Source organism: Parashewanella sp. 2304DJ23-3, from assembly GCF_056591695.1.
Genome location: NZ_JBWQOH010000006.1, coordinates 57,672 through 115,342, shown reverse-complemented (window position 1 = coordinate 115,342; position 57,671 = coordinate 57,672). Strand labels below are relative to the sequence as shown.

Annotated in this window: 50 protein-coding genes (2 of these 50 cut by a window edge); 32 read left to right on the top strand and 18 right to left on the bottom strand. The window is 38.7% G+C overall.

What is annotated here, in order from left to right; translation table 11 throughout:
- Both AC1EU2_RS12785 and AC1EU2_RS12780 read right to left on the bottom strand, forming a co-directional pair.
- A protein-coding gene (locus AC1EU2_RS12785; protein WP_480298667.1) for a class I SAM-dependent methyltransferase crosses the window boundary here: on the bottom strand, positions 1-841 show its 5' portion. 11 nt of this gene lie to the left of the window's left edge; only the first 841 of its 852 coding nucleotides appear in the window; the start codon lies at positions 839-841; its stop codon lies off the left edge, out of view.
- Between the two features lie 100 nt (positions 842-941).
- Positions 942-1,760: a class I SAM-dependent methyltransferase gene (locus AC1EU2_RS12780; protein WP_480298666.1), complete on the bottom strand. Its 819-nt coding sequence runs from the start codon at positions 1,758-1,760 to the stop codon at positions 942-944.
- A gap of 154 nt (positions 1,761-1,914) precedes the next feature.
- Between AC1EU2_RS12780 and AC1EU2_RS12775 the strand changes: the two genes are divergently transcribed.
- Positions 1,915-2,592 (top strand): hypothetical protein, encoded by a 678-nt coding sequence (locus tag AC1EU2_RS12775; protein WP_480298665.1) that lies wholly within the window; start codon positions 1,915-1,917, stop codon positions 2,590-2,592.
- A 352-nt stretch (positions 2,593-2,944) separates the two neighbouring features.
- Here the strand turns inward: AC1EU2_RS12775 and AC1EU2_RS12770 are convergent, their stop codons facing one another.
- Genes AC1EU2_RS12770 through AC1EU2_RS12755 form a run of 4 tightly spaced genes read right to left on the bottom strand, consistent with a single transcriptional unit; the run spans position 2,945 to position 7,675 of the window.
- Positions 2,945-3,145: a YgaP family membrane protein gene (locus AC1EU2_RS12770; protein ID WP_480298664.1), complete on the bottom strand. Its 201-nt coding sequence runs from the start codon at positions 3,143-3,145 to the stop codon at positions 2,945-2,947.
- Positions 3,146-3,157: 12 nt separating this feature from the next.
- On the bottom strand, positions 3,158-4,462 hold the full coding sequence (locus tag AC1EU2_RS12765) for a hypothetical protein (protein ID WP_480298663.1): 1,305 nt from the start codon (positions 4,460-4,462) through the stop codon (positions 3,158-3,160).
- A 7-nt stretch (positions 4,463-4,469) separates the two neighbouring features.
- Positions 4,470-5,264, bottom strand: coding sequence for an outer membrane lipoprotein-sorting protein (locus AC1EU2_RS12760; protein ID WP_480298662.1), 795 nt, complete (start codon positions 5,262-5,264; stop codon positions 4,470-4,472).
- Positions 5,261-7,675, bottom strand: a complete 2,415-nt coding sequence (locus tag AC1EU2_RS12755; RefSeq protein WP_480298661.1) for an efflux RND transporter permease subunit — start codon at positions 7,673-7,675, stop codon at positions 5,261-5,263. Before AC1EU2_RS12755 ends, AC1EU2_RS12760 begins: the two co-directional genes overlap by 4 nt.
- Positions 7,676-7,925: 250 nt before the next feature.
- Here AC1EU2_RS12755 and AC1EU2_RS12750 point away from each other — a divergent pair, with 250 nt between their 5' ends.
- The 6 genes from AC1EU2_RS12750 to AC1EU2_RS12725 all read left to right on the top strand — a co-directional run bounded on the left by AC1EU2_RS12750 (position 7,926) and on the right by AC1EU2_RS12725 (position 15,582).
- Positions 7,926-8,228 carry an ArsR/SmtB family transcription factor gene (locus tag AC1EU2_RS12750; protein WP_480298749.1) on the top strand — a complete coding sequence of 101 codons (303 nt, stop codon included), beginning with the start codon at positions 7,926-7,928 and terminating at the stop codon, positions 8,226-8,228.
- Between the two features lie 54 nt (positions 8,229-8,282).
- Positions 8,283-10,217: a DNA topoisomerase III gene (locus AC1EU2_RS12745; protein WP_480298660.1), complete on the top strand. Its 1,935-nt coding sequence runs from the start codon at positions 8,283-8,285 to the stop codon at positions 10,215-10,217.
- A gap of 169 nt (positions 10,218-10,386) precedes the next feature.
- Positions 10,387-11,043: a cupredoxin domain-containing protein gene (locus tag AC1EU2_RS12740; RefSeq protein WP_480298659.1), complete on the top strand. Its 657-nt coding sequence runs from the start codon at positions 10,387-10,389 to the stop codon at positions 11,041-11,043.
- Positions 11,043-13,388, top strand: coding sequence for a bifunctional diguanylate cyclase/phosphodiesterase (locus AC1EU2_RS12735; RefSeq protein ID WP_480298658.1), 2,346 nt, complete (start codon positions 11,043-11,045; stop codon positions 13,386-13,388). The genes AC1EU2_RS12740 and AC1EU2_RS12735 overlap by 1 nt, the downstream gene beginning before the upstream one ends.
- 47 nt (positions 13,389-13,435) lie before the next feature.
- Positions 13,436-14,662 carry a hypothetical protein gene (locus AC1EU2_RS12730; RefSeq protein ID WP_480298657.1) on the top strand — a complete coding sequence of 409 codons (1,227 nt, stop codon included), beginning with the start codon at positions 13,436-13,438 and terminating at the stop codon, positions 14,660-14,662.
- Between the two features lie 440 nt (positions 14,663-15,102).
- Positions 15,103-15,582: a hypothetical protein gene (locus tag AC1EU2_RS12725; protein ID WP_480298656.1), complete on the top strand. Its 480-nt coding sequence runs from the start codon at positions 15,103-15,105 to the stop codon at positions 15,580-15,582.
- Positions 15,583-15,640: 58 nt separating this feature from the next.
- Here the strand turns inward: AC1EU2_RS12725 and xthA are convergent, their stop codons facing one another.
- The 3 genes from xthA to AC1EU2_RS12710 are packed head-to-tail and all read right to left on the bottom strand — an operon-like array spanning position 15,641 to position 17,318.
- Entirely contained in the window at positions 15,641-16,447 is an 807-nt protein-coding gene (gene xthA, locus AC1EU2_RS12720; RefSeq protein WP_480298655.1) for an exodeoxyribonuclease III, read from the bottom strand.
- The gene (locus AC1EU2_RS12715; RefSeq protein ID WP_480298654.1) at positions 16,447-16,746 is read right to left on the bottom strand and encodes a YciI family protein; all 300 of its coding nucleotides are present in this window, start codon (positions 16,744-16,746) and stop codon (positions 16,447-16,449) included. Before AC1EU2_RS12715 ends, xthA begins: the two co-directional genes overlap by 1 nt.
- Before the next feature lie 32 nt (positions 16,747-16,778).
- Positions 16,779-17,318, bottom strand: coding sequence for a septation protein A (locus tag AC1EU2_RS12710; RefSeq protein WP_480298748.1), 540 nt, complete (start codon positions 17,316-17,318; stop codon positions 16,779-16,781).
- A gap of 120 nt (positions 17,319-17,438) precedes the next feature.
- Here AC1EU2_RS12710 and truC point away from each other — a divergent pair, with 120 nt between their 5' ends.
- From truC to AC1EU2_RS12695, 3 genes are all read left to right on the top strand, one after another.
- Positions 17,439-18,239, top strand: coding sequence for a tRNA pseudouridine(65) synthase TruC (gene truC / locus AC1EU2_RS12705; protein WP_480298653.1), 801 nt, complete (start codon positions 17,439-17,441; stop codon positions 18,237-18,239).
- A 66-nt stretch (positions 18,240-18,305) separates the two neighbouring features.
- Positions 18,306-18,758 carry a flavodoxin gene (locus tag AC1EU2_RS12700; RefSeq protein WP_480298652.1) on the top strand — a complete coding sequence of 151 codons (453 nt, stop codon included), beginning with the start codon at positions 18,306-18,308 and terminating at the stop codon, positions 18,756-18,758.
- Positions 18,759-18,880: 122 nt separating this feature from the next.
- A complete protein-coding gene (locus AC1EU2_RS12695; protein WP_480298651.1) occupies positions 18,881-21,169 on the top strand; it encodes a nitric-oxide reductase large subunit in 2,289 nt (762 codons plus the stop codon).
- Between the two features lie 46 nt (positions 21,170-21,215).
- Here the strand turns inward: AC1EU2_RS12695 and AC1EU2_RS12690 are convergent, their stop codons facing one another.
- Complete coding sequence (locus AC1EU2_RS12690; RefSeq protein ID WP_480298650.1) at positions 21,216-22,022, bottom strand: hypothetical protein; 807 nt, start codon at positions 22,020-22,022, stop codon at positions 21,216-21,218.
- Between the two features lie 224 nt (positions 22,023-22,246).
- Entirely contained in the window at positions 22,247-22,762 is a 516-nt protein-coding gene (locus AC1EU2_RS12685; protein WP_480298649.1) for a lactoylglutathione lyase family protein, read from the bottom strand.
- Positions 22,763-22,872: 110 nt separating this feature from the next.
- Here AC1EU2_RS12685 and AC1EU2_RS12680 point away from each other — a divergent pair, with 110 nt between their 5' ends.
- On the top strand, positions 22,873-23,745 hold the full coding sequence (locus AC1EU2_RS12680; RefSeq protein ID WP_480298648.1) for a LysR family transcriptional regulator: 873 nt from the start codon (positions 22,873-22,875) through the stop codon (positions 23,743-23,745).
- A 73-nt stretch (positions 23,746-23,818) separates the two neighbouring features.
- Here the strand turns inward: AC1EU2_RS12680 and AC1EU2_RS12675 are convergent, their stop codons facing one another.
- Positions 23,819-24,946 (bottom strand): hypothetical protein, encoded by a 1,128-nt coding sequence (locus AC1EU2_RS12675; protein ID WP_480298647.1) that lies wholly within the window; start codon positions 24,944-24,946, stop codon positions 23,819-23,821.
- 277 nt (positions 24,947-25,223) lie between these two features.
- Between AC1EU2_RS12675 and AC1EU2_RS12670 the strand changes: the two genes are divergently transcribed.
- Positions 25,224-27,383: a hypothetical protein gene (locus tag AC1EU2_RS12670; protein WP_480298646.1), complete on the top strand. Its 2,160-nt coding sequence runs from the start codon at positions 25,224-25,226 to the stop codon at positions 27,381-27,383.
- 16 nt (positions 27,384-27,399) lie between these two features.
- Here the strand turns inward: AC1EU2_RS12670 and AC1EU2_RS12665 are convergent, their stop codons facing one another.
- Positions 27,400-27,990 (bottom strand): arylesterase, encoded by a 591-nt coding sequence (locus AC1EU2_RS12665; protein WP_480298645.1) that lies wholly within the window; start codon positions 27,988-27,990, stop codon positions 27,400-27,402.
- A 34-nt stretch (positions 27,991-28,024) separates the two neighbouring features.
- Here AC1EU2_RS12665 and AC1EU2_RS12660 point away from each other — a divergent pair, with 34 nt between their 5' ends.
- Entirely contained in the window at positions 28,025-28,741 is a 717-nt protein-coding gene (locus tag AC1EU2_RS12660) for an ABC transporter ATP-binding protein (RefSeq protein WP_480298644.1), read from the top strand.
- A complete protein-coding gene (locus AC1EU2_RS12655; RefSeq protein WP_480298643.1) occupies positions 28,741-31,203 on the top strand; it encodes an ABC transporter permease in 2,463 nt (820 codons plus the stop codon). Before AC1EU2_RS12660 ends, AC1EU2_RS12655 begins: the two co-directional genes overlap by 1 nt.
- A gap of 33 nt (positions 31,204-31,236) precedes the next feature.
- On the opposite strand, the gene AC1EU2_RS12650 is transcribed toward AC1EU2_RS12655, so the two are convergent.
- Complete coding sequence (locus tag AC1EU2_RS12650) at positions 31,237-32,661, bottom strand: aminotransferase-like domain-containing protein (RefSeq protein ID WP_480298642.1); 1,425 nt, start codon at positions 32,659-32,661, stop codon at positions 31,237-31,239.
- Positions 32,662-32,808: 147 nt separating this feature from the next.
- Here AC1EU2_RS12650 and deoC point away from each other — a divergent pair, with 147 nt between their 5' ends.
- From deoC to AC1EU2_RS12630, 4 genes are all read left to right on the top strand, one after another.
- Positions 32,809-33,588, top strand: coding sequence for a deoxyribose-phosphate aldolase (gene deoC / locus AC1EU2_RS12645; protein ID WP_480298641.1), 780 nt, complete (start codon positions 32,809-32,811; stop codon positions 33,586-33,588).
- 90 nt (positions 33,589-33,678) lie between these two features.
- The gene (locus tag AC1EU2_RS12640) at positions 33,679-34,314 is read left to right on the top strand and encodes an alternative oxidase (protein WP_480298640.1); all 636 of its coding nucleotides are present in this window, start codon (positions 33,679-33,681) and stop codon (positions 34,312-34,314) included.
- A gap of 168 nt (positions 34,315-34,482) precedes the next feature.
- Entirely contained in the window at positions 34,483-35,145 is a 663-nt protein-coding gene (locus AC1EU2_RS12635; RefSeq protein WP_480298639.1) for a hypothetical protein, read from the top strand.
- On the top strand, positions 35,146-35,661 hold the full coding sequence (locus AC1EU2_RS12630) for a hypothetical protein (protein ID WP_480298638.1): 516 nt from the start codon (positions 35,146-35,148) through the stop codon (positions 35,659-35,661).
- On the opposite strand, the gene AC1EU2_RS12625 is transcribed toward AC1EU2_RS12630, so the two are convergent.
- Positions 35,662-35,913, bottom strand: coding sequence for a DUF1289 domain-containing protein (locus AC1EU2_RS12625; protein ID WP_480298637.1), 252 nt, complete (start codon positions 35,911-35,913; stop codon positions 35,662-35,664).
- A gap of 21 nt (positions 35,914-35,934) precedes the next feature.
- Between AC1EU2_RS12625 and AC1EU2_RS12620 the strand changes: the two genes are divergently transcribed.
- The 5 genes from AC1EU2_RS12620 to oleD all read left to right on the top strand — a co-directional run bounded on the left by AC1EU2_RS12620 (position 35,935) and on the right by oleD (position 42,053).
- Positions 35,935-37,164, top strand: a complete 1,230-nt coding sequence (locus AC1EU2_RS12620; protein WP_480298636.1) for a methyltransferase — start codon at positions 35,935-35,937, stop codon at positions 37,162-37,164.
- Positions 37,165-37,363: 199 nt separating this feature from the next.
- Positions 37,364-38,413, top strand: a complete 1,050-nt coding sequence (locus AC1EU2_RS12615) for a 3-oxoacyl-ACP synthase III (protein ID WP_480298635.1) — start codon at positions 37,364-37,366, stop codon at positions 38,411-38,413.
- On the top strand, positions 38,407-39,300 hold the full coding sequence (locus AC1EU2_RS12610; protein WP_480298634.1) for an alpha/beta fold hydrolase: 894 nt from the start codon (positions 38,407-38,409) through the stop codon (positions 39,298-39,300). Before AC1EU2_RS12615 ends, AC1EU2_RS12610 begins: the two co-directional genes overlap by 7 nt.
- 9 nt (positions 39,301-39,309) lie before the next feature.
- A complete protein-coding gene (gene oleC, locus AC1EU2_RS12605; protein ID WP_480298633.1) occupies positions 39,310-40,995 on the top strand; it encodes an olefin beta-lactone synthetase in 1,686 nt (561 codons plus the stop codon).
- Between the two features lie 17 nt (positions 40,996-41,012).
- Positions 41,013-42,053 (top strand): 2-alkyl-3-oxoalkanoate reductase, encoded by a 1,041-nt coding sequence (gene oleD, locus AC1EU2_RS12600; RefSeq protein ID WP_480298632.1) that lies wholly within the window; start codon positions 41,013-41,015, stop codon positions 42,051-42,053.
- Here oleD and AC1EU2_RS12595 read toward each other — a convergent pair whose 3' ends face one another.
- Positions 42,054-42,773, bottom strand: a complete 720-nt coding sequence (locus tag AC1EU2_RS12595; protein ID WP_480298631.1) for an SIMPL domain-containing protein — start codon at positions 42,771-42,773, stop codon at positions 42,054-42,056. It lies immediately after the preceding gene.
- Positions 42,774-43,112: 339 nt separating this feature from the next.
- On the opposite strand from AC1EU2_RS12595, the gene AC1EU2_RS12590 reads away from it, so the two are divergent.
- The 3 genes from AC1EU2_RS12590 (at position 43,113) to AC1EU2_RS12580 (ending at position 46,992) form a co-directional block, all read left to right on the top strand.
- Entirely contained in the window at positions 43,113-45,113 is a 2,001-nt protein-coding gene (locus AC1EU2_RS12590) for a methyl-accepting chemotaxis protein (RefSeq protein WP_480298630.1), read from the top strand.
- A gap of 134 nt (positions 45,114-45,247) precedes the next feature.
- Positions 45,248-46,396 (top strand): hypothetical protein, encoded by a 1,149-nt coding sequence (locus AC1EU2_RS12585; protein WP_480298629.1) that lies wholly within the window; start codon positions 45,248-45,250, stop codon positions 46,394-46,396.
- 152 nt (positions 46,397-46,548) lie between these two features.
- Positions 46,549-46,992, top strand: a complete 444-nt coding sequence (locus AC1EU2_RS12580; RefSeq protein ID WP_480298628.1) for a copper resistance protein CopD — start codon at positions 46,549-46,551, stop codon at positions 46,990-46,992.
- Between the two features lie 130 nt (positions 46,993-47,122).
- Here the strand turns inward: AC1EU2_RS12580 and rne are convergent, their stop codons facing one another.
- Entirely contained in the window at positions 47,123-50,230 is a 3,108-nt protein-coding gene (gene rne, locus AC1EU2_RS12575) for a ribonuclease E (protein ID WP_480298627.1), read from the bottom strand.
- A 581-nt stretch (positions 50,231-50,811) separates the two neighbouring features.
- Between rne and rluC the strand changes: the two genes are divergently transcribed.
- Positions 50,812-51,771: a 23S rRNA pseudouridine(955/2504/2580) synthase RluC gene (gene rluC, locus AC1EU2_RS12570; RefSeq protein WP_480298626.1), complete on the top strand. Its 960-nt coding sequence runs from the start codon at positions 50,812-50,814 to the stop codon at positions 51,769-51,771.
- Positions 51,772-51,836: 65 nt separating this feature from the next.
- Here rluC and AC1EU2_RS12565 read toward each other — a convergent pair whose 3' ends face one another.
- Positions 51,837-52,424: a Maf family protein gene (locus tag AC1EU2_RS12565; RefSeq protein ID WP_480298625.1), complete on the bottom strand. Its 588-nt coding sequence runs from the start codon at positions 52,422-52,424 to the stop codon at positions 51,837-51,839.
- A 305-nt stretch (positions 52,425-52,729) separates the two neighbouring features.
- Between AC1EU2_RS12565 and AC1EU2_RS12560 the strand changes: the two genes are divergently transcribed.
- From AC1EU2_RS12560 to AC1EU2_RS12540, 5 genes are all read left to right on the top strand, one after another.
- Positions 52,730-53,923: an acetyl-CoA C-acyltransferase gene (locus AC1EU2_RS12560; protein ID WP_480298624.1), complete on the top strand. Its 1,194-nt coding sequence runs from the start codon at positions 52,730-52,732 to the stop codon at positions 53,921-53,923.
- A 130-nt stretch (positions 53,924-54,053) separates the two neighbouring features.
- Positions 54,054-55,547 (top strand): CoA-acylating methylmalonate-semialdehyde dehydrogenase, encoded by a 1,494-nt coding sequence (locus tag AC1EU2_RS12555; protein WP_480298623.1) that lies wholly within the window; start codon positions 54,054-54,056, stop codon positions 55,545-55,547.
- A gap of 99 nt (positions 55,548-55,646) precedes the next feature.
- Entirely contained in the window at positions 55,647-56,804 is a 1,158-nt protein-coding gene (locus tag AC1EU2_RS12550) for an acyl-CoA dehydrogenase family protein (protein WP_480298622.1), read from the top strand.
- 11 nt (positions 56,805-56,815) lie between these two features.
- Positions 56,816-57,589, top strand: a complete 774-nt coding sequence (locus tag AC1EU2_RS12545; protein WP_480298621.1) for an enoyl-CoA hydratase — start codon at positions 56,816-56,818, stop codon at positions 57,587-57,589.
- Positions 57,589-57,671, top strand: partial view of an enoyl-CoA hydratase/isomerase family protein gene (locus AC1EU2_RS12540; protein WP_480298620.1) — the 5' portion only. 1,033 nt of this gene lie beyond the right edge of the window; 83 of the gene's 1,116 nt are visible here — the first part of the coding sequence; the start codon lies at positions 57,589-57,591; its stop codon lies off the right edge, out of view. The genes AC1EU2_RS12545 and AC1EU2_RS12540 overlap by 1 nt, the downstream gene beginning before the upstream one ends.

Below are 57,671 nucleotides of genomic sequence, written 5' to 3'. Positions count from 1 at the left end.
GTTTTACAAACTTGAGCGTCATTCGGTCGCTCTCACCAATCTTCAAATACTTCGCTTTATTTTGCTCTTTAAGCCTTAGGGTTGGAGGCAATGTCCAAACTCCAGCCGGGTAATCTTTAATGTCTTTAGCGTTCGCATTGATTTCACTTGCACCAGCAAACTCAAACCCTGCGTTTTGAGCTAATTGCTTGACATAATCTTCAGTGACATACCCAGACTCTATCATAGCCAAACGCTTTGTTCCTGGTTTAGCTCTGTGTTCAACAACGCCTAAAACACCACCAGGCTTAAGTGCTTTAAATGCTGAGTCAAATACAGTTTGTTCGTAATTTTTACTCATCCAGTTATGAACATTACGGAACGTTAAAACGACGTCTGCACTTTCACTTGGAGCTAATGTGGTATTTTTTGGTGGTTCAAAGCTTGTAACACTGATGTCGCCATAGCGCTCTGGATGATCAGTGAACTTAACATCAAATTTTGCTCTATATTTCGTAAAGAAACCAACACTTGAATCTTTTGGCCAATGAGCTGCAACATATTGCCCATCCCCTTGCAGAGCAGGAGCAAGTATCTGTGTATACCATCCGCCTCCAGGCCAAATCTCAACTACTGTATCAGTGGGTTTAACACCAAAAAATTTGAGAGTTTGCTTAGGATGACGGTATGCATCGCGAGCTTTCTCTTTTGTAGTTCGGTATTCAAAGTTATATTGTAATGCGGTTGGAATTTCAGGCTTTACTTTCGCATGTTCACTATGAGAGTCATGAGCAAGAGCAGCAGTTGAACCTAAAGCCATACAAACAACAGCACCATAAAGTAGGGATGTTTTTGTTTTCATTTATAGATTTCTCAGTTTCTTGGACGTATTGTTCTTTTTTATAACGTAAAAACACCTGCGGATCGATAAAAACTTGTATCAAGTTGTAAGTGAAGCCTAATTATTTAGGCTTCACAAATTTAAGTGTCATTCTGTCACTTTCACCAATTTTTAAGTATCTCCCTTTGCCTTTATTTCCATTGATGAGTGTTGGAGGAAGTGCCCAAACGCCATTGATATAGTTTTTTGTATCTCGAGGATTGGCGTTAATATCACTACTTGCGGCAAAATCAAAACCAGCACTCATTGCTAGTTTCTTTACGTAAGCTTCAGAAACATAACCAGTTTCAATCATTTTAGAATAACTAATCCCGGGTTTCGCTTTATGTTCAACAATTCCCAATACTCCACCAGGTTTTAGTGCAGCAAAGGCGGCTTTAAAAACATTATGTTGTTGATTCGAACTCATCCAGTTATGGATATTTCTGAATGTGAGAACAACATCTGCTGTCTGTTGTGGGGCAAGGTGAACGTAATGCGGTGGCTCAAATTGGGTTACTACAATTCGGCCGTAGCGCCTGAATTTATTGGTAAACTTACTCTTGAATTTTGCTTGAGCTTTTGAGTGATATCGACTCATCGAGTTAATAGGATATTGAGCTGCAATATATTGGCCTTTGTTTCTTAATATTGGTGCAATAACTTGCGTATACCAGCCGCTATCTGGCCAAATTTCCACAACAGTATGGGTCGGCTTTACGCCAAAGAAAGTAAGGGTTTCAGCAGGGTGACGATATTTATCCCGTGCCATATCTTTCGGAGTACGATACTCGTTCAGTATTTTTACGGGTTGAGATTGTTCATTAGCAAGTAACATTGTCGGAAGTAATAACAGAAAACCGCAAAAAATAGAAAGTGAATACTTAATATCAATAGACATGAAAATAACCCTCGAGTTTATTTATGCACTTATATTTATATAGCTCATTTATTCAGGAAATGTTCACCAACATGCAATTAGAGTGAAATAGGCTAGTCTTTTATCAAGAATGTTTTGTGTTTTTCAATTGAACTTATAAAACTAGGTGATGATGATGAAAATTAAATTTGCAGTGTGTCTCGGTTTTTTACTTGCCGCTGCTCAGTTCCAAGCGGTTGCGGATACCTGTGCCCAAGGAATCAAAGGTTCCGGAAAAGGAGGGTTACCATATATAAAAGGAAATGGAACGCAAAAAGACCCGTTTCAACTTGAATTAGGAAAAGATCTTTGTGATATCACGTTAGTAAAAAAAACATCTGGTGAAAAGGAGAAAGATCCAGCCAATAATAAGAGCTATACGGATGATACAATTTATTTTGAATATGCTTTTAAAAATGTTCCGCTTATCTACAGAGGAGCCTACTTAAACCAGTTTCAACTTGCGTTAGTTATGAATCCTAGTAGTGACGTTTCTCCTTCAATTATCACTGGTACCCAATACTCTTTTGATAAAAAAGTACCCTGTAAAATTTTTCATAATCCGCCTAAAGATAACAGCTTCAATGCATATGATGCAGTCTGTAGTTATGCAGTCCAAAACTTTGAAAATAAACCATCTAGGATATCTGATACATTAAAGTTTTCCATTAGCTTACAGGGCGACCAAGAAATTAGACGCATCGTAGATGCAAATGGTAATACTGTAAAGGGAGCAGCAAGTATTCATATCCAGTGGTTGACACCACCGCAAGATGAGAAGTCAAATTACAGTAATACCAATTACAGTAATTAACTTCCCACTCAGCAAGAGCTAAAGGTTTTCAGTACAAGGAGCAAGTTTGCAGTACTATCGGGATAATTCAAAAACTTGCAACACAGTAATGGAAGCCTTTAGCCTTGCCCTTCGGGAGCTTGTATGCGCAAAAATTACTGCACAAAATTGTCTCAACGTAGAATAACTATGTCTTCACAAATTTCGCTTGTACTTTGTGCGCATACATAGCTCTGAGTTGTGCATTTAATTACTGTAATTGGTATAATTAGAGTGTATCGAACTATGGGGTTTATATCTCAATCACTACGCTGATGATAACATCACTGTATCAGTGCACTCATGGAGTATTTGTTCCATGAGTTCATAATTTTTAAATGTTACGTTCAGGTTTCATTCCAAATTTCTTCAGCAAAATAGCCATAGGGCAGAATTTAGTAAACCCAAACTGAAATAAGTTGGCACCAACGAAAACGGTTAGCCATACAAAATGTGGGCTTACATAGTAAGTTAAAGCTAGAGATAGCAATATCATGCTGCCAGAAAAAATAAAGATTGCACGTTCGATACTCATAATATGCCCTTATTAGTAGTTAAATCTTAATCGAAGCCAAGCATTTGAATTGTCTTCATGCTGACCAAAAAAACTGTGTTTATTAGAGCCTGTAAAAATATTTAGACCTGTTGAAAAAGACCAAGAGTCATTGTGTCTGTAAGTTAAACTGGGTTTGAAATAGGCATCTTTATCTGTAGGTGACCAAAAACTAAAGACGTTAATTGTGAGCCTATTAGCATAGGCTAGCCATCTAAGACGAATTGTCGCAACTTGTCGATTTTTTTTAGGTTCAACCCTTGGGTTTAGTGAGTTTGAAGTCAGATTGGAATAGTCTCTTGTGTGCTCCAAGTAATATTGAATTGAAAACGTTAAGTTAGCGATGAGTTCACGCTCGAAACCAATTAATGCTCGCAATTGTGAGTTTGGAATAAACGGATTGATACCTTTGGCGTCTTCGATACTGTCATACCAGGCTAATTCAGCATTAAATAAGCCTTTAGTAAGTGGTGATTGAATACTCGCTCCATAAGTATTTAACCTTGGATAGTAAGGCTGTAAGTCAAAGTTTAAGCCGTTAGGCGTAGACCAGTAACCTCTATGAGCATATAAAGCATAATCGACACCTTGAGAAGATGTGGCCAGTTTGAGTGACCAAGTGTCCCCTGATGACTTGATTGGCTTGGGAAAGAGATTTAGTTGCTCATTAGCTAACGATGAAAAAAAAGAAAAGCGTTCACCGTTAATGGTGTTGTCAGGTTCAAAGCTTGGTGTCCAAACCCATTGGATACTTGAGTTTTCTGAAAACCAACTGCTCTTAATACTGTCCGATGGTGCTTTTAAGTATTCATCATCTCTTCCTGCAAAAAATGATTGCCAATCTTTTGGGAAGAGATCATTTAAGAATAAGTAATCGCCAGTCCCCCAAGTTAAAATCTGTCGGCCAGCTTTAAGGTTCAAGTTATCGGTTAGACTATAATCTACATAAGCTGTTCTTAGCTTCGTTTCTGTATCTTTGATGACAGCATCATAAGCAAGGTCGCCACTCACACTTATATTGAAATCACTGTCTTGGTAGTTTGCTTCTAATCGACCTCTAATCTCGTTAAGTGTAGATGAAGCTTGAATTACTGAGTTACGCTGCAGTCTTTGGCCATAGGCTCCATCAAAAAAACCAAAATAATCTAATTTCGACTCATCATCCTCTTCCCAGTCGTGATCCCAGTCTGATTCGGAGCTCGTATTGCTAGTTTCAGTTTGAATACTATCACTTGCAAAACCAGTGCTTGCGACAAGCAAGAAGATCAAAAGCCAATGTGGTCTTATCGTAGTTAGCATCGGATTTTTATCTCTTTTTTAACCATTTAAAGGGTGGAGTGCGAAGGCTCTTCTCACCGAAAATATTATTAGGTAAACCTAAGTCAAATTTGACGCCTCTTAATTGCATGATGGTTTTATTACCGGTAGCAAAATTTTTAACTTGAGCACTAATGATTACAGGATAGTTTTGAATGACTTTAGTTTTAACAGCTGTTAACTCTCGTAACGGTTTGTTACTTTTATCGAAATAGGTGACTTTTACTGGTAAAAAGGTCTTAGCATTAATCCAAGATTCGTAGTGAGAAAATTCAACGTCATTTGGAGTTCTTGGAGTACTTTGTAGATGAAATTGGTTATCTCTTTGTTCGATTAACTTATGTGAATCTAACGTTGGACTCCTTCCAGAAATATCTTCATAAAAAAAGTCAGAGCCGACAAACGAGGTGCGCTTATCTCCTGAAGATATCCGCTTGATCAAATCTAGCCCGGGCAAGTAAAGCCAGCGATCGTCCTGTGCTTGTGGATGTCTGACGACTCTGAAAACGGTGTTTTTAACGTCGCTAGGGCGAGAGAAGTGAATGAGCATATTTTGCTCGCCGCCATCAATAACGTCTTTTCTTAAAATGGTAAATTGTCGTAGTTGAGTACGGCCTTGTTTGTCGATGATTTTCATTCGTGCTTCAGCACGGCCATCATCACCAGCATAGTAGTAGCTACGATTAGCTTTATTCATTATTTGTTGTGCGTTTAATTCTTCAGCATAAATTTGATGCGTGAATAACAAACTGAGTAGTGAAAAAGTTACGGTCTTGATGTTCATGCTTCATTCCTTTTGAAAGATAGAATAGAAGGGAGTAAGAGCAGAGTAACGATTCCCGATAACACCATAATGCTGGCAAGGAAAAACCCAACGGTGATGTATGGTATTAACGGTGCTGCAAGCAGCGGCATAAAACCGACTGCGATAACGATAGCATTACGAGATATGGCTCTCGCTGGTTCTTGGAACATCACTTTCAAAGTGGCTTTTACATCGCCAATCTGTTTTAGGTTTTCTCTAAATCGTTCGAGAAAATGAATGGCAAAATCAACCGACAAGCCAAGTGTGAGAGCCGATAAAACCGCGATTGGCATATCATAATCCTTACCAATCCAACCAATTAAGCCATAAATAAAGGTGATGGTGAGTGTAAGTGGCAACATAGCCATTAAGCCGTATTTAAAAGAGCGAAATAGAATCACCATCATTAAAAAAACAATGAAAAAAGCGGATACAAGGCTCTCTAACATGCCGTTGACCATTGCTTTTTGCCAAACCACGTTCAGATAGGTTTTGCCCGCCCAGCCAAGCTTTAAATCGTCAGGGAGAGGATGGATCGTAACGTAGTGTTCAACAAAATCTATGACCCGAGACATGTGTTGATTATCTCCGCTGGTTAATTGCAGCCACATCAAACTAGAGTTGTAATCGGGAGTTACGAAGTGCCATAAATCTTGAGGTCTGTGTGATGATTGATACTGCAAAAGTGTTTGTGCAACGGCGTTGCTACTTTTTGGTAGTTTGAATTCTGAATTGGAACCACCATTTAGCTCACGATTAACCGTTTTAATAATCTCTGGTAAGCCGTTAACTTTACCGACCAAGCCTGACTTTATCAGTTCAAATTGGAGTTCTTGCATCCACAATAAATTATCAGGCTTTAAAAATGTTTTGTTGGCTTGCTCAAGCTTTTCGAGTTTTGTGATGAAAGACTCAATTACTGGTGCTTGCTGAACATTTGCATTAAATAATTTGTCATCAAGTATGGTAATGGTTTGAGAAATTGGGTTTGTTGCGTTGTTAATGGTATTTAAGTCTGAGGTATTAATGAACTTGTTTTGCTCTAGGGAAGTTAATAATTTTTCCGTTTCTGTATGAGTTTTTTTATCGCTTTCAAGCACAAGCCAAGCGTCATATGTGCCGCCAAAATGCTGATTCAATGCTTTATCTGCCACCCTGATCTCGTGAGATGATTTGAACCAATTGATAGGGTTATCATTCACTTGAATTTTGCTGATCCCAGCTGCGCTAATTATAAAAAGAGTGCTGAATCCAAACAGAATGAGAAGTCTATTCTTAATAGCAAAACTGCCTACTTTAGGTAGCAATGTGTGCAGTTTCGCTGACTCTTGCTTCCTCATTGAGCTTTGCAGTTTACTTAATGCTGCTGGTGACATGCTGCTAATATAGGAAGGGATAAAAACAATGGTGATGATAAAGGCCAATAAAATACCAAAAGCGATAAAGCCCCCGAATACTTTAACGGGGGGAATGGGCGTAAGCATCAATGATATAAAGCCAATTGCAGAAGTCAGTGAGGTATAAAACATGGGCTTGAATAGCTTTGAAACGACTTGTTGTATAACGGTTTTGGGATCTTTGCCGTCACGATATTCATCGGCAAATTCTGAAAGAATATGGGTTGAGTCAACAACGGCGATTGGCATTAAAAAAATCGCAATCATGGACGACATAATATGCACAGTAAACCCCATTCCAATGAGTAAACCCATAGTGATGATCACCGTAGCCATAGCGACAATCATCGTTCCTATGACGAGCTTTATGCTTCTGAAAAACCAAAGGAGCAGTATGAAAATGGCTAAACCCGCCATAGGTGCCGCGATTCCCATTTGAACGAACATTTCTGAACCAAATTGATCTTCAGCTACAGGTAAACCAGTAATGTGATAACTGTCTTCTGATTGGATGTCATCGATTAATTTGCGGATATTCTTAGCAACTTGATAACTGTGCTGTTTTGAATCAATGGCAACATAAATTGCTGCGGCTTTGCCATCATTTGAAACCAGTGTGTTTGCAAGTAAAGGTAAACGTAAAACGGCTGTTTTTATATTTACGGATTGCTTTTCAGTGGCAGGAGCACTTTTCATCAGCCATTGAAAGCTGATGCCACCATGCTTGGCCTGAGTAATATTGTCGACCGTATTTAACGAGAGTACATCCTGTGAAATGACGTGCTTCAATGACATTATTTGTTTTGATAATTGTTCAAGAGCTGATAAGGATTGTGGGTTATAGATTCCCTGTTCGGAATGATTTATTGCGCCAATCACCAACATATCATGCAAATTGAAATCACTTTTTACCTTGTTATGAAATGATCTATCGGTATCAGAGGCAGGTAACATGTTTTCAGGATCAGTATCGATTGTGATTTTTGGAAACATCGCCAAACACACAAATACTATTAAAAGCAGTAAAGAATAAACCGTTTTCGGTCGATTTAATGCAAAGCGATATAGTGATTCAATCATGTCATTTTGTAATATTAGGTTATGCTTATATAATATATATTAGTCTTTTCTAATATCCAAGTGGAAGCAGTGAAATACTGGAATAAAATTGACAAAGGGTTGCATGGCATTTAACAATGCCTGTAACAATAAAATAGGGGGTAGTATGTCTGGACAACCAGATATCAATATAAGTCAATTACGTGAAAAAGCACGTCATGTCGTTGGGCTTTTAAAAGCAATCAGTAATGAGAACCGGTTATTAATTCTGTGTCATCTGTGCCAAGGTGAATTGGCCGTAAATGAGCTGAATGAACTCGTAGATCTTAGTCAATCGGCATTATCTCAACATCTTGCTAAATTAAGACAAGATGGATTAGTACAAACACGCAGAGAATCACAATCTATCTATTACTCATTGGCTAGTGATGAAATGGCCCGTTTAATCGGTGCTTTGCACAAAGAGTTTTGTAATCAATCAAGTTGAAGTTCGTTTAACTTAACTGTAAAGTTACTGTAATTTTATCCAGTATCTTTATTCATGAACCTATATATAGCTGAGAAACCAAGTTTAGGGAGAGCCATCGCCGACGTACTTCCGAAACCTCATAAAAAACACGATGGATACATAGAGGTTGGAAATGGTGATTGCGTTTCTTGGTGTATAGGTCACCTTCTCGAGCAAGCCGAGCCAGATGCTTACGATGATAAGTATAAATCGTGGAAGCTGGAACATTTACCTATCATTCCTGATGCATGGCAATTAAAGCCCAAGCCTAAAACTCGCAAACAATTAACTGTGTTAAGAAAGCTTGTTAAGCAAGCGAGTCAAATTATTAACGCAGGTGATCCTGATCGCGAAGGCCAATTATTAGTTGATGAAGTAGTTTCTTATCTTAAAGTAAGTCAGACAAAAATAAAGAATGCACAAAGGCTATTGATCAGTGATTTGAATCCTTCAGCGGTAAAACGGGCGTTAGGTAAGTTACGATCAAATCAAGAATTTGTTCCATTAGCAACATCTGCACTTGCAAGAAGCCGGGCCGATTGGTTGTTCGGTATGAACATGACACGTGCTTACACTATTCAAGGAAAGAAAGTAGGATACAACGGTGTATTATCTGTGGGCAGAGTGCAGACGCCATTGTTGGGATTAGTTGTAAGAAGAGACGAAGAAATTGAAAACTTTCAATCAAAACCATTTTATGAGGTTTTAGCACACCTTCAAACCGACACAAATGAAACGTTCACTGCAAAATGGAAACCAAGTGATGCTTGTGCACCTTATCAAGATGAGGAAGGGCGGGTTCTTTCAAAAAAACTTGCTCAAAATGTAGTTTCAAAAATCTCTGAGCAAGAGGCTCGAGTCGATAAAGTTAACAGCAAAGAAAAGAAACAAGCCCCGCCATTACTTTATAACTTATCATCATTGCAGATTGATTGTTCGAAACGCTATGGAATGAGTGCTCAAGATGTGTTGTCAACCTGTCAAAGTTTATACGAGAAGCATAAGTTAATTACTTATCCGAGGTCTGATAGCCGCTATTTACCAAAAGAACAACATAAGCTAGCACCTCAGATACTTTCTGCAATTTCAAATGGTGCCAATGAATTACTCGAAAGTATTGCAGCGCCAAACCCGGCATTAAAGTCAAAAGTTTGGAATGACAGTAAAGTCGATGCACATCATGCGATTGTACCGACAGAAAAAACACCTAATTTGTCAGTATTGTCCCAACGAGAGAGGCAAGTTTATTTGCAAGTTGCAAGGCAATATTTAGCTCAGTTTTATCCAGCTTATATTTATCTAGAAACTATAGTAGAAGTCATTATTCAAAATGGCCTTTTCATTGCCAAAGCCAAGCAAGATAAATCGCAAGGCTGGAAGGTTTTGTTCAAAAGCAGTAAATCAAATAACAATGATGACCAAAAAGATGAATTACAGAGCCGCTTACCTGACTTAGTTAAAGGACAAAATTTATATTGCAATACAGGTGAGCTTATAGAGAAACAAACACAACCACCTAAGTTCTTTACTGATGCAACATTATTATCGGCGATGACCGGAATTAATCGTTATGTGAAAGATTCTGAGATAAAGAAAATACTTAAAGACACAGATGGGTTAGGTACTGAAGCCACAAGGGCTGGTATTATCGAACTGTTGTTTAAAAGAAACTTTTTACAGCGACAAGGAAAAACGATTACGTCGACGCCTGCTGGACGAGGGCTAATTAACAGCTTGCCAGAAACAGCAACCACACCGGATATGACAGCGCTTTGGGAGTCTAAACTTGATGCCATCAGTCGTAAAGAAATACGCTATCAGTCATTTATGGCGCCTTTACAAACTAACTTACAGCTCTTGATTGAGCAAGCGTCCAGTCAATTACCGACAGCGCTTCAGGGCTTACCGTCGAACCCAACGAAGAAAAAACGTTTTTATAAACGTAAAAGTAAATCTACATCAAAGTAAACGTGATTATTTGTCGGTTTAATCAACACACAGCACGTAAAACCGTTAAATAAGAAGTTCTGATAATATTTTTATGTATAATCAATGAAATTATTATTCAGATGGACCTTTCTGTTAATTGTAAATTATAAGTAAATAAGTTTACGATAATGTTGAAGGGTAGGGTTTAATGAAGTTTTTAAAAAGCTTATGGCTTGTCTGTATGGTCATAGTTTCTAGTAGTACCTTAGCGAATAGTTTTGTTATTAATAATAATCAAGGCAAACCTGTCAAAGGGATCGCTGTATATTTACAACCTCAATTCTCTGGGGATGTCAGTTCATATTCTGATAACTCAAAGCAGAACGACGTTCTGCAAAAGGGGAAAAAGTTCTCACCTTATATTACCGTAATTGAAAAAGGTACTTCACCAAAGTTTTTGAATGAAGACGATATCACTCATCATATCTATTCTGCTGTTGGTCCAAAACGATTTTCTTTTAAATTGAGAGCAGAAAAAGCCAAAAGCGATATTAGCTTTAATGAAACTGGTCATGTAGCAATGGGATGTAATGTTCATGACTGGATGAGCGGACATATTCTTGTTGTCGATACTCCTTTTTATGGCTTAACAGATGAGAGCGGTACGATAAATTTTGTAGATTTACCGGCAGGAAAGTACGAACTCAATATTTGGCACCCTCAATTAGAAGCGAGAGATAATAAAGAATCTTTAGTGATCAATTGGCCTCTATCAGAGAATAAAGTAATTCAAATTAACGCTGATATGTCTCCGATTCCAGAGCAGTCTACGCTTGATGAATTTGAGTTTTTGGAAGATTATTGATGTTGCAATTTATGAATCGTCTGCAAACCCGCATTTTTGCTTTTTTTGTTTTACTGCTCATTACCGTGCAGGCGTTTTCATTTTGGATGGCCTATTATTCGTACGAGAAACTTGAGCAGCAACAGTTAGCCAACCGAATGGCTGTCGCAGAAAAAGTTTTCCGCTCTGAATTTGAAACTCGAAGCTATTATTTAAATGTTTTTGCCGAGACAGCAGCAAAAGATTTTGGTTTAAAAGAGATTTTTATCGACGGTGATACCAAAAGCTTTCTTTTAGCACTTAATAATCATCGTAAACGCATTAATGCGAATATGGCCATTGCTGTATCTAAAGAAGGCAAAGTTATAGGCCAGTTATTATTAAAACAAAATAACAAAGGTAAGCTTCGTCCTGTAAAAGGGCCCGAGCAAGGTAAAACGTTCCGATATTTACTAGCAGACAATATGGCTAACTTAAGCCAATTGTACGAACTAGACGGGAAAGTCTATCAATTAAGATTTGCTGAAATCACCAGTGGTGGCAGTAGTGTTATTGGATGGATAGGGTTTGGTTATCTTATTGATTCGACCTTAGCAAATGATTTACAACAGCAAACAGGTCTTTCGACAGGTTTTGCTATCTCAGGACAGCAATCGAATATTTTCGCTTATTCAGGTTTAGAAATTAAGCAAAATGTAAAAACTGCATTATCTTCTTTTTTAACCACTGGAACAGAAAATCCAGATTACTTACTATGGCGTCAGTCATTAGGCAAAATTCAAAACAATAGCCTCTACGCTTACATGTATGTGCCTAGAGCGGATGTTCTTCAGGCACTTCAAAAACAGTGGTGGCGACAGTTTTGGTTAGTTCTCCTTATGTTGCCTTTATCCATGTTCGTTGCTTTTGCTATCTCTGGCAGTATAACTCGTCCAATCAAGCGCTTAATCGAGCAAGCTAAATTTATTGCTCAAGGTAATTATGATTTTAAAGTTAAATCGAGTTCAACACTGGAGCTTGCTCAACTAGCACATGAGCTTAATGAGATGCAATCGGCCATTGTCAGCCGTGAAAACAAAATTGTTCATCAAGCATTTCATGATCCATTAACCAACTTATCAAATCGTAATGAGTTAGATCGCAAAGCCGAAGAGTGGCTAAAAAATAACGAGCATGTGGTTGTTTGTTTAATTAATATTCGAAGGCTGACCGATGTTAATTTAACTCTGGGTCATGTAGTAGGTGATGAAGTTATTAAAGAAGTGGGTAATCGACTTCTGAGCATCGAAGGCACCGATTTAGTTTGTCGATTATCTGGTGATGAATTTGCAATTGTTTACAGAGACTTTGATTTAACACAGTTACAAAGTGAGATTTACAAACTTCAAAGCCAAGTATCTCATTCTTATTGTTATCACGATCTTCATCTAGACCTACAAATTACACTGGGCTTAAGTTGCAGTAAAAATGGCAAAACGTTAGAAGATATCATTCAGCAAGCTAATACAGCACTGCAATTTGCAAAGAGCCATAAACAAGATTATCAAGTCTATGATAAGCAGATAGATCAGCACTCATTGGAACGTTTCCAATTAGTTAATGCACTAAAATCTGCCATCGAAAATGATCAATTAGTTTTGTTTTATCAGCCTAAGTTGTGTCTTAAATTTAATAAGGTCAAGCAAGTTGAAGCGCTAGTTCGTTGGCAACACCCTGAAAAAGGCATGATTCCGCCAGATGTGTTTATTCCTATAGCTGAAAAAACAGGACAGATGAACTCGTTAACCCGATGGGTTCTACAAGCCGCAATTAACCAATATCATATATGGAAAAGCCAGGGTTTAGAGTTATCTATAGCCGTTAATATTTCTGCTGCGAACTTAAAAGATCCTGATTTCTGTCAATGGCTCTTAGATACCGTTGAGTATAATGATATGCCTGTTGATGCATTAACGCTCGAAATAACAGAAGATGCCGTTGTTGAAGATATTGATAGTGCAATCATGCAGTTAAAACATTGGCGTGATAAAGGACTCAAACTGTCTATTGATGATTTTGGCACAGGGTATTCATCTTTAGGGCAGTTAAAAGAATTGCCTGTACATGAAGTAAAAATTGATCGTTCGTTTGTTCAACATTTAATGAACAATAAAGAAGATCAAATTATTGTTAAGTCTACACTCGAACTTGCACATAACTTGCAATTAACTGTGGTTGCTGAGGGCGTAGAAGACAAGGACACACTTATTTGGCTCGCTGAGCATAAGTGTGAAATGGCACAAGGATATTATTTGTCACGCCCAATCCCAGGTCATGAATTGACCGATTGGGTTATAGATAGCGGATTTGATTACGTCAAAACGTAAATTGAAACGACTAAACATAAAATAAAAACAAAAATATCGGAAATAATATGAAGTCTATATTTGGACTTATTTTAATCGGAACGAGTGCAATTGCCGTTGAGCAAGATTTTTCTGGAGTAATCGATGCTCGGGCAATTTACAATGATTCAATACAATCTTATGTTGATGGCGGCCATGGAAAACTGAGGTTTAATTCAGGTACACAAGTATCTTTATCCCAATTGGGATTGAGCCATCATGTTGATTGGACTGATAACATTTCATCTAAAATTGTGGCTAACGGATATCTAGATAACACAAACGAAGGCTTAGGTATTACTGAAACTTTTATTCAATATAAAAGCTTACCTTCGGAAAATGGTTATAGAATAACTGCCAAAGCAGGTATTCTCTATCCGACAATTACTATCGAAAATCATGCAACGGCCTGGACGTCTCCTTACACATTAAGCTTTTCAATGATAAATTCTTGGATAGCTGAAGAGGTGAGACATTTAGGTTCCAGCTTTTCTGTGTCACGGTTGGGTAAATTTCATCAATCTAAACATGATTTCAAACTGACAGCAGAAGCTTTTGTTAATAATGATCCTACGGGTGCCATGCTCTCTTGGCATGGCTGGACAACAGGCTCTAGACAAACACTTTGGCATGAAACCATCCGAATTCCTGACTTGTTAGCAATGCGAAACGACGGTCCATTATCAGGTCAAGCCAAAGAGTCTGATCCCTTTCTTGATTTAGACACTCGAGTGGGGGCGAACTTTACTGCGGAATGGAATTGGCGAGGTAATGGCAAGTTAACAGCAGGCTATTACGATAATAATGCTGATACCTCAGTCGTTAAGAACGGTCAATATTCTTGGCGTACTCGTTTTCATCATTTAGGGATTAAATGGCGTTTACCTTTAAACATTGATCTATTAGCTCAATTTATGAAAGGGGATACGTTAATGAAAGCGCCTACTGGTGAAGATGCGGTAAATAATGATTATCACAGTTTCAATATTCTGCTTTCTAAAGCTTGGAATACACATCGTATTTCAATGCGATTTGAAGATTTTTCAGTCACGGATAATGATCAAACCTGGGGCGACAATAATAACGAAGATGGCAATGCATTTACTGCATCTTATCGCTACCAAATTCAAAAAGGTATGTTTATTCATTCAGAGTTTAACTGGGTTACCTCAGATAGGTTTGCCAGAACTTATCTGAATCAATCAGAGACGCTAATTGAAAGACAATGGCAATTAGCCATGAGATATTATTTCTAATGACAAATTGATTGAAGTTATTAAAAACGAAACTGACAAGTTGCTTACGTGTTTCCATATTTCTTTTATATATTTCTCATAAAAAATTATGCTTGGACAAAGTTAAATGACGAAATGATTGGAGGCATTATAGCAAATGCAAAACTAGCTCAAAACCCGATTACTTGGGTAGTGAACTCTGGTAACGGAGATTACCAGTCACTAGGACATGATAATGAAAAATATATTAATGAAAAATAAATGGATTTGAAATTAAGGCCGGTGAACAAAGAAGTGAAAGAAGCACTGTAGCAGAGTTTGTTCATAAAAATGGTACCTCTGAATCGGTCTCAAGAACCAAGGAAAAGTTTTATTTTAGTGTAAGTAATGAACCTAGGTTTGTTGCCGAGCAATGGAGTTTATTTACTGCTGGTTATAGTGAGACGCCCAAATCTGTAAGTTTGGCAAACAAGTTTGCTGAGACTGAGAGTGGTAAAGCTATATTAGCATCTGTAAAACCTAGTTTTAGCGAGATGGATGAAAGAGTGTCTCCTTCTGTTAAGACAAAAGCATCACCAGCTAATTTACCTGCACCTTGTCAAGTATATATTAGGTATAATCAAGGTGGCTTCGACCTGACTCAGACGGGAGAAGCCTGCTATCAAGCTAGTGCTTATTTACCAGAAGGCAAGTATTACCTTTATGTTCAAGGAGTAAAAGATTCTAAATTACAATGGGGTCAAGATATCTCTGAGCAGTCCGTAAAGCTTGATAAAAGAAGTACTGTTAAGTTAATAAAAGAAGATAAGCCTTTTGAAGAAAGAGCAGATGATGAATCGTCTAATATTTCTGAAACAACAGTTCATATTAAAAAAGATTCTCAATGTACGTTTATAGTAAAATACTTTGAAGATGGAAGTATGGAAGTGAAGTTAATTTAGTTAAGAAAATCTCAATCTAACTCCCTCTCAAAAAATAATAATGAGAGGGAGTTGTCGTTTATTTAAAAGTGCTCCAAATCGGAGCATGATCAGAGGGCTTTTCAATACTGCGCAGTTCATAATCCACATCTGACTCGGTCACTCTATCTGCTAGAGAAGGAGTAGCAAGAACAACGTCAATACGAAGCCCACGATTATCAACAAATCCCTTACTTCGATAATCGAACCATGAATAGCGCCCCTCACGAGTAGGGTGTAATTTACGGAATGTGTCGATAAAACCCCAGTCTAACAAGGTTTGTAACCATTCACGCTCTTCAAGTTGGAAGCTGCATTTACCAGTTTTTAACCAACGTTTAGCATTCACATCCCCAATACCAATATCTAAATCAATAGGTGAAATATTGATATCACCGATCACCGCAATGTCTTCATCTTTTGAGTGATGTTCATTTAAATATTGCATCAAGTCTTTGTAGAACTTGCGCTTAGCCGGAAACTTGGTTTCATGGCCGATGTTTTCACCTTGTGGAAAATAGCCATTGATGACAGTTAACGTTTTGCTATTTTCTTGTTTGAATTTACCGATGATCATTCTGCGTTGTGCGTCTTCTTCATCGGTAGGGAAGCCTTTTTGAATCTCGAGTGGCTCAGCTTTTGAAAGCATTGCTACGCCGTAATGAGCTTTGCCACCATGGAAGTGAACTTTATAGCCCATAGCTTCTACGTCTGCTAACGGGAACGCTTCGTCATGCACTTTTGTTTCTTGAAGGCCAATAACATCTGGCTGATGAGTGTCAATCAAGGCTTGCAACTGATGTAAACGAGCTCTCAATCCATTAATATTAAAAGAAACTATTTTCATTATGGTAATACTCGCTTAAAAGGTTTTACGATAACGTTTTTATATACGCCTGCAGCGATATAAGGATCGGCGTCAGCCCAAGTTTGAGCGTCTTCTAATGAATTAAATTCAGCGACAACCAAAGAACCAGTAAAACCAGCTTCGCCAGGTTCGTTAGAATCGATTGCAGGGTGAGGTCCTGCTATCATTAATCGTCCTTCGTCAGCAAGAAGCTTTAAACGGGCGATATGTAGATCACGTACTGTTTTTCTCTTTTCCAAGCTGTTTTCAACATCTTGGGATGAAATCATATACCACATAGGGATACCAATTTAGTTATTAATTTAATGGTTTAGTCTTTTTTATTTTCTTCGGGAAGATACTTATATAAGTATGCAACTGTGGCAATAATATTGATAATTGTCAGTGCAGATAAACCGAAAACTTTGAAATTAACCCAAGCGTCAAGAGACAGGTTAAAAGCTATATAGACATTTAGAATGGCACAAAATATAAAAAATCCGGCCCAATACCAGGTCAGCTTTTTCCATACAAAGTCGGGTGCTTCAATATCCTTTCCAAGCATTGACTTCAGAACAGATTTATTCATAAATTGGCTTGCAGCTAAAATGACTGCGAACAATAAGTAAATGAAGGTTACTTTCCACTTAATAAAGTTGTCATCATGCAACACAAGGGTTAACGTCCCAAAAACCGTCACCATAGCGAAAGTGACGAGTAACATTTTTTCTACTTTTTTATACAGAATATACGTGATGAACAACTGTAATGTTGTTGCCACAATCAGCGCTCCACTGGCTGTGTAAATATCAAAAAACTTGTAGACAGTGAAGAAAATAATTAAAGGTAAAAAGTCGAGTAATTGTTTCATTCTCAATAGGGTAGTGGTTACTTCAATCGCTTGAGTGTAGCATTTTGATTTATACTTTTGAATGAGCATGCGTTAGCATAGCCGATAATTCATCTAGCCCTGATAAAATTAGCTTATTAAATGACACAAGAAGTAGTTTTAGACGACATTGAGTTCGAACAGCCTCCCGAGATTCAAGTTTTATTCGAAGACGAACATTTGGTTGCGATACACAAGCCTGCCGGCTTGTTGGTACATCGCACTTACTTAGCAAGAAGAGAAAAATATTTTGCGATGCAAATGACACGTGATCTTGTAGGTTGCCATGTCTTTCCTGTTCATCGATTAGATCGACCAACTTCTGGAGTGCTACTTTTTGCTAAGAGTAGCGAAGTTGCTAACCTTTTATGCCAGCAGTTTCAGGATAAAACAACAGAGAAAACGTATCTCGCATTAGTGCGTGGTAATGTGCATGAATCACTCGTGATGGATTACCCGTTGAAAGAAGAATTGGACGATATTGCCGATAAAAATGCGGATAAAGATAAAGAAGCACAAGATGCAGTCAGCCATTTTTGGCCGTTATTGAATGCAGAGATCCCTTATCAGTCGGGCCGCTATCCTACAAGTCGTTATGCGTTAATGAAACTCCAACCTATTACTGGTCGCAAGCATCAACTTAGACGTCATTTGGCCCACTTTAGACATCCTATTTTGGGGGACACTACTCACGGTGATGGTAAACAGAATAAATTCATTAGAGACTTTCTATCAACTCGTAGATTGTGGTTAATAGCTAAAAAGTTAGAGTTTACTCATCCAGTTACTGATGAGCGTTTATCGATTGAGGCGGAGCTTGAATCTGAATGGTTGGAAGCTTTTGCTAAATTTGGTTGGAATAACTCGAGTTTACAGAGTGGAAAAGAGTATGAAATTGCTTAAACTTTGACAAGTTATGATTGTTAGGTTTAGATTTAATCAATTCAATTAAATAAGCGGAGCAAAGCATTGGTAAAGGTAAATATCGTTTTCGGAACCGTATACGGAAGTGCACAGTTTGTAGCTGAAACCGTTAATGAGAAGCTCATCGATCAAGGTTATGATGCCAAGTTATGGCAACCTGAAGAGTTAGTCGATTACACCCCCGCTGCTAACCAACAACTGATTGTAATTAGCTCTACGACAGGGCAAGGCGATTTGCCTGATGGTTTAGTTCCGTGGTTTGAAATGATTCGTTCGACCGGTCTTTACTTGCCTGATTTACACTTTAGCGTCATTGGGTTAGGAGATTCTAGCTACGAGACATACTGTGGGGCTGGCGAGCAATTGCAATCATTATTTGAAGAAATTGGTGCGCAAGCGGTGAAAGAGTTATTTAGAATTGACGCTTGTGAAACAATGGAACCAGAGCTAGAAGCATTGAATTGGCTAGATGAATGGACAACAATCGTAACGACCTAATTTACAGCTAAAAAAATGGAAGATATACACGAAAGGAGCCTTAGAGCTCCTTTTTTTATTAACAGGAAAAAATAATACTCCAAGGATCATAACAACCAATTACATACGATTGGGAGAGAATGATGAAAAGTTATAAGTTAACTTTTAAAAAGCGCCGATTATGGATGACCTTGGCAATTTCAACATTAATCAGTTTTGCAGTTTTGCTTTTTTTTGGTCACAAAATTTACCAAATGAAACCTCCAATTCCTGAAAGGGTTATTTCAACAAATGGTGATGTGATTTTTACAAAACCACAAATTGAACGAGGCCAAAATATTTGGCAATCACTAGGTGGAATGGAGAAAGGAACCATATGGGGGCATGGTAGTTATGTTGCACCCGATTGGGGGGCTGATTGGCTTCATCGTGAAGCATTAGCCATGCTAAATAAAGAGTCTCAAGAAATTCATCACCTTCCATATAAAGATATTAAAGAATTTGATCAAGAAGAACTTAAAACCAGAGTAAAGCTCGAGTTAAGGGAAAATACCTACAATCAGCAAACTGGTGAGGTGAGCGTATCTCCTGAGAGGCAAGTTGCTATTTTTAAAGTCGCACATCATTTCAGCGAAGTATTTCAGGCACTCGGTACACCTGACTCACTTAAACTAAGAGAAGAGTACGCATTTTCTCCAGATATTACGTTATCTGATTCCGACATGCATGATTTAAATGGGTTTATTTTTTGGATTAGTTGGAGTTCAGTAACAAACAGATCTCACGATAACATCAGCTATACCAGTAACTGGCCTTATGAACCTCTTGTCGGGAATACACCGCCAGCCAGTTTATTGCTTTGGTCGATCATTAGCGTTGTAATGCTATTAGGTGGCATTGGGACGTTAGTTTGGTTTTATGCAGAACAACACGACAAATGGCGAGATGATTTAGAGCCTATTGGCGGTGTATCAGAGCAAAATAAGTTGCAGGGATTAGAACAAACACCTTCGATGAGAGCAACAGCTAAATATTTTTTGACGGTAATTTTACTCTTTGGTTTGCAGATCATTCTAGGCACAATTACGGCTCATTATACGGTTGAGGGGCAAGACTTTTACGGAATTCCTATCGCTAAAATCATTCCTTACAGTATTACTCGTACTTGGCACACTCAACTTGCAGTGTTTTGGATTGCAACGGCTTGGCTAGCCACTGGTTTATACGTTGCACCAATTATTTCAGGGCATGAACCTAAATATCAAAAATTTGGAGTTAACTTTCTGTTTGTATGTTTGTTGACTATTGTTGTTGGCTCGTTTGCAGGTGAGTGGTTAGGAGTCAATCAGCACTTTAAAAGCTTGCTGATGAATTTTTGGTTTGGCCATCAAGGTTATGCTTATGTCGACTTGGGGCGTTTCTGGCAGTGGTTCTTGTTCATTGGGTTAGTTTTATGGCTGGTATTAATGGTGAGGGCATTATTACCAGCATTGAAAGACAATAAGCACAGTAGATCTTTACTATTGTTGTTAGTCATAGCTTCTGTTGCAATCGCTTTATTGTACGGTGCTGGGTTAGCTTGGGGGCTTCATACCCATATCAGTATTGTTGAATACTGGCGCTGGTGGGTCGTTCATCTTTGGGTCGAAGGAGTATTTGAAGTCTTTGCGACGACGATTATTGCTTTACTATTTGTAAAAATGGGGCTTTTGCGTAACTCAACGGCCGTTATCTCAGTTCTTTTTTCAACCATTATATTTCTTGGAGGCGGGGTGTTAGGCACCTTCCATCATTTGTATTTTACTGGAACACCAATATCGGTGATTGCAATAGGTGGTGTCTTTTCAGCATTAGAAGTAGTTCCTCTTACTGTGATTGGCTTTGAGGCTTATCAGCACAATAAATTAGAAAAAAAAGCTAAATGGACTGATTTTTATCATTGGCCACTTAAGTTCTTTGGCGCTGTCGCATTTTGGAACCTAGTGGGTGCAGGCTTGCTTGGTTTCTTAATCAACACGCCACTTGCTCTTTATTATATGCAGGGGTTAAATACAACTGCTGCCCATGGTCATGCTGCGATGTTCGGCGTTTATGGCATGTTAGGTATCGGGTTAATGCTATTTTGCTTAAGAGGGTTAGCACCTAACGTTAAATGGAACGAGAAGTGGATGAATTATTCATTCAAGTTACTTAACCTAGGTTTAGGCTTGATGGTAGTGTTTGCACTTTTACCTGCTGGATTATGGCAAACTTATAATGCTAATGCGCATGGTTATTGGTATGTACGTTCAGCAGAATTTATTCACAGCCCATTTATGCAAGATATGGTTTGGTCTAGAGTCCCTGGAGATATCGTTTTTGCGATGGGAGCTTTTGCGTTGTTCGTTGCTTTGGTTGGTGTATTTAAAGCAATTTATTGCAAAAAAAATTAGCAATAAAAAAGCAGGCCGTATAGTGATGAATGGCCTGCTTATTGTCTTATGCCATCTTGAGCATTCTGTTTGAGTGGCGATGTTGTCGATGACCATGATGGTGATGATGCTTATGTTTACCCGTTTGATTGTCTGTGTCAGTTTTGTCTGTTCTCATTGAGTCCAAAGAGTATAGGTTTGATACACTACTTGGATTAACTGAGTTAAATGGATTGAAGTTGTCTAATCCATTTGCATTATCCTTTGTCGTTTTATTGTCGGTATGTGTAGTGCCGCTAGATCCCATTTGAACAGCAGCTTCAAGGGAAGTAACAATATCTTTTAAGTCACCGAAGACTTGGACAAGATCAGGTGTGCCTGTTCCTGTGTAGAGTTCAGCACCTTGCTTGACTAAATCAGCTACATCTTTTGCCACTTTACAAGCATTTTTTGCGGCAATAACAGCATCTGCTTCTAATGGTTTAGCGTCTTTTTCCATTTTAGCGACTACGCCTCTTAAGTTATTTAAATCCTCTGTAATGGCCCCTTTATGAGCTTTAGATACAATAGAATTAAGTAGGCCATCACCATCGAGTTCGTCATGCATCATGGTTTTTAAAGTGTTTTTTAGTCCGTTACTTTTTACATGAGCTTCAAAATCTTTTGCATCTGCAAAACCATCTTTTGCCAGCTGTTTGATACCTTCAAATCCGTTTTTAACATCGTTTCCAACCGTAACTACATCAGAAGTTACTTTAGGCATATGCTTGTGAAAAAAATCAGTGATACTCCAATGATCTTTATCATCCCACTGTGTTTTATCTGATACATCTTGAATACCTGCACCGCTATCTACTGAACCGATACCACTCATTTTATCCCCCTAGAACGCATTTTATGCGTTTAGTAATTTTTAAATTCGATAGTTAAGATGAATTGGTTTACTGATTTTCATCTTATTCGCTTATGGGAGTATTGTGCGATGAAGGGGAGGCAGTAAGAATAAGGTGAACACCTTAGAAACATATGAATGATAGTTTATTTAATGGCAATGTGGGGTAAAGGTAAGTGACAACAAAATACTTACCTTTCAATTTGTTAGCCGTTATATGCACCACTTGAATAGATTAACTCATAGCTATGGCTGTATATCTCTAAGATATTTCCAAATGGATCTTCCATATAAATCATGCGATATGGCTTTTCACCCGGATAGTAATAACGAGGCTCCTGCATTCGCTTCTTACCACCTGCTGCAACGATTTTTTCCGCAAGACCTTCAACGTCAGGATCTTGAACACAAAAATGGAAAATACCTGTTTTCCAATATTCAAAGTTATTTTCAGGGTTTTCTTGATTGACAAATTCAAACAGCTCTACGCCTACACGGTCACCCGTGGACATATGAGCAATACGGAATTTTTTCCAGTTTGCACCAAATACATCAGTACACATTTCGCCAATAGCTGAGTTGTCTTCCACAATTTCGGTAGGTTCCATAATCAAATACCAACCTAAGACCTCTGTATAAAACTTCACTGCTTTTTCAAGATCAGGTACGGATATTCCAATATGTGAAAAGGTTCTTGGGTAAACGTTGTGTTTCGCTGTCATCTTATAAATCCAAGTGTCTACAATTATGAATTGTAGATTAGATATAAAATGACTAAATAAAAAATTATGATAAATTATTAAAATGATAATATAGCGTTATGGTGAGGCTGATGGTAAACCAAAAATGGTTAAAGACATTTAAAGTACTTGTGGAAACACAGCACTTTACTAAAACAGCTGAAAAACTATTTATGACTCAACCAGGCGTAAGTCAGCATATTTTGAAATTAGAGCAGCAACTGGCTTCAAATCTTATCGTGAGAGTAGGTAAAAAGTTCGAACTGACAGATCAAGGGTTGAAGGTCTATCAATACGCAAAAGAATTTGAAACTAAAGAACAAGCGCTTATTGATGAGTTGCAAGTGGATTCTCCGTTTAAAGGGGAGTGTGCTGTTTCAATGTCAGGTAGCTTATGTCAGTTGATTTACCCAAAATTAGTAGCTTTACAAGTTGAGTACCCAGAATTAAATATTTCTGTAGAGTCAGCGCCTGAAAGCAAAATTTATCAGCAAATAAAAAATAATGAAATTGGGTTTGGGTTAGTTACAGGTAAGTCTTTAGAGCGTAATTTTGAATTTATTGATGTTGGTAAAGAACAAATTTGCCTGATAGGTTGCAAAGAAGAGCCTAGTATTGATAGTGCAATTGATTTGATTAATGTTCCTGTGATTCAGCATCCTGATGTATGGCATTATTTGAACCTTATTTTTGATAAGAATAACTCTGCAATTGAGGTTAGTAGATTATTGAAAGGCTCATATATTAATCAAATAGATCAAATATTGTTGCCAGTTTCAAAGGGAATTGGATTTACAGCTTTACCTGTTCACGCTATTGCTTCATCTAAATATGGTGAGCTCGTGAGAATCATTAATCCCAGTTATGTTGTAACTCAAAGCATTTATTTAATTAAAAAGAAAAACGTTGAGTTACCAATTAGATACAGGCAGCTTATTACTGCAATAAAAAAAAGTATCATGTAATTAAGGTGCTTAGCTCGCCAATATTTACTTCTGAGCATTTTAATGTATAAAACTCTCTTTGATTACTAGGTTTTTATTCATGAATGTCCCTCTGTAAACCGTGGCAGAGTAAACAGCTCCTGTTCTGATTACTTTTCATGTCGAATGTTACTTGTTTATATGGTCCTTTTTTCGTAAGTTGCTCAATAAGAGCATCAGGCGAGTTCAGAGCATCTAAAACAAGTTTTCGATATGGCCAATCGCTGAAGTTACTCGCATTGAGGCTTTTGTTTAAGTACTCAATCATCTTTTCACGATTTCCAATCCGGGCATAGGCTTCTGCAAATGTGTAGTTTATCCCTTCAACTGAAAATGGTGCTGCTAAGTCGTTATGGTTGCATCCTGGGACATTATCAGAACATGATGTCTTATCAAGAATTGCGAGCATTTTTTGTGGTATTCCTGTTGCTAATGGAAAGCCAGGGAAGATTGCAATTTCTCCTATCAAGCTTTCCATTAATTGATCTTCACCATATTTTTGTTCAACATCATATAAGTTTTGTATACCTTGATTACCTACATTTACAGCATTTTTCCATTGATTTAAAAGAGAGTAATTTATAATTCTATTGGCATAATCCCAGTAAGGAACACTTAAATTATTCGGATCTAATTTTTTTGCTGCATTAAGATCTTTTTGGATGTACCAAAGGTTAGCGATGAAATAAAATTTCTTATTATTTTCTCCACCCATTGCAACTCTCAGTAAACTTCTATCCATATACAATGCAGCTTTAGCAACGTTATTGGAGCTGTTCTTCGTTTGTTTTATTGCTTGATTTAATATCTTAACGGCGTGGGCTCTTTTATCTACCCTACCGTCGTCAATTGCTTCAACAGCAGATGCATTCGCGCACTTAAAGATTTCATCATTACTTAAATCTAGTAGAGAATTAGGGCAAGCTTGAGAGGTCCATGGATTATCTACAGTAGGAGCCTCCACTTTTTCATTTTTAGGAAAGCTTGGTAGTTCGTTATTTGCACATCTTAATTTTTTAAAGTCAATATTATTGACATCATAAGGAGCATTCAGATCTACATTATCACAGTTAAGAGTAGGTTCTTTTTTACAGCTGGTAAGTAAAGTTGCAGATATCAAGCATAATAAAAATACTTTCAAAAAAGAAAATATGTAACAAGTTGAACGTGTTAATTTGAGCATGGAACACCAATAAATAAACCAAAAACACAGAGTGGAATGTTATTGTTTTTTTTATCTCTTTTTATTTAAAGATCTTTAATCTACATTGTGATTATTAAGATGTGAGTAGTCGCTTTCTTGTTATATGGCATTGAATTATAAGGTTAAATCTCCTGGTCAGTTATCTTTAAAATAATTTAACATTAATACTAAAGATTAATTTAAATTTAAATTTAAAATTCTCATAGGACTTAAAGATAATATAAGTGCTATTCAGCCATGCTAATTAAAATTATCGATGCAACCAAACTTAGATGTGACTCTTCCTAAAATAGAGCTTTGGATTTTGGAGTACTCAGACTCCGATATGGCTTCTGCAAGCAATAGCACCGATGAAAGCTCAACAGAGCAAAAGTACTACGTCGCTAAGTTTTTTAGTTCTGAAGCCGTCTATCTTGTAAACCAAAGCACAAGTTATATATTTCAAAGAGAAAACTTCCAGCGTGTTGGTTGTGACATGAAAGAGCAGTGCTTTCTCGAGGGATGTGATTTTAGAGGAAGGAATTTTTTTCATAAAGTTGCAGAGTTTCAAGATAGTAAAGTTCTTTTAACTGGTTTTACTCAACGAGATTTAGGTAAAGCCAAAAAAGACTTATGTCAGGTAAAAGTGCATATAGCAAATAACCTTTATTATTTAAGAAGCCCGTTAGCGGCGTTTTTTATTGAACCAGGTTGGCATGACTTTCATGGTATCCATACACACATAGGTATTGGAAAACCAGGTGGCAAACATCTAAAGCTGAAATTCACGGAAACAGAATCCAAAAACAAAAAGGGGGAACCTACGGTAAAAAAAGAAGTGTTTATAGGTAAAAAAGGAAAGCCTGCACCTGTTTTTACTATTGCTTCTGATGATATGCGCGCATTTCTAACAATTGATAAGGATTTATTAAATGCGATTAGAAAGTATAAAGATAAAGAGTTTGAGGCTGTTGATAAAGAAAAGATTTTAGCGTGTTTAGGAAGGTTAACAGAGCAGACTTTTAACCTTCTTGAGTACTTCTGTACTGCTTATATAAACGATAGAGCAGTCGGCATGACTGAAGAACAGAAAAATCAAGAAGGTTTTTTAGAAGAAGTAAATAAAGAAATATGTTTTATTTTTAGAGCCAGAACAAATGAAGCCAAAATTAGAGCGTGCGAAATGTGGCATACCGTTCTTGAAGAAACGTCAACTGGAGATTGGTATCATTATCAACGATCCACCGCTGCTGTTCCTGTATCTGATGTAAGCGTATTTAGCTTTTTTGAGGCCGTAAGAGCGCTTACATTGTTCCAATTATATCTCGATGAGAAGTTAGGAAGGGGAGGAGTCGGTAAATCTCCTGTTGCTGATGTTTCTAAAGTCGTTTACGTTGAGTCAGAGAGAGATAGGCATTTAGCAAAAACTCCATTGACAAAAATTCGAGAACTTGATTCTTTCTTGCAGCGAAATAAGCACGGAGAAGCATTTTTGGAAGTGAATTCTGAAGATGAGTTTTCTCACTTCCCACTTCCGATTAAACCTAAAGAAAGAGCTAGTGATGTTCGAGCTGTCGAGAGTAATCAAGAGCCGTCACAGCCCTGTCAGCGTCATGAATCTGAATCAGAAATGGTCTCTGATTTTAAACCTGAGATGAAATACTACTCACCTAAAGAATTATCTGAACTATATCAAGCTATTCCAAGATTTTGTCTTGGTGTCAAAGTATCTAAAGAAGACGAACCTGAAACAAACTTTTTAACTCGCAAAGTTCATTCAAAATTGTGTGATATGGAAACCTTCCCAAGTTTATCTTATCAAGTTTCTCCAGGTATGCGAGGCAATTGTAATGCTGGGATAAGCTCATTCTTAAGAAATGCAGCACGTATTCATGATACTAAGAAAACACTAGATTTTGAAACTGCAATGTTGAATGGCTATGGTTTTGATAAAAAAGCTGCAAGCCTTGAGAAAAAAATAACATCAACAGATGTTTCAGTCACTTCAACAAAAAACACCATGAGCCAAGCTAGAGAAATTGTGATAGATAACACAGAAAATAGATCAACTACTCGTGCATTAGAGGAGGAACAATCAACACTAAACGAAAGCATTAAACATACTAGTACAACTGATATGAAGGATGAAGTATTAGCATTCTCAAACCGTATTTCAACAGAAGCTGCAACGATTTCAGCAACAGCAGAAAAAGTTGCTGCAAGAAATCCAACAGAACAGCTTGCTGAATCAGGGATAAAGCGAAGAGCAGGAAAAGCTCAGCAATATACTGAAACAGTAAAGCCAAATAAGAAAGTTGAACATCAATATAATAGTGTTTATAACATTAAACTACCATCCTATAACGCTGCAGGTATAAGCCATCAGGTAAATTTTTGGAACCCATTAAGGTTACATGAAGAGTCGATTCACCAATAAAAGAAAGGATAATAAATTATAGTTTTAACCAAGGCCTTACAAAATCGGCAATCTTTTCTTGTGCTTTTTCATTTGGATGAATACCATCTTTTTGCATCAATTCTGGGTGCGGTGCAATTTCCGTCATAAAAAATGGGATAACGGTAATCGATGAATCTTTGGCAAGATCTTTATAAACTTGAGAAAAGCTCTTGCTGTATCGAGGGCCGTAATTTGGTGGCACCATGACTTCACTAACTAATACTTTCGTATTCGCAGCCTTGGAGAGTTGAATTAAATTTGTAAGATTTGATTTCAGCTTTTTAGGTGAGAAACCACGTAAACCATCATTACCACCGAGCTCAATAAAAACCACGTTAGGTTTAGTAGACTCAAGCAGGGCGGGCAGTCTACGTAACCCGCCAGCTGTAGTTTCACCACTAACAGAAGCATTAATAATTTTGTGTTCTGGCATTTGCTTTTGTAATTTAGCTACCCAACCAACATTTTCATCCATGCCATAGCTTGCACCAAGGCTGTCTCCGAGTATTAATATAGTGTCTGCAAAGGCGGGAGAAGCTGTTAAAGTAAACAGCACAACTGCCAGTAATTTATGTTTTAAAGGCATAGCTTTGTGTTTATCAGCCTGTAAGGAACGAGTTTTGAGTGTAAATAAAGAAAAAAATCCAGCCATAAAAGTCGTCGACCTCGAAAAATCAGTAAAAACTCAAGAAGGTATGCTTAATATCCTCAAGGGCATTGACCTAGAAGTCAAGCAGGGAGACAGCATTGCTATCGTTGGTCCTTCTGGCGCTGGCAAGTCAAGTTTACTTGGTTTGCTTGCGGCATTAGATACTCCGACGTCTGGTGAAGTGCTGCTCGATGGGGTTGCTCTATCCAAATTAAACGAAGAACAAAAAGCAGCGTTACGTAAAGATAAAGTCAGTTTCATTTTTCAGTCGTTCATGCTGGTGGATACATTAACAGCGCTTGAAAACGTGATGTTACCTGCTGAATTAGCTGGTGTTAAAAACGCCAAGCAAAAAGCATTAGATATGTTGGACAGAGTTGGATTAAGCCATCGTTTAACGCATTTACCAAAGCAACTTTCTGGTGGGGAGCAACAAAGAGTTGCGATTGCTCGAGCCTTTATCAGTGAGCCTAAGGTTTTGTTTGCTGATGAACCTACGGGTAATTTAGATGGTGAAAATGGCGCTAAGGTTGAACGTATGTTGTTTGACCTTAACGAGCAGAGTGACACAACGTTAGTTGTAGTGACGCACGATATGGATTTGGCCAGTAAGTGTCAACGTCAAGTACGAATGGAAAATGGTCAGCTTGCTGAAATAACTAAAGTTGATGAAAAGAGGGCAAGCTAATGGAGTTTAACTTAGCTTGGCGCTTGTTCAGACGTGAATTGCTGCAAGGTCAACTGGTGTTGATTTTATTAGCAATCACTTTAGCTGTATTGTCGGTTAGTGGCTTATCCAGAGTCAGTGAGAGATTGCAGACAGCCATTTCTGGTGAAGCCAGCAAGTTTATTGCCGCAGACAGAGTGATAGATTCACCAGTAAAATTGGATTCAGCCATTCTTCAAAAAGCTGATGAAATGGGTTTACAGCGTGTGACCAATATGGAATTTCAGTCAATGGTCTATGCGGGTGATGAGTTTCAATTGGTTACCATTAAAGCGGTTGGAGACAAATACCCATTAAAAGGTAAAATTGAGCTTTCATCAGGTGATGCTAGAGGTTTACCTAAGTCAGGAGCTGTCTGGTATGAAACTCGTTTAGCGGGATTACTCGATCAACCTAAACAAATTGAAATTGGTCTGTCTAATTTCAACATGGCAGCGCAAATTTCTCGGCTGCCTGATGCAGGTTTTAATCCGTTTGCTTCTGCTCCCGTAGTACTGATGCGCACTGAGGATGTGGCTAAAACTCAGATTATTCAGCCTGGAAGCCGCATTAAGTATGTTTATCAATTTACGGGATCAGATGATCAATTAACATCATTTGAAACCTATGTTAAGCCACGTTTGAACAGCACTCAAGATTGGGAAGATGTTGAAAGTGGTGATTCCCCATTGGCTGGTGCGATCAAGCGTGCAGAACAATTTTTATTATTAGCCAGCTTATTGGGTATTGCCTTGGCTTGTACTGCAATTGGTATTGCTGCTCAACGCTATTGTCAACGTCACTATGACGCTGTAGCTATGCTGAAAACCTTTGGTGCAAGCGCTAAGCAAATTCGTTTTATCTTCAGTTTTCACCTGTTGCTAATCTGTGTATTAGGTATTGCACTTGGTTTACTCGGTGGCTGGATACTTGATATCAGTTTGACTAGATTTTTGCCAGCGGACATTGCAAGTTATGATCCGTCTATGGTTCGACCCATTGTACTCGGGATCAGCACTGGTTTACTCAGCGCCTTTATGTTTTCAGCTTACCCTTTGATGCGCTTGTTGAGTATTCCACCGTTGAGAGTATTGCAGCGCCAATTACAACATATTCCAATTGGTCAGTGGTTAAACGTGGTTCTAAGTTTAACGGCGCTGGGCGCCTTAGGTTATATCTATTCTAAAAACCTGACTCTAACGTTGATTGTGATGTCTACGGTTGTGGTATTAGCAATGTTGTTAATGCTGGTAGGTTATATCATGATCCGTCTAGGGCATGGTGCTGGTTTAAAAATCAGTAATCCACTACAACTTGCCCTTGCTGGTTTAAGACGAAGAGCGAGGCAAAATGCAGTGCAACTTGTGGGCTTTAGCTCTGCGCTGGTTTTACTATTAACGATTTTTGCACTTAGGCAAGATTTATTAGAAGAGTGGCAGCAGCAGTTACCTGCAAATGCACCGAATTACTTTTTGGTGAATATTGCTCCAGAAGACACAACACCGCTGGAAACCTTCTTTAATAAGCATCAATTAAAAGCGACCGATATTTACCCTGTGATTCGTGGCCGAATGACGGCCATTAACGATGAAAAGTTTATCACTAAAGCAGAACAAAACACGGGTGAAAAAGGGCGTGTTGGATTCCATCGCGAACTCAACTTAACTTGGCGTGATGCATTACCGCCTAATAATGATATTTTAGAAGGACATTTCAATCAAAAACCGAATGAAGTTTCAATTGAAGAGGGTGTTGCTAAACGTTTGGGTTTGAAGCTTGGCGATACAGTGACTTTTACGATAGATCAACGTGACGTAACTTCTACAGTGGCCAGTATTCGAAAAGTGCATTGGGAAACCTTACAACCTAACTTCTTTATGATCTTTACTAAAGAGACACTGTCTTCATTTGCCTATACATCAATTGCAAGTTTTCACCTTGATGGGGCTAAGGCAAACAAAGATGAAGTCGTCCTTGAGTTGATTAAACAATTTCCTACCATTTCAATTATTGATGTCGGTGCTATGGTTGAGCAATTAAGGCAAATTATTGATCAAGTATCGCTTTCATTAACGCTGGTTTTAGTGCTGGTTATTCTTGCAAGTTCACTTGTGTTAATCGCACAAACTGAAGCCGGAATGGCAAGCCGTAAACGTGAATTAGCTGTGTTAAGAACTTTTGGCGGTTCAGGTTGGTTATTAAGAGCCTCAACGGTTCTTGAGTTCGGTATTCTTGGGGCTGTCGCTGGCTTGTTAGCGGTTTGGGTTGCAGAGTTTGCTCTTTATTTATTAAAAACTCAAGTGTTCGAACTTAATGTGTATATGCATTGGGACTGGTGGTTGGTTGCACCTGTTTCAGGGGCAATAGTTGTTGCGATACTTGGCTTGTGGCGCTGTTGGCAGTTACTTTCTCAAAACTGTTCAAGCTTACTGCGTGAAAGCTAATATTTTAGCGATATAGATTTGAAATGCCCCATATTATTTTGGGGCATTTTTATTTAGTTTTACGATTAATTCTGACAAGGTTTTAATGGCTTTTATATGCTTATCATTACACTCAAATGAAGAGTTTAGCCTAAAGCAGTTTTTAAATTGTTTCGTTAACGAGAACATGGCGCCAGGTGCAATACTGATATTTTTCTCTAAAGATGCGGAGTATAAGTATCTAGCATCAATATTTTCAGGTAGTTCTATCCAAATGAAGTAGCCTCCTTCCGAATAGTTGATTTTTACGTATTTTGGCATGTATTCGTTAAGTACTTTCCAAAGTGCAAATTTTCTTTGAGCCAAGGTTTTTCTCAATAGACGTAAATGCGTTTCATAACTTCGAGTAGTTAAATAGTTCGTCAATGCAAGCTGCATTGGTGCACTTGCAGCCATTGTTGTCATCAACTGTAATTTTTGAATTTGTTCCGCTTTTGCACCTGCGGCCACCCAACCAATTCGAAACCCTGCGACTAATGATTTAGAAAATGAAGAGCAATGTAATGTCATGTCTCTGTGATCGAATGCTTTAGTTGGTAATGGCTTTTTACTTCCAACGTATAATTCGTGATAAACATCATCTTCAATAAGATAAACTTTATGTTTACTCAATAACCTTGAAAGTTCTTGTTTATTCTTATTGGGGAGCGTGAAGCCCATCGGATTTTGATGATTGGTCATTAACCAACAAGCTTTTACATTATGGGACTTTAAAGCCGCTTCGAGTGCTTTTAAATCGATGCCAGTCTGCGGATGAGTATGGATTGAAAGTGCTCTTAACCCGAGTTTTTGTAATGATTGCAATGAGCCATAAAAGCTCGGTGATTCAACAATTACCCAATCTCCAGGAGTCGTGACTGCTTGTAAACACAAATTTAAACCTTCTAGAGCACCTGAAGTAATAACTATTTCATCCGGTGACACACTCATACCTTGGGCGGCATATCTTTGGGAAATGATGTGACGTAAATCTTCATTACCAGGAGGGAAGTTATCGATCATGGCTGAAGCTGGCATTGTACGAGCTGCATTGGCAAGTGATCGATTGATTTGAGCTCGAGGATATAATGATGCATCCGGGTAAACAGAGCCGAAGTTGATTAAGTTAGGGCGTCGGCTGTTTTGTAAAACATCAAAAATAATATCGTTAATATCAACTCTTTCAATAGCTTCAAAATCTGGATTAGTTCTCTTATAAGCGGGTTGAGTAATTTTGGGAGCAACGACATATCCAGAACGTGAGTGTGAAACGATAACGCCTTGGCTTTCTAGAGCTTGGTAGGCATTCAAAACAGTCATCAAGCTCAATCCAGAAGTCTTAGCTTGTTTTCTAAGTGACGGTAACTTTTCCCCTACTTCCCAAACACCATCATTTATCTGTGCGTTGATACTTTCCATTAACTTTTCGTATTTGGCCATTCTACTACTCACACAAACTGTTATAGGTTAAAAGTCGTTTTCTGTATCTATTACAGAATCTACTCTATTTCTATAATCCGCATCAAGAATTGAAAGGGATATTTCAAAAGAATTGAAGATTTTATTTTTGATGCTGGAGAACACATTATGAAAAACAAAAAGTATTACGCACAACAATCAATTGCACTTATGGATCTTACTCTGTTGGATCATACCGTAGCAGAAAGTGACATCATTGAGCTGTGTAAGCAAGCAAAAACAGATTCAGGGACTACAGCTGGAATATGTATTTATCCTCAATTTATTCCTGCAGCTAGAAAGCAGCTCAACGAACAAGGTACGCCTCACATTCGGTTAGTTACAGTAACCAATTTTCCGAACGGTGGCGATGACATTGAAATCGCTGTTAGAGAAACCAAAGCTGCACTCGAGTATGGTGCGGACGAGATTGATGTAACGTTCCCGTATAGAGCTCTCATTGCAGGTAATGAAGATATTGGATTTAAGCTTTTAGCTACGTGCCGAGATGTTATTGGTGATAAAGCGTTAATGAAGGTCATTATTGAGTCTGGTGAGCTACAGGATGAATCTCTTATTCGTAGAGCTACCGAAATATCAATAGAAGCGGGCACAGATATGGTGAAAACTTCTACAGGAATGGTTGATGTTAATGCAACACCTGAAGCTGCTAAAACCATGCTCAATGTAATTAAAAATATGAATGTTCAGGGCCGCGTAGGGTTCAAGGCATCAGGCGGTGTACGTACAGCGGAAGATGCGAAACAGTATATCGATATGGCAACAGAGTTATTTGGTAAGGAGTGGAGTGAACATCCTGAAAAGCTGCGTATTGGTGCATCAGGGCTCTTGAATAACGTTTTGGGTTTATTAGGACATAAAACGAAAACAGCCACAGCTGGTTACTAACTTCTCTTTTCTAATGATAGGTGTGTAGAGGTAACACACCTATCGAAATCGAAATGAAATTTCTCCTATAGACAGACGTTAGGAATTGAAATGACTGTATTTAAATTAGAGCATCGAACACCGATTAAACTTTCTGAGAAAGTGGCCTATAAAATCACTCAAAGTCTAAAGTTTATTTTAAATATATTTTATGGCACTAAATATGCTAAAAGAGCGGTAATTCTGGAGACGATTGCAGCAGTTCCTGGAATGGTTGCAGGCATGTTTAACCACTTAAAAGCTTTACGTAGAATGAAAGACGATGGCGGCTGGATACGTGATTTACTGGATGAAGCTGAGAATGAGCGAATGCATCTAATGATCTTTCTTGAAATTGCAAAACCAAGCTGGGTTGAACGTTTATTGGTGTTTATTGGGCAAGGTGCGTTTATTCTTGTTTATGGCTTTATCTATCTTTTTACACCTAAAATTGCGCATAGAATTGTAGGTTACTTCGAAGAAGAAGCTTGTAAAAGTTACAGTGACTATATCGAACAAGTCGATTTGGGTAATGTAGAGAATATTGAAGCCCCTATGATTGCAATTAACTATTATGAGCTCAGCGAAGCAGCAAAATTAAAGGATGTGCTTCTAGCTGTGAGGGAAGATGAAGCTAAGCATAGAGATAATAATCATGCTTATTCTGATGCGTATGAATCGAACCAATTGCCAGAGCATCAAAATTGAATCCTATATCAATTTAAGAATATAAAGAATTGTTGTTTTATAATGTATGGAAATAAAGCAATAATTCTTTTTAAACAAATGGTTAAGATTTGTTTAGATAAGTAGAACAATTCATTTTTTGCTGGCTTAATAAAGATAAATAGTGATTAAAGGTGACTAATTTATTTTATGTCTGAATCGCTGAAGTTATCCCTTTCTGTACATTCAATCAATGAGTTAGTTCATATAGCTAAAGCTAATTCTATTCTGACTGATTACAACCCGACAGTGGAATTAGAAAGATCGGATGGTTCTATTTTTGAGTATACGGTTTCTTTTGTTGGTCGAAAGGTAAAAGAAGTAATTGAATCTGGGTTAGACTTTTTCGTAGAACATAAAACAGTAGACGATGAAAATGAGATTGTCTGTTTAATAAATAATTTACTTGATCAAACACTTTATGAAGAAACTGCTCATACTTTTAAGAGTGACCATGCTAAGGAACACGTTTTTGCGTTTAAAGAATGTGCTGAGGTCAGCACTAAAAATATAGGTTTTAAACAATTTGTGACTCATGGAAATTTCGAAAAGTTTTCAGAGCCTGTATTAACGCATCACTTTGAGAGTAAACGCCCAGCAGGATACAAAAGAAGCGTTAGCGAAGGGGAGCAACAGAAAAATGGCTACCCTGAACCTGCAGACTTTAAAGGTTGGATTAATCAGGCGAGCAAACGAGCAGATGAAGTTGGTTACCAGTTAAAACTGCACTTGGATGTAAAAGACATTTTATTCTCACTGAACCAAAATGAAGTGAGTTTTCCCGAAGAGCTTCCTGTTACTCGCAAAGAGTAAATGATTTATTTTAACTTTAAAATGATGACTAGTATCAAGCAGTTTGTCACTTTGGGACACAAAATTATCTTCATGGGAGTAAAAAAAGAATGGGAAGGAGTTTTGTATCGTCTGTTATTGAGAGCCAAGTTAGACTACTCAGAGAAAGTATTAAAAGAAGATCAAGATATTGAAAAGTATGCAAAGTATGGGTTCATGTTTTCAAAAAGAGATCTATTAGTTACTAAAGCCGAAGTGGGGGCTGAAGTTAGTGATATTATTTGTGTTGCTAATGAATTTCCATTTACAGAAAATTCGTTAGTGTCGGAGGTTAAATCCACCGCTTCAAATCATTCAGTTTCAGTTGTTGATGAAGAGGTGACAAAACTGAGTAATTTGAGCGGCAATCTGAAAGCTGAATCGTTCGAATTGAGTGAAAATATCCTATTTGAATCTGAAGGTTCAGATGACATCGAACCTAAAATTATATTCGAATCCGAAAATGAAGATGATTTACAATTTGGATTCTTTGATTAATTATTTCTTAACTATTTTATTGTTTGTCTTGATATTTTGCTCAGACTCTAACCACTTATCTCTAGAGAGAATTCCAGTATTACTTTCACCTTGAAATTTCTTTTTTCGTTCATCTAATTTGGCTAGAATAATCAGCTTTTGTTCGTCATCTATTTTGCCCCAAGCTACTATTTCATCAATGTGACGATGACAACCCATGCAAAAGTCATCATCATTTAAACCACAGCGGGCAACGCAAGGTGAATTAATCATTTTATTTTTTTAGGAGTTATTTTGGTTGATTTTACCAAAGCTTTTTCTGCTGTAAACAATGTGTTGGTAAATACCAAAAGTCTTTGGCAAATTGTGGCTTTTGATCATCTCGATGTTCCTTGGCAATGTGAGTACCCTAATTTATATCAGTTTGTCTCTCAGCTATCTAATGAAGACATTGACAATATAGATGCAAATCATCAACAACTCATAGAACTCCTGCTTCCTAAGCTGAATCAAGACCTCGGCAATAATACATTTGATAAAACACTTTTCGATGCTCGACCCGACTTTGTATCACGATTTGAAGGGAAACAAATTGCAATTGATATAGGGCGTGTTGCATCTGGTATAAAAGGTCGAAAATGGGAACAAATAACTCAATTCTCTAGCGCTGTTTTAGTCGAGGATGAAGCACCAAATTCATATTTAGAATGGTGTGCTGGAAAAGGGCATCTAGGGCGGCTCATAGGAAAGCTTTCTAAATCCAAAGTGGTGAGCTTAGAGTGGCAGCAGGAACTGTGCGAGCTCGGTGAAATTCAAGCAAAAAAGCATGATATAAACCAGATGTTTGTTCATGGTGATGCTTTTGAATGTGACTCAAGGTTATTTAAACCACAACAACATGCGCTGGCACTGCATGCTTGTGGTGATCTTCATGTTGAGTTGCTTAAGCAAGGCACTAAAGCTGATACGCAAAAGCTTACTATTTCACCATGTTGTTATCATTTAATTCGAGATGAGCTCTACCAACCTTTATCACAACCAGCTAAAGCAAGTGAGTTAACATTCAGTAAATTTGATCTAAGGTTACCATTGCAGCACAGTTTAATTGCTAACGATAAACACAACAAATTACGAAACAAAGAAGTACATTGGCGGCTGAGCTTTGATGCACTGCAAAGAGAAGTGCTGGATTCTCAACAATATCTACCTCTACCCACAGTCAAACAAAGCCAGCTAAACGGCACATTTGAACATTTTTGTTACTGGGCCTTTAATGTTAAAAATATCATTTATGTTGAAAGTATCGAGTTTGAAAAGTATTTAGCTGTTGGGGCACAAAGGCATCGTATTGCGAAACAAATTGACTTAGTCAGACACGTTTTCCGATATGTGCTCGAAATGTGGCTTGCTTATGACCGAGCTCTTTTCCTTGAAGAACATGGTTACAAAGTAAACATCAATACATTTTGTGATATGTCAGTGACACCAAGAAACTTAATTATTGATGCAAAAAAGTGCAGGTGAGTAAGATTTTGTAAAATTTAGGTTAAAACAGACTAAGTTAATATAAAGTCATTGTTTATAAAGGTTATTTGTTTTATTTTTGCCATAAAAACTTATTGATGACAGCTAATAAAGTACAGTTAAAATGACGGTTTTTATTGAATATCCGTCAAATTCTTGCTCAAATGTCGCATTAATTTGAATTAGTCTAATTTTTTACATGAAATATTCTCGGGTTTTCATAAATAGCCTGTCTTATGAACTCGCTCCAGAAGTGGTATCGAGTAATGATTTAGAGTCTCGTTTAGCGCCTATCTATCAAAAGTTTCGTATTCCTGTAGGGCAACTTGCTGCTCTAACTGGTATAACAGAACGTCGTTGGTGGCCCAAAGGACATCGTTTATCAGATGGAGCAATCACTGCTGCAAAAAAAGCCATTGATGAAACTCAAATCGATGTAAATGAATTAGGTGCTGTTGTATATACCGGTGTTTGCCGTGATCAGCATGAGCCCGCAACAGCATGTCGCATCGCCTCTGAAATAGGTGTTTCTAAACACACGGCTGTTTATGATATCAGTAACGCTTGTTTAGGCGTATTGTCTGGTATTTTAGATATTGCAAACCGTATCGAGTTAGGGCAGATCAAGGCAGGGATGGTTGTTTCGGCTGAATCTGCTAGAGACATTGTTGATAGTACGATCGAAGATATGCTTGCAGAGCCAACCATGCAAAAGTTCGCTTTGTCTTTAGCTACTTTGACAGGCAGTTCAGGCGCAGTAGCTGTAATTTTAACTGACGGCAGTTTCGATCTTAAAAACCAGCGTCAGCATCAGTTGCTTGGAGCATCCCATCTTTCAGCACCAGAGCATCATGAGTTATGTCAGTGGGGGCTTCAAGAAACAGGGCAGCACTTGTATCGTGAGTTTATGAAAACCGATGCAGTTGCTCTATTAAAAGAAGGCGTAGAACTCGCTAAACATACTTGGGAACATTTCTTACAACAACGCAATTGGTTAGTTGAACAAGTTGATAAAGTGATTTGTCACCAAGTCGGTGCTTCAAATCGAAAACAAGTGCTTACTGCGTTAAATATTCCGTCTGAAAAAGAGTTTCCCACCTACCAGAAGCTTGGCAATATGGGGACCGTATCTTTACCTGTAACGGCTGCTATTGCGCATGATCAAGGCTTCTTAAAAAAGGGCGATCAAGTCAGTTTCTTGGGTATTGGTAGTGGCTTGAATTGCATGATGTTGGGGTTGAAATGGTAGATGTAGATAAACTGTCGGCATTACTGCCATGTAAGGGACATTTTTTTGAGCGCAATGGCTTAAAACAGCACTATTTAAATCAAGGAAGTGGTGAACCTGTAGTTATGGTTCATGGAAACCCAAGTTGGAGTTACTATTATCGCAACTTAGTTGAGCAACTTCAGCAAAGTTATCAGTGTATCGTTCCTGATCATATTGGTTGTGGTTTGTCAGATAAGCCGGATGACAATGCATACGATTACACCTTAAAAAGCCGTATTGACGATCTGGAAGCATTATTGGAGCATCTGGACGTTAAAGAAAATATCACTCTGGTCGTTCATGATTGGGGGGGAATGATCGGTATGGGTTATGCCGCTCGCCATCCCGATCGTATCAAACGATTGGTTGTTCTTAACACTGGAGCCTTTCATCTGCCTCAGTCAAAGCCATTGCCCGTTGCTCTGTGGATTTGTCGTAATACTTTGCTTGGTAGCATATTGGTTCGTGGCTTTAATGCATTTTCTTCAGCAGCCTCTTATGTCGGGGTTAAACGTGAGCCGATGCCAAAAGCTGTCCGTGAAGCATATGTCGCACCATTTAATTCTTGGAAAAACCGAATTTCTACGTTGAGATTCGTTCAAGATATTCCAATGACACCCCGAGATAGAAACTATCAATTGGTTTCAGACATTGCTGATGGTCTCGATGCCTTTAAAGATACGCCAATGCTTATATGTTGGGGTTTAAAAGACTTTGTATTTGATAAGCATTTCTTGGCAGAATGGAAAACACGATTTCCAAATGCTGAAGTTCATGAGTTTGATGATTGCGGCCATTACATCCTTGAAGATGCAAGAGATGAAGTATTGAGCGCTGTATCGAATTTTATGGCTCAGTACGATTAAGCTGAATGAATGCAAAATCTACAATCAGAAAATAAAAGTTGCAACCTCTGTCGCCACCTTGTGGCGGCAGGGAAGAATAATCCAAATGATCTCGCCGTTTCCATTCAAAAGTTCTCTCGTGGGCAATACCAATATCAAGAGCTGAATTTTCAGCAACTCGACTTGCAAAGTAATCGGGTTGCAACTGGATTGCTTGGACACGGACTCAAGCCAGGTATGAAAGCAGTTTTGATGGTTACGCCTAGCATTGAGTTTTTTCAGCTTACATTCGCATTATTTAAAGCTGGAATTATACCTGTTATTGTCGATCCTGGAATGGGCGTTAGAAATCTCAAACAGTGTTTTATTGAGTCTGAGCCAGACGCTTTTATTGGTATTCCCAAAGCACACATTGCTCGCAGGTTACTGGGATGGGGGAAAAATAGCGTTGGTATTAACATTAATGTTGATAATTCAAATTTATCCAGCTTGCAGAGTATCATTACCGGTGCAACAAACTTATCTACGATACTCAAAACACAACACTCTACAGAGTTTGATTTAGAGCGTTTTGAAGCCGACGATATGTGCGCTATTTTGTTTACCAGTGGCAGTACGGGAACGCCTAAAGGTGTGGTTTATAGTCACCGTATGTTTGAAGCACAAATTACAGCATTAAGAAAAGACTATGGTATACAGCATGGAGAGCGGGATTTAGCAACTTTTCCATTATTTTCTCTATTTGGCCCAGCGCTTGGTATGGCGTCGATTGTACCAGATATGGATGCCAGTAAACCAATCACAGCAAACCCGAAGCACATCTTTGCAGCGATTGAGAAGTATCAATGCAGCAATATATTTGTCAATCCAGCTTTGCTTGATGTTGTAGGTAAAGCGGGAAGTCAGTCAAATCATAAATTACCCTCTATAAGACGAGTTATTTCAGCTGGTGCACCGGTAACTATTGAAGCGATAGAACGTTTTTCAACAATGCTCAATGATAGCGTTGAGGTATTGAATTCATACGGTGCAACGGAATCACTGCCGGTTTCGAAGTTTTCAAGCCATGAATTGATCGATACTGCAGAAGATACAAATTCAGGGGCAGGAATATGCGTTGGCTATCCAATTGAGGCTGTTAGCGTTGCTATCATTGGAATTTGTGAGAATGAAATCTTAGAGTGGGATGATGCCTTAACGCTGCCGAGCCATCAAATTGGTGAAATTGTGGTGTCTGGTGATATGGTTAATCAACTCTATTACCAACGAGATACTGCAACCCAAAAAGCTAAAATTTTTGATAAAGCTTTAGGTCGAATGCGTCATAGAATGGGCGATCTTGGATATCTTGATGAGCATGGGCGTTTGTGGATGTGCGGCCGTAAAGCGCATCGAGTCGAAACCAAGTTGAAACCCTATTATTCTATTCCTTGTGAGCGGATTATCAACACTCACCCTCAAGTAAAACGCTCAGCACTAGTGGGTGTTCAAATAGAAGGGAATACTGAGCCTCTAATATGTTTAGAGTTAAGCCAGGGTGTGGTGTGCAGCAAATCGAAAGATCTATATGCAGATTTAATTGAACTTGCTGAACAACATCAGCAATCGTCTGGGATTTGTCACTTCTTAATCCACGACAGTTTTCCAATGGATGTTCGGCATAACGCCAAAATATTCCGGGAAAAGCTTGCCATTTGGGCGCAGAAGAGAGTTTGAATTTAGGTTTTAAAACTATGGAATTACATCATCTAGAACAACAAGCACTTGAAAAATTGGCTTTAAATGTACGTCATGTATTTGTCACTGGAGCAGGTGGATTTCTAGGTCGAGCGATTACCTTAAGATTAATTGCAGCTGGTATTAAGGTTACTGGCTTTGCTCGTGGTAATTACCCTGAATTAGAAAAGCTGGGTGTTACGATGGTTCAAGGTGACTTAGCTAATGAGCAAACCGTTATTGATGCCATGCTAGGTTGTGATTTAGTCTTTCATGTGGCTTCAAAGGCTGGAGTTTGGGGAGATAGAGACAGTTACTTCAAACCTAATGTTGATGGTGCATCGAATATTGTAAAAGGTTGCAAGGTACACAATATTCCATACTTGATATACACCAGTACACCGAGTGTTACTTTCAAAGGTGAAGATGAAGATGGTATTGATGAAAGCGCTCCTCATGCGACTCATTTTTTAAATTATTATGCCCATTCGAAATCTCTGGCTGAGCGCCTTATTTTAGACTCGAACAATACGACTTTAAAAACAGTTGCATTAAGACCACACCTAATTTGGGGCCCTGAAGATCCGCATTTAGTACCAAGAGTATTAGAAAGAGGGAAAGCAGGGCGATTAAAGCTAGTCGGAAAGAAAGATAAATTAGTTGATACGATCTTTATCGATAATGCGGCTTATGCACACATCCAGGCAGCGAATGGGCTCATGTCCGAGAATTCGAAGTGTGCGGGGCATGCTTATTTTTTAAGTAATGACGAACCTATAAAAATGGCAGAAATGCTCAATTTAATTTTGGCCTGCGATGGTTTGCCACCAATCACGAAAAGGGTATCCGTGGGTTTAGCTTTTGCTGTAGGCGCTTTGTTGGAAGTAATATATAAGGTGCTCAATAAACAAGACGAACCAATGATGACTCGTTTTGTAGCCAAACAGTTATCCTGTAGCCATTATTTTGATATTTCCAAAGCTAAAAGCGACTTTGGTTATCAGCCTCTGGTTACAATTAAAGAGGGTATGGAGCGACTGTCTAAGTCGCTCAAATAATTAATCCGAAAGATAGTAGGTCACTGTTGAAACAACTCTTACCTTTTTAATTTGAGGGTTGTTTTTGTCTCTTTCAGAAATACTAAATTGACCTTGTGAAGCAGTCTTTATTTTACCTAGACGACTCTTTGAATCGGAAGCAAACTTTTCAGCAACTACTCGTGCATTTTTTGTTGCTTCTTCAATCATCTTAGGTTTAATTTCATTCAGTCGTGTAAATAGATATTCAGTTCGCGCATTATAATCATTGCCATTAAATACAATCCCCTGTTTACCTAGATCTGACAGCGCACCCATAACGTTTCTAACCTTGTCGACTTGCTTAGAGTAAACGGTCACGGTTTGTTGGGCCGTATAGCGGAATTCGGCTTTTGAATCACTGCTGTATCGTTGTGCTGATTTATCAGTAATCTCAGGAGAGGAGACTGAAACCTCAGAAGCTTTAATCCCATTTTTCATAAGAAAATCTTTTATTTTTTTTGTATTTGTTTCAATTGAATCATAAATCCCACTGATTTTGTTGTCAGCTACTGTGTATTGAATCGGCCAAATAACGACGTCAGCAGGGTAGTCTCTTTCAGAAAGACCTTTTACATTTACTGTGCGCTCAAATTGGCGGTATTCTATAGCGGAGTTTCCGAGTGTATAACCTAATATTGATAAGCCGAGTGCTATCAATATCCCCAATATGAGGGCGCTTTGATAGTTACTATTCTTCATTTTGCTCTCCGGTCATTCAGTATCAATGAGAATATAGAAAAAAAAATTGATGTAAAGTAGAACAAAAAATAGAGCAGTAGCACTAAAAATATACTGTTAAAATAACATTTATCACTTATTGTCATTTTTTTAATGTGCTCTAAAACTATGGCTTTGATTAGCTTCGATGTTGTCGCTAATAACAAAGTTTGATCAGTGTCAATAAAACACGTTTAGGAGACAAAGTTTGAGCAATTTATGTTCTGAGAGTATTTACTTATGACTGCTTAAAATTTAACTTACTCCCCATAAAAATAGTGTCGCCTTATGGCACTGAATGCTTAAATATGGGGTTGAAATATGCGTTGGCAATGGATTTTAAATCTGGGTATTACTCAGAAATTAGCGCTATTAATTTGCCCTCCAATTATTGGTGCTTTGATTGGGGGAAGTTTGTTGATAAAGGGGGAATGGGAGTCTTACCAAAATTTACATTCTTTGGTGCAGTTGACTGAATTAGCTGAAACGAACAGTAACTTAGTGCACCAACTTCAAAAAGAACGTGGAATGAGTGCAGGATATATAGGTTCAGGGGGCGTTTCATTTAAATTGAAACTTGTTTCTCAGCGGCAACTCGTCAATAAAGAAATTCAAAAACTCAAACAAAAAATAATAAATACCCATTATTCTTCAAGTATCGAATTCGGGTTAGAGCAACTCGAAAGAGAGCTATCAGAATTAAACTCGATTAGACAAAGTGTCGATGCCCTTAATATTTCACTTAAAGATCAAGTTGCTTATTATACGAACATCAATAAACAACTGCTTTCAGTGGTTGATGTTATTGCTAAGCAAGCTCAAGATCACACTATTTCAATAGAGGTAGCAGCCTTTGGTGCTTATCTTCAGATGAAGGAGAGAGCAGGGCTTGAGCGAGCAGTATTAAGTGCTACTTTCGGCAAAAACGATGTTCCAAGTAATAAATTTGCTAAGTTCATTAATTTGGTTGCTGAACAACAAAGTTTCGAAAATCGATTTTTTGCGCTTTCTACAGAAAAAAACATCAAGAAATACCAAAATCAAGTGCTCAGTTCACAAGCTGTTTCTACAGTCGGGCATTTGAGAAATATTGTGCGTGATATGGACACTAAACAAGTTGAGACCACAACTCCAGAATCTTGGTTTAAGGTTGCAACAAGCAGAATTGAGTTACTAAGAAAGTTCGAGTTACATCTCTCTTCTCAAATCATAAGCCTGACAAAAGAAAAGCTGAAGTCAGCTGAAATGTTTTTGATCTTTGGTTCATTGGCATTATCAATACTTACCTTAATTATACTGGTGTTAACAGTTTCGATTGCAGGGTATCTACGTTCAAACATTAAATTATTAAGTAAAAACATTGCTAGAGCAGGTAATGAATTAGATTTGTCTATTCGAATAGACAATTCTGCTAAAGATGAGTTGGGTGAATTGTCTAAAGCCTTTAATTGTATGATGACGGAATTTGAAAAAGTTATCCTCAACACAAAAGAAAGTTCGGTATTAATTGCGAGTACTGTTGAGCACATTAATCTCGCAAGTGAAGAGATGAAAAGTGATGTTTTAAAAGGTCAGAGTCAGGCAGAGCAAGTTGCAGCTGCAATGACAGAACTCAGTGCCACTGTTAGCCAAATAGCTTCTAATGCTGCGGATGCTGCTCATGCGTCTTCCGAAGCTGCTCAAGAGGCTAAAGAGGGTAATACCGAAGTCGAAAAGACAGATAAATCAATTCACGATCTTTCTGAAGAGATGAATGCAGCCTCAAGTGCAATCAATAACTTAGATAAAGAAATTCATGGCATTGTAGGGGTGCTAGATGTTATTTCGGGTATTGCTGAACAAACCAATCTACTTGCTTTGAATGCAGCTATTGAAGCAGCTAGAGCAGGTGAAACTGGTCGAGGGTTTGCTGTAGTGGCAGATGAAGTACGAAGTCTTGCTCAGCGAGCTAAAGCATCGACTGCTGATATCAAAATTATGACTGATCGTCTTCAGTCTGGTGCTGAAGAAGCAGTTCAAGCAATGTCCCGTGGGCTAGAAAAAGCACATGAAAGCGTATCTGAAGTGCAAACAGCAGGAGAAGATTTAAGTCGCATTGTGCAGTTTGTCAGTACCATTGACGACATGAATGTGCAGATAGCAACAGCAACCGACCAACAAAGTGCAGTTACTGAAGAAGTTAGCAATAATGCTACTGAGATAAATGAGCTATATTCTAATTCAAGCAGTATTGCTGGAAAGATCAGTCAATTAAACGGCGAATTAGCAGAGGCTTCTGAACAGTTAGATAAACAAGTCAAGCAGTTTAACCTTTCGATTTAAAATTTCTGAAGCCTAAATAATCTTAGGCTTTTATTTCACTCCTCCAGCGATAATAAAATCATTAACGAAATTTAACGAATTCTGTTCTGAAATTATTTGATAATGTTTATTATTTGAACATTAAACGGAATAGTATGTCAGTCGAAGGTGCAAATGCAGTTGATATAGTTCCTTATACTCAGCTAAAAAGAAGAGTCATAGATCCTAATTCAGGTGAAAAGCGTGATGCAGTTGAAATAACACATGACTGGAAGGTTTGTGAAAGACATTGTGATCAGTTTCTGGGTACAAAAATGACATCATCCAGCTGGTTTCGCCAACAGAACGATTTTTTGGCTGCAGTGGGAGCGCCCATTCTATACTGCACTGATGTTGAAGATCATTTATTTAAACTGGTTGATCCATCTGAAGTTTCTACTTCAAAGCCTTCTAATAGTGATGATGTTATAACTCTAGCTCCTCCAGGAGAAAAGAAACATGTAAAGTTTTCTGCTAAAGCTACGCCTTTATGTAATGATATTCTGCAGTCATTTATAACAGAGCAAAAGCAAGTTTCGATAACTGAAAGGGCACCATACAAAAGAAAGTCTCCATTTGAATCCGTAAAAGCGATAAAGAGAAGTAAATCTGAAAGTAATCCAACTGATGAGTCGTCAATATCTCCTTTAGGTTCAGTACCCAAATTGCGGATTATAATGGAAAAATCAGGAAGGGCTGAAGAAAGATATTCTGTTAGTACTGTAGAGCTGGGTGATAGTTCTAAGTTATCAACTGAAAGAGAATTTTTTAAGAGTTTATCTGAGAAAGTTATGCATATTGTTAATTTAGATTACGACGATTTCAAAACTTATTTAGATGGTCTTTCTCTCGAACCTCAGCTTGAATCAAATCGGGAAAAAGAAAGTCTATCAGCATTGGAAGCCGTTATAGATAAAATGGAAAAAGAGCAGTGCTATTCATTAAACTCTACCGATTTCAAAGAGCATTGGAAAGTGTGGCTTTGCTCTCTATATAATAGAGGAGTAATCACTCAAACTGATGAGTGTAACCAAATAAGTCTTAATTGCTGTAACTTATATACTGCTAAGAAACGGTTAGGCGCACAAATTAAAAAGCTGCAAAAAACAAGCTGTAATCATGAACCATTTCGCTTTGATAAAGTAAACTCTTTAGAGGTGTTGAAAAGAGTAGGAGTGATAATTATGGCTAAAGTAAGACTTAAGACAGCAAGTGAGTATAGCAAACAGAACGATGAACAAATCTCCAAGTTGAGCGATTATTAATTGGAGAGGGACGTAAGAAGTATTATAAGGAGAGATTTAAATTAGATAATTAGTATGATATGAAAATTCATAAATCGAAATTGTCCAAAGTCAATTTCTTTATATTTCATAATTGCTAAGATTTGTGCAAATGACAATTTTGGATCGTATCTATGTACACTGTCGCTTTGACACTTCACTTGCTGGCTGCAACCGTATGGACTGGAGGGCATATCGTGCTCGCCACCACTATTTTACCTTATGCAATTAAACATAAAGATTTAGCGTTCATTAAGCTATTCGAAAATTGCTACGAAAAAATTGGTATTCCTGCTCTTATTATTCAGATTTCAACAGGCCTTTACTTGATGAAATTCATGATGCCTGATGGCGTGACATTATTTGACTTCTCAAACCCGATATCTAAGTTAATCAGTTACAAATTAATATTACTTCTATTAACTGCAATTTTTGCGATTGATGCACGCTTGAGGGTGATACCAAAATTATCTGAAAAAACATTGTGGTCTTTGGCTTGGCATATTATTCCTGTGACCATTATCAGTATATTGTTTGCTTTAGTGGGTTTGTCTTTTAGGACAGGTTTATTACATTAAATGAAGACTAAAGGGAATCAATCTCTATTTCTGTTAGCTCTATGTCAAACTAACGCAGACGGAACTCTTGATACAAAAACGCCTTTTCAAGTGAAAAGGCGTTTTCTTTTTCTCAACTTAATACGTTGAATTAAATCTGAGGACTCGCCATTTCAGATTGTGCACGGTTTACTGCACGATCTTTTGGTGCGGCCTCAACTTCAGAACGTTCGTAAACACGTCCTTTTGGTGTTTCAATGTCTCGCTTAGGCATTACTTCAGGTTTTTTCGTATCTGAGCTTGTCATTGTCTCAAAACGACTTGAAGCCTTAGCAACAACTTTCTTTTTAGCTCTTGGCTTTCTAGCTGGCTTTTCAGCTTTAGCTTCAGTTGTTTTTACAGGCTCAACAATAATAATGTCTTCTTGCAGTGCCTCTTCGTGTTTCTCAACAGGTTGAACATCGTCAGCAGTTGCTTCTGCTACTGTTGAGTCACCTTCGTCGTGAACAGCAACGACAGGTTGAGTTTCCGTTGCAACAACGTCTTGAGTCACTTCAGTTTCTGGAGCATTGTCTTCTGTTGGTGCTTCAACCGCTTTAGGCTCTTCCTGTTTGTCAGCTTTTTTAGCTCTTGGCTTTCTTGCAGGTTTTTTAGGCTTTTCAGCAGTTTTAGATTCAACTTCGGTTACCGTATCTTCTGTGGCTTTCGCTTCAGTTTCTACAAATAATTCTGCTTGAGCTGGCTGTTCAGTAGTTTCTGCTGCTTCTGAACTATTTAATTGTTCGAAATCGAAGGTGATTGGCATCTCTTCGTGAGCTTCAAATACTGGCGCATCTTCTGACTGAGCTGGTTTTTCATCTCTACGACGTTTTTGACCTGCCGCTCTTAAATGACGAGGGCTACGACGACTACGGCGAGTAGGCTCTTTATCTTCTGATTCGTCAACTTGATTGTCTGTAACAACGTCCTGAGTGCCAACTTCATCTACTTTCGTTTCAGTATTAGTAGGCTGAACTTCTTGCTCGACAATAGCTTGTTCTTTATCAGCAACTGCAACTTTTGATTCATCAGCTGTAGCTTCAGCTTCAACCTTTTGCTCTGCAGCAATTTCTTTTGCTTCAGTTTTTGCTTTTGGCTTGCGACGAGTTTGACGAGGCTTAGTTTCTTTCGCTTCTTTCTTCGCCGGTTTTTCTTTCACCTCTGCTTTTGATGGCTCAGTTGCCTGAACTTCAGTTTCAGCATTTGCTAACAATGCTTCTTCTTGCTGCTCGTTGTTAACACGTACTTTTTTCTGCATCTTTCTGCGTTGACGACGTTCGCGTACAGCTTCTTCCTTAGGCTCTTGTGCTTGCTTTTTCGGTTGGCGAGCTTTAGCTTCAGATTTGGCGTTACGTTGCGTGCGTTCTTTACGCTCTTGATTTTCAGAAGACTCGTTGTCTCTCGCCTCATTATTGCGAGGACGACGTTTGTCATTGCGACGGTTGTTGCGGCGCTGGTTTCTGTCCTGTGGTTTACGACCAGATTTTGATTTATTTTCTGGCTGTTTTTCTTCACTGCTGAATAAGCTAGTGATGGCAGAAACAAGAGAGGCAAATAGACCTTTGCTTTCAGAATCTTTTTTCTTAGCAGGTTTTGCTTTTGCTGGTTTTATTGTTTGAGGCGCTTGCTTCGGTGCACTGAAACCTTTAAGTGCTGGTTGAGCAGCTGTTTCGCGCTCTAATTTACGAGGTTCGTAAAGTTTTGACTCAGGTTTTTCTGTACGGTTGAAGCTTGATTCAATAACTTCTTCATCTTTACGAAGACGAACTACTTTGTAGTCCGGAGTAGTCATATGTGAATCTGGGATTACATAAACATCAACACCATGGCGTTCTTCAGTGATACGAATCGCTTTACGCTTTTCGTTCAACAGGAAGGCTGCTACGTCAACTGGGACGATAGCTTCAATTTGTTTGGTGTTTTCTTTAATCGCTTCTTCTTCCATTAAACGTAAGATAGAAAGCGCTAAAGATTCAGTACCACGGATAGTACCTTGACCATGACAGCGTGGGCACAAGTTAGCAGCAGATTCTTCAAGAGAAGGGCGTAAACGCTGACGTGACATTTCCATCAAACCAAAGCGTGAGATACGGCCTAATTGAACACGCGCTCTGTCATGCTGAACGGCATCACGTAGACGGTTTTCAACTTCGCGTTGGTGCTTCGCTGGTGTCATATCAATAAAGTCGATAACAACTAGGCCACCTAAATCACGAAGACGTAATTGACGAGCAATTTCATCGGCTGCTTCAAGGTTTGTATTTAATGCGGTTTCTTCAATATCACCGCCTTTCGTTGCACGAGAGGAGTTGATATCAATAGAAGTCAATGCTTCGGTTGGATCGATTACTATTGAACCACCAGAAGGTAAACGAACTTCACGTTGGAACGCTGATTCAATTTGAGATTCAATTTGATAATGCGTAAATAGAGGCACTTCAGATTTATACGGTTTAACACGCTCTACAAAGTCAGGGCGAACTAAACCAATATGTTGTTTTGCTTCTTCATAGATACGAGCATGATCAATCAAAATCTCGCCAACATCACGTCGTAAGTAATCACGGATTGCACGAGCAATAACGTTACTTTCTTGGTGAATTAAAAATGGTGCAGGTTTTGAATCTGCCGCTTCTTTAATGGCATTCCAGTGGTGCTGGAGAACATTTAAATCCCACTTTAGCTCTTCAGCGTCTTTGCCAACACCAGCAGTACGTACAATTAAGCCCATACCGTGTGGTATGTCTAATTGTGATAGTGCAGCTTTAAGCTCTGTACGCTCATCACCTTCGATACGGCGTGAAATGCCGCCCGCACGAGGGTTATTTGGCATTAATACTAAATAAGAACCAGCCAAACTGATAAAGGTAGTAAGTGCAGCGCCTTTGTTTCCACGCTCTTCTTTATCAATTTGTACGATAACTTCTTGACCTTCTGACACCACTTCTTTGATGTTTGGACGGCCTTGGAAAGTATATCCTTTTGGAAAGTAATCTTTAGCAATTTCTTTTAAAGGAAGGAAACCATGGCGTTCAGCGCCATAATCAACAAATGCAGCTTCTAGAGAAGGTTCTACGCGGGTGATTTTGCCTTTGTAAATATTCGCTTTTTTCTGCTCATGACCAGGACTTTCAATGTCTAGGTCATACAGCTGTTGCCCATCAACTAGGGCAACGCGCAACTCTTCCGATTGAGTTGCATTAATTAACATACGTTTCATGATGACGTCATTCTTCTATTTAATGGGTCATCAAACACTGCGTTAGATCGCATTATGGGCCTGGTGTAAAAATATAAACCTCACGGCTTGGTCAACAGGCTAGTAATAGGTGCGCAAGATGTCTGTAAGACGCAATCGCTGCGTGTCGCTACCTTAAGTTACTCATTTATGTTGTCATTTCTGTAGACCGACGAGTTTCTTTGTTTGTCGATCGTTGTCATAAATTCTGGGTAATATTCCAATAATGCCGAATCGAACACAACTGTTTGATAACCAGTTAAAATATTGTTCAAATTCTTGTGGGTCTTACAGATAAACCATGATTTTATGGTTTCAGTCTCAGGTTTGGCTTTTAATCAATGTATTTTAAAGTTTGATCACTATAAAGCTTGCAACTCAATCAGTTGCCACCTTGTTGAATGAATTTTTATCTAAGAACCACGCGCGGCTCAGCAGTTAAAATAGTCTATTTTCATTTATTACTGCTTTCCAATAGTGAAATATAGCAATAATTGAAAAATTCAGCAATCAAAAGCAGAAAATCTTGTACAATATCGGCATTAGATACAGATGAATTTCCAATGACAACACAAGAATTAGCCGTAAAAGTCCATTTTGTCACGATTGATGAAGATAACGAAGGGCAGAGAATAGATAACTTTTTGGTCACTAAACTTAAAGGTGTACCGAAAAGTATGATTTATCGCATTATCCGCAAGGGTGAAGTGCGAGTTAATAAAAAACGCATTAAGCCTGAATATAAATTGCAAATAGGCGACATAGTTCGAGTTCCGCCTGTGCGAGTATCGCAATCGAACCAAGATAATGCACCATCGCCGAAGTTAGCGAAAGTAACTCAGTTAGAAGACCGTATTGTATACGAAGATAAGCACCTTATTGCGCTGAATAAACCGTCAGGTATTGCTGTTCATGGCGGTAGTGGGATTAATTATGGTGTTATTGAAGCATTACGTAGTTTACGACCTCAACAAAAGTTCCTTGAGCTCGTCCATCGCCTTGATAAGGAAACGTCTGGCATTTTATTGATTGCCAAAAAGCGAAGTGCACTTAAACATCTGCAAGACCAACTGCGTAAAAAATTAATGCAGAAAGATTATCTTGCACTTGTAAGAGGCGAATGGCAAAAGAGCGATAAGTTGATTAATGCGCCGCTGTTAAAAATAACGCTAAAATCAGGTGAACGTATAGTGCGCGTAAATGCTGAAGGAAAGCAATCGCAAACTCGTTTTAAAATTGTACAAAAGTATCAAGGTGCGACTTTAGTTAAAGCTAGCCCTTTGACTGGACGCACACATCAAATTCGTGTTCATTGTCAGTATACAGGTCACCCAATTGCTTGCGATGAAAAGTACAGTGAAGCTAAGTTTGATGACTCGATGAGAGAGCAGGGCTTACGCCGTTTATTCTTGCATGCTGCCCAATTGGAATTTACTCATCCAGACACTGAAGAACGAAAGATCGTTCAAGCAAAAATAGATGATGATTTAGATGCAGTTTTATCTAAATTGAAAAGAGCTTGATGTTGGTACCGTCGTCAGACGGAGGAAAGGTGATGGCCTGAAATTTTCAGGCCAGTTTATCGACGCTATAAAACGTGAAAATTAAACGCTTTCAATAACTCAATTAGCTTAATCAAAGGTAATCCAACTAATGAATTTGGATCATCACCTTCAAGCTTTTCAAATAACGCAATTCCTAAACCTTCGCTTTTAAAACTCCCTGCACACCAAAGTGGTTGCTCTTTATCAACATAATTAATGATTTGATCTTCGGACAATTTTTTAAAATGAACGGTAAAAGGTTCTACTAGTGATTTGTGATCAAGAGTCTGCTTATCAAACACACAAAGTCCGGTATAAAAAGTGATGCTTTTGCCTGACGCAGCTTTGAGCTGTTCAATGGCTTTCTCAACCGTTAATGGTTTACCAATAATCTTCCCATCAATCACTGCTACTTGATCTGAACCGATAACTAGAGCGCTCGCAGGATCAACCATCATTGCACCGGCTTTAGCTTTTTGGATTGCAAGCCTTTCTACGAGTTGAATAGATGTTTCGTCAGGTTGAGGTGCTTCATCAATATCTGGTGAAACAGAAGTAAAAGGAAGCTGTAACTTATTTAACAGCTCTTGGCGGTATTCAGAGCTCGAAGCGAGGATAAGTTGTTTCATCATTTTTTATATAACTTTAAACGTGCCTCATTGTGTTTTCAGTGATTCTTATAAGCAAGTGAATTCTCGATTTTTACGCCTAATTATGGACCGAAGTTCACTTTATGCATTCGGATTTAAATAATCTGATGTAAATATAATCTGACAAAAAAAACACCAAAAACGGCTGATTAGACCAATTAGTACTTGCTTTACGTTAGCGTAAACGTCACATTATGCTCATTAGAATAAAAATTCATGTGCAAAGTTTGTTCATGAAGCATAACTTATTTAAGCAGAATGCTGAGTTAAAGGTACTGGAGTAGATAATGAGTTCGGAAAAACTTGACCAAGATATCGTGATTGTTTCAGCTAAACGAACCCCAATGGGTGGTTTTCAAGGTTCGCTTTCAAGTGTGCCATCTCCTAAGTTGGGTGCTGTAGCAATTAAAGCACTGGTCGACGAGACAGGTATTGCTGGTGACAAGGTCGATGAAGTATTAATGGGCTGTGTTTTACCTGCGGGGCTTGGGCAAGCTCCTGCTCGTCAAGCAACATTAGGTGCAGAACTACCATTATCTGTTGGCGCTACAACGCTTAATAAAGTGTGTGGCTCAGGAATGAAAACGGTCATGTTGGCCCACGATCTTGTGAAAGCAGGCAGTGCGAATATCGTTATTGCTGGCGGAATGGAAAGCATGAGTGCTGCGCCATATCTGCTAGACAAAGCTCGTGGCGGCATGCGTATGGGGCACGGCAAAGTTATGGACCATATGTTCCTTGACGGTCTTGAGGATGCTTATACTGGCGGAGCAATGGGAACGTTTGCACAAAAAACTGCCGATGAGTTTGGGATCACTCGTGAAAAAATGGATGAATTTGCATTAAGTTCACTTGAGAAGGCTAACGCAGCTATCAACTCTGGTGCATTTAAAAACGAAGTTACGCCAGTAACAGTGACATCTCGTCGTGGTGACACCGTTGTTGATACTGATGAGCAACCAGGTAATGCTCGCCCTGATAAAATTCCTGCATTGCGTCCAGCATTTGCGAAAGATGGCACTATCACTGCAGCAAACTCAAGTTCTATTTCTGACGGTGCCGCCGCAGTGATGGTTATGACTCGTGCTCAAGCGAAAGAAATGAATTTAGATGTTTTAGCTTCTATTAAAGCGCATACAACACACTCTCAAGAACCAGCTAAATTCACAACGGCTCCTGTTGGTGCAATGATGGATTTAATGAACAAAGTAGGTTGGTGTAAAGATTCTGTTGATTTATACGAAATCAATGAAGCGTTTGCAATGGTAACGATGTTGGCAATTTCTGAACTTGGTTTAGATTCAGCAAAAGTGAACGTTAATGGTGGAGCTTGTGCTTTAGGTCACCCAATTGGATGTTCTGGTACTCGAATTCTTGTGACTTTGATTCATTCACTTAAAAACCGTGGCTTAACCCGTGGTGTTGCATCATTGTGCATCGGTGGCGGTGAAGCTACAGCAATGGCAATTGAAGTCGAGTAAGTACCTGACGATAAAATCTTAAGAAATTTATGGTCAGGTACTTAAATAAATCCCGAGCGAAAATAATAATAAAAGCTCAATGTAGCTAACCTCTCGTTAGCTACTGTATTTCAACAAATAGGAATGTGAGATGGTAACTCAAGTTAAGCACTATATTGATGGTGAATTTACTCTAGGTGAAGGCAGCAAGGAAATTGCAATCACTAACCCTGCAAATAATGAAACGATTGCTGTGGTAAATGCAGCAACTGAGACTGAAGTCTTAACCGCAATTGAAAGTGCAAAAGCAGCATTTGTTACATGGAAAGAAGTTCCTGTATCTGAGCGTGCTCGTGTCATGCTTCGTTATCAACACCTATTAAAAGAGCATCACGACGAAATTGCTGAAATCTTAGCGCAAGAAACGGGTAAAACCTTTGATGATGCAAAAGGTGATGTTTGGCGCGGTATTGAAGTCGCTGAACACGCTTGTAATGTTGCATCTTTATTGATGGGCGAAACAGTTGAGAACGTTGCACGTTCGATTGATACCTACAGCTACACTCAGCCTTTAGGCGTTTGTGCGGGTATTACACCATTTAACTTCCCTGCGATGATCCCACTTTGGATGTTCCCGCTTGCTATTGCTTGTGGTAACACTTTTATTTTGAAACCTTCTGAGCAAGATCCAATGACACCACAGCGTCTTGTTGAACTGTTCGAAGAAGCAGGTGCGCCAAAAGGCGTATTGCAAATGGTTCATGGCGATAAAACGGCGGTTGATGTACTGCTTGAACATAAAGACGTTAAAGCAATCTCATTTGTCGGCTCTGTAGGTGTAGGTCAATACATCTATAAGACGGGTACAGATAACCTAAAACGGGTTCAAGCGTTTGCTGGTGCAAAAAACCATTGCGTAATTATGCCTGACGCCAATAAACAGCAAGTTATTAATAACCTTGTAGGTGCTTCTGTAGGCGCAGCTGGTCAGCGTTGTATGGCGATTTCAGTCGCTATTTTTGTTGGTGAAGCGGCAGAATGGATCCCTGAAGTTAATGCAGCAATTGCTAAAGTTAAGCCTGGATTATGGAATGATAAAGATGCCGCTTATGGCCCTGTTATTAGCCCTGCAGCTAAAGAGCGCGTGTTAACGCTGATTGAGCAAGGTAAAGCTGAAGGTGCAACTTGTTTAACTGATGGCAGTAATTTTACTGTTGAAGGTTATGAGTCAGGTAACTGGGTTGGTCCAACTGTATTTTCTGATGTTACTACTGACATGAGTATCTACAAAGAAGAAATCTTTGGGCCTGTGCTTTGTTGTATGACGGCCGGCTCATTAGATGAGGCAATTGAAGTGGTTAATGCAAGCCCATATGGCAATGGTACTTCAATCTTTACTGCTAGCGGTGCAGCTGCTCGTAAATATCAGCATTTCGTAGAAGTAGGACAAGTTGGTATTAACGTGCCTATTCCAGTGCCACTACCATTCTTCTCATTTACTGGTTGGAAAGGCAGTTTCTATGGCGACCAACATGCTTACGGTAAGCAAGCGGTTCGTTTTTATACTGAAACTAAGACCATTACTTCTCGTTGGTATGAATCAGATATTGCAACTGGTCCGAATATGACGATTGAGTTGAAGTAGAAGTAAAAACTATATTTGGGGCAGAGCATTCTGCCCTTTGCCGTTTTAGAAGTCTCTCCGAGACGAGGAGAGTAGACGACACGACACAGGAGTTGTCACATGGATTTCAATTTAAATGAAGATCAACGCCAGTTTGCTGATCTTGCCCGCCAATTCTCACAAGAACAATTAGCTCCATTTGCTGGAGAGTGGGATGAGAAGCACCATTTTCCTAAAGACGTAATTCAACAAGCTGGTGAGCTTGGTTTTTGTTCACTTTATTCACCAGAGTCAGAAGGTGGAATGGGCTTATCTCGTCTAGATTCATCAATCATTTTCGAAGAACTTGCCCAAGGTTGCACTGCAACTACGGCCATGTTGACCATTCATAACATGGCGACTTGGATGGTAACTACATGGGGCAGCGAATCTTTTCGTGCTGAGTGGTCTGAGTCTCTTACTACAGGTCAAAAGCTAGCTTCATATTGTTTAACTGAACCAGGTTCAGGATCTGACGCTGCATCACTACAAACCAAAGCAGTTCGCGATGGTGATGAGTACGTCATCTCAGGTTCAAAAATGTTCATTTCTGGCGCTGGTGAAACTGAGTTGTTGGTCGTAATGTGCCGAACGGGTGAAGCAGGACCAAAAGGGATTTCAGCAATCGCAATCCCAGCTGATGCAGATGGTGTTATCTACGGCAAAGCCGAAGATAAAATGGGTTGGAATGCTCAACCTACACGTTTAATCACATTCGAAGAAGTGCGTGTGCCTGTTGCCAACCTTTTAGGCGAAGAAGGCCAAGGCTTTACTTTTGCGATGAAAGGCTTAGATGGCGGACGTATTAATATTGCGACCTGTTCAGTGGGTACAGCCCAAGCTGCACTTGAGCGTGCAACTGAATATATGAACGAACGCAAACAGTTTGGAAAGCCTTTAGCTGCATTCCAAGCATTACAATTTAAGTTAGCGGACATGGCAACAGAATTAGTTGCAGCTCGTCAGATGGTTCGCTTAGCTGCGTTTAAATTAGACTCAGGCGACCCTGAGGCTACCGCTTACTGTGCAATGGCAAAACGTTTTGCAACCGACATTGGCTTCCAAGTGTGCGATGCTGCGCTGCAAATCCATGGAGGATATGGGTATATTCGTGAATACCCGCTCGAACGTCACGTTCGTGATGTACGTGTTCATCAAATCCTTGAGGGCACCAATGAAATCATGCGTTTAATCATTAGTCGCCGCTTACTAGACGAAGCTGCTGCAGAAATAAAATAAGGAATTTCGCCATGGGCAATATCAAACAACGTATTGAAGGTAACACCGCAGTTTTAACCATGAATAACCCGCCTGCGAATACATGGACAGCGGAAAGTCTTCAAGAACTTAAAAGTATCGTACTTGAATTAAACAATAATCGTGACGTTTACGCATTGGTTATTACGGGTGAGGGCGAGAAGTTTTTCTCTGCTGGTGCAGATCTGAAATTGTTTGCTGACGGTGACAAAGGTAACGCAGCATCAATGGCTAAACATTTTGGCGAAGCATTTGAAACTTTAAGCGCATTCCGTGGTGTATCGATTGCCGCAATTAATGGCTACTCAATGGGTGGTGGTTTAGAAGTTGCACTTGCTTGTGATATTCGAATTGCAGAAGAACAAGCGGTAATGGCACTTCCCGAGGCGACGGTTGGTTTATTGCCTTGTGCTGGTGGTACACAAAATCTGACCGCTTTAGTCGGTGAAGGTTGGACTAAGCGCATGATTCTGTGCGGAGAGCGTGTTGATTCCGCCAAAGCTGAGAAAATAGGCTTAGTTGAAGAGGTTGTTGAGCAAGGACAATCGTTAGAGGCAGCTATTGCACTGGCCAAACGTGTTGCTAAACAATCACCAAGTTCAGTTGCTGTGTGTAAAGAGCTGATTCAAGCGGGTCGCACAATGCCACGCACTCAAGCGTTACCACTAGAGCGAGAGTTATTTGTCGGGCTTTTTGATACCGAAGATCAAAAAGAAGGCGTAACTGCGTTTTTAGAGAAACGTAAAGCCGAATGGAGAAACTGCTAATGACATGCCAACAATCAGTTTGTTTTCAAACGCTAGCAACAGCGTCAGGAAAGCTTATTGGTGTGGCGACGCTGAATGCAGA

Bases quoted from the DNA above. Each gene is read 5' to 3' on its own strand.
- AC1EU2_RS12780 (WP_480298666.1), bottom strand. From the start codon at position 1,760: ATGTCTATTGATATTAAGTATTCACTTTCTATTTTTTGCGGTTTTCTG.
- AC1EU2_RS12775 (WP_480298665.1), top strand. From the start codon at position 1,915: ATGAAAATTAAATTTGCAGTGTGTCTCGGTTTTTTACTTGCCGCTGCT.
- AC1EU2_RS12770 (WP_480298664.1), bottom strand. From the start codon at position 3,145: ATGAGTATCGAACGTGCAATCTTTATTTTTTCTGGCAGCATGATATTG.
- AC1EU2_RS12765 (WP_480298663.1), bottom strand. From the start codon at position 4,462: ATGCTAACTACGATAAGACCACATTGGCTTTTGATCTTCTTGCTTGTC.
- AC1EU2_RS12760 (WP_480298662.1), bottom strand. From the start codon at position 5,264: ATGAACATCAAGACCGTAACTTTTTCACTACTCAGTTTGTTATTCACG.
- AC1EU2_RS12755 (WP_480298661.1), bottom strand. From the start codon at position 7,675: ATGTTTCCAAAAATCACAATCGATACTGATCCTGAAAACATGTTACCT.
- AC1EU2_RS12745 (WP_480298660.1), top strand. From the start codon at position 8,283: ATGAACCTATATATAGCTGAGAAACCAAGTTTAGGGAGAGCCATCGCC.
- AC1EU2_RS12740 (WP_480298659.1), top strand. From the start codon at position 10,387: ATGAAGTTTTTAAAAAGCTTATGGCTTGTCTGTATGGTCATAGTTTCT.
- AC1EU2_RS12735 (WP_480298658.1), top strand. From the start codon at position 11,043: ATGTTGCAATTTATGAATCGTCTGCAAACCCGCATTTTTGCTTTTTTT.
- AC1EU2_RS12730 (WP_480298657.1), top strand. From the start codon at position 13,436: ATGAAGTCTATATTTGGACTTATTTTAATCGGAACGAGTGCAATTGCC.
- xthA (WP_480298655.1), bottom strand. From the start codon at position 16,447: ATGAAAATAGTTTCTTTTAATATTAATGGATTGAGAGCTCGTTTACAT.
- AC1EU2_RS12715 (WP_480298654.1), bottom strand. From the start codon at position 16,746: ATGTGGTATATGATTTCATCCCAAGATGTTGAAAACAGCTTGGAAAAG.
- AC1EU2_RS12710 (WP_480298748.1), bottom strand. From the start codon at position 17,318: ATGAAACAATTACTCGACTTTTTACCTTTAATTATTTTCTTCACTGTC.
- truC (WP_480298653.1), top strand. From the start codon at position 17,439: ATGACACAAGAAGTAGTTTTAGACGACATTGAGTTCGAACAGCCTCCC.
- AC1EU2_RS12695 (WP_480298651.1), top strand. From the start codon at position 18,881: ATGAAAAGTTATAAGTTAACTTTTAAAAAGCGCCGATTATGGATGACC.
- AC1EU2_RS12690 (WP_480298650.1), bottom strand. From the start codon at position 22,022: ATGAGTGGTATCGGTTCAGTAGATAGCGGTGCAGGTATTCAAGATGTA.
- AC1EU2_RS12685 (WP_480298649.1), bottom strand. From the start codon at position 22,762: ATGACAGCGAAACACAACGTTTACCCAAGAACCTTTTCACATATTGGA.
- AC1EU2_RS12680 (WP_480298648.1), top strand. From the start codon at position 22,873: ATGGTAAACCAAAAATGGTTAAAGACATTTAAAGTACTTGTGGAAACA.
- AC1EU2_RS12675 (WP_480298647.1), bottom strand. From the start codon at position 24,946: ATGCTCAAATTAACACGTTCAACTTGTTACATATTTTCTTTTTTGAAA.
- AC1EU2_RS12670 (WP_480298646.1), top strand. From the start codon at position 25,224: ATGCAACCAAACTTAGATGTGACTCTTCCTAAAATAGAGCTTTGGATT.
- AC1EU2_RS12665 (WP_480298645.1), bottom strand. From the start codon at position 27,990: ATGCCTTTAAAACATAAATTACTGGCAGTTGTGCTGTTTACTTTAACA.
- AC1EU2_RS12655 (WP_480298643.1), top strand. From the start codon at position 28,741: ATGGAGTTTAACTTAGCTTGGCGCTTGTTCAGACGTGAATTGCTGCAA.
- AC1EU2_RS12650 (WP_480298642.1), bottom strand. From the start codon at position 32,661: ATGGCCAAATACGAAAAGTTAATGGAAAGTATCAACGCACAGATAAAT.
- deoC (WP_480298641.1), top strand. From the start codon at position 32,809: ATGAAAAACAAAAAGTATTACGCACAACAATCAATTGCACTTATGGAT.
- AC1EU2_RS12640 (WP_480298640.1), top strand. From the start codon at position 33,679: ATGACTGTATTTAAATTAGAGCATCGAACACCGATTAAACTTTCTGAG.
- AC1EU2_RS12635 (WP_480298639.1), top strand. From the start codon at position 34,483: ATGTCTGAATCGCTGAAGTTATCCCTTTCTGTACATTCAATCAATGAG.
- AC1EU2_RS12630 (WP_480298638.1), top strand. From the start codon at position 35,146: ATGATTTATTTTAACTTTAAAATGATGACTAGTATCAAGCAGTTTGTC.
- AC1EU2_RS12625 (WP_480298637.1), bottom strand. From the start codon at position 35,913: ATGATTAATTCACCTTGCGTTGCCCGCTGTGGTTTAAATGATGATGAC.
- AC1EU2_RS12615 (WP_480298635.1), top strand. From the start codon at position 37,364: ATGAAATATTCTCGGGTTTTCATAAATAGCCTGTCTTATGAACTCGCT.
- AC1EU2_RS12610 (WP_480298634.1), top strand. From the start codon at position 38,407: ATGGTAGATGTAGATAAACTGTCGGCATTACTGCCATGTAAGGGACAT.
- oleC (WP_480298633.1), top strand. From the start codon at position 39,310: ATGCAAAATCTACAATCAGAAAATAAAAGTTGCAACCTCTGTCGCCAC.
- oleD (WP_480298632.1), top strand. From the start codon at position 41,013: ATGGAATTACATCATCTAGAACAACAAGCACTTGAAAAATTGGCTTTA.
- AC1EU2_RS12595 (WP_480298631.1), bottom strand. From the start codon at position 42,773: ATGAAGAATAGTAACTATCAAAGCGCCCTCATATTGGGGATATTGATA.
- AC1EU2_RS12590 (WP_480298630.1), top strand. From the start codon at position 43,113: ATGCGTTGGCAATGGATTTTAAATCTGGGTATTACTCAGAAATTAGCG.
- AC1EU2_RS12585 (WP_480298629.1), top strand. From the start codon at position 45,248: ATGTCAGTCGAAGGTGCAAATGCAGTTGATATAGTTCCTTATACTCAG.
- AC1EU2_RS12580 (WP_480298628.1), top strand. From the start codon at position 46,549: ATGTACACTGTCGCTTTGACACTTCACTTGCTGGCTGCAACCGTATGG.
- rne (WP_480298627.1), bottom strand. From the start codon at position 50,230: ATGAAACGTATGTTAATTAATGCAACTCAATCGGAAGAGTTGCGCGTT.
- rluC (WP_480298626.1), top strand. From the start codon at position 50,812: ATGACAACACAAGAATTAGCCGTAAAAGTCCATTTTGTCACGATTGAT.
- AC1EU2_RS12565 (WP_480298625.1), bottom strand. From the start codon at position 52,424: ATGATGAAACAACTTATCCTCGCTTCGAGCTCTGAATACCGCCAAGAG.
- AC1EU2_RS12560 (WP_480298624.1), top strand. From the start codon at position 52,730: ATGAGTTCGGAAAAACTTGACCAAGATATCGTGATTGTTTCAGCTAAA.
- AC1EU2_RS12555 (WP_480298623.1), top strand. From the start codon at position 54,054: ATGGTAACTCAAGTTAAGCACTATATTGATGGTGAATTTACTCTAGGT.
- AC1EU2_RS12550 (WP_480298622.1), top strand. From the start codon at position 55,647: ATGGATTTCAATTTAAATGAAGATCAACGCCAGTTTGCTGATCTTGCC.
- AC1EU2_RS12545 (WP_480298621.1), top strand. From the start codon at position 56,816: ATGGGCAATATCAAACAACGTATTGAAGGTAACACCGCAGTTTTAACC.